Source organism: Virgibacillus ndiopensis, assembly GCF_900187325.1.
Taxonomy (GTDB): Bacteria; Bacillota; Bacilli; order Bacillales; family Amphibacillaceae; genus Virgibacillus_E; species Virgibacillus_E ndiopensis.
Genome location: NZ_FZMZ01000005.1, coordinates 403,701 through 461,371, shown reverse-complemented (window position 1 = coordinate 461,371; position 57,671 = coordinate 403,701). Strand labels below are relative to the sequence as shown.

The 57,671-nt window shown below is 34.5% G+C and carries 56 protein-coding genes and 2 pseudogenes; 14 read left to right on the top strand and 44 right to left on the bottom strand.

The window, feature by feature from the left end; all coding sequences use genetic code 11:
* Positions 1-1,487 precede the first annotated feature (1,487 nt).
* The 4 genes from CS937_RS09605 to CS937_RS09585 all read left to right on the top strand — a co-directional run bounded on the left by CS937_RS09605 (position 1,488) and on the right by CS937_RS09585 (position 5,640).
* Positions 1,488-1,994 carry a peroxiredoxin family protein gene (locus CS937_RS09605; protein WP_099158249.1) on the top strand — a complete coding sequence of 169 codons (507 nt, stop codon included), beginning with the start codon at positions 1,488-1,490 and terminating at the stop codon, positions 1,992-1,994.
* A gap of 103 nt (positions 1,995-2,097) precedes the next feature.
* On the top strand, positions 2,098-3,000 hold the full coding sequence (locus CS937_RS09600; protein WP_099158248.1) for an NAD-dependent epimerase/dehydratase family protein: 903 nt from the start codon (positions 2,098-2,100) through the stop codon (positions 2,998-3,000).
* Between the two features lie 394 nt (positions 3,001-3,394).
* Positions 3,395-3,580, top strand: coding sequence for a hypothetical protein (locus tag CS937_RS09595; RefSeq protein WP_099158247.1), 186 nt, complete (start codon positions 3,395-3,397; stop codon positions 3,578-3,580).
* A 1,859-nt stretch (positions 3,581-5,439) separates the two neighbouring features.
* Positions 5,440-5,640: a hypothetical protein gene (locus CS937_RS09585; protein ID WP_099158245.1), complete on the top strand. Its 201-nt coding sequence runs from the start codon at positions 5,440-5,442 to the stop codon at positions 5,638-5,640.
* Between the two features lie 667 nt (positions 5,641-6,307).
* Here CS937_RS09585 and CS937_RS09575 read toward each other — a convergent pair.
* The 7 genes and pseudogenes from CS937_RS09575 to CS937_RS09540 form a co-directional block, all read right to left on the bottom strand.
* Positions 6,308-6,889, bottom strand: a complete 582-nt coding sequence (locus CS937_RS09575; RefSeq protein ID WP_099158243.1) for a hypothetical protein — start codon at positions 6,887-6,889, stop codon at positions 6,308-6,310.
* Between the two features lie 397 nt (positions 6,890-7,286).
* A complete protein-coding gene (locus CS937_RS09570) occupies positions 7,287-7,802 on the bottom strand; it encodes a hypothetical protein (protein WP_099158242.1) in 516 nt (171 codons plus the stop codon).
* Positions 7,803-8,250: 448 nt separating this feature from the next.
* Positions 8,251-8,387 (bottom strand): annotated as a pseudogene (locus CS937_RS09560) (aminoglycoside phosphotransferase); the annotation flags it as partial.
* A gap of 150 nt (positions 8,388-8,537) precedes the next feature.
* Positions 8,538-9,293 carry a GNAT family N-acetyltransferase gene (locus tag CS937_RS09555; RefSeq protein WP_099158240.1) on the bottom strand — a complete coding sequence of 252 codons (756 nt, stop codon included), beginning with the start codon at positions 9,291-9,293 and terminating at the stop codon, positions 8,538-8,540.
* A 126-nt stretch (positions 9,294-9,419) separates the two neighbouring features.
* A complete protein-coding gene (locus CS937_RS09550; RefSeq protein ID WP_099158239.1) occupies positions 9,420-9,770 on the bottom strand; it encodes a VOC family protein in 351 nt (116 codons plus the stop codon).
* Between the two features lie 248 nt (positions 9,771-10,018).
* Positions 10,019-10,276, bottom strand: a complete 258-nt coding sequence (locus CS937_RS09545) for a hypothetical protein (protein ID WP_099158238.1) — start codon at positions 10,274-10,276, stop codon at positions 10,019-10,021.
* A 183-nt stretch (positions 10,277-10,459) separates the two neighbouring features.
* Positions 10,460-11,113 (bottom strand): DUF1801 domain-containing protein, encoded by a 654-nt coding sequence (locus CS937_RS09540; RefSeq protein WP_099158237.1) that lies wholly within the window; start codon positions 11,111-11,113, stop codon positions 10,460-10,462.
* Positions 11,114-11,520: 407 nt separating this feature from the next.
* On the opposite strand from CS937_RS09540, the gene CS937_RS09535 reads away from it, so the two are divergent.
* On the top strand, positions 11,521-12,474 hold the full coding sequence (locus tag CS937_RS09535; RefSeq protein WP_099158236.1) for a nucleoside hydrolase: 954 nt from the start codon (positions 11,521-11,523) through the stop codon (positions 12,472-12,474).
* Positions 12,475-12,663: 189 nt separating this feature from the next.
* On the opposite strand, the gene CS937_RS09530 is transcribed toward CS937_RS09535, so the two are convergent.
* From CS937_RS09530 to CS937_RS09495, 8 genes and pseudogenes are all read right to left on the bottom strand, one after another.
* A complete protein-coding gene (locus CS937_RS09530) occupies positions 12,664-13,071 on the bottom strand; it encodes an NUDIX hydrolase (protein WP_099158235.1) in 408 nt (135 codons plus the stop codon).
* Between the two features lie 321 nt (positions 13,072-13,392).
* On the bottom strand, positions 13,393-14,184 hold the full coding sequence (locus CS937_RS09525; RefSeq protein ID WP_099158234.1) for a DUF817 domain-containing protein: 792 nt from the start codon (positions 14,182-14,184) through the stop codon (positions 13,393-13,395).
* A gap of 117 nt (positions 14,185-14,301) precedes the next feature.
* Positions 14,302-14,523: a helix-turn-helix domain-containing protein gene (locus CS937_RS09520; protein WP_099158233.1), complete on the bottom strand. Its 222-nt coding sequence runs from the start codon at positions 14,521-14,523 to the stop codon at positions 14,302-14,304.
* Positions 14,524-14,533: 10 nt separating this feature from the next.
* The gene (locus CS937_RS09515) at positions 14,534-15,016 is read right to left on the bottom strand and encodes a DUF2975 domain-containing protein (protein WP_099158232.1); all 483 of its coding nucleotides are present in this window, start codon (positions 15,014-15,016) and stop codon (positions 14,534-14,536) included.
* Between the two features lie 353 nt (positions 15,017-15,369).
* A complete protein-coding gene (locus CS937_RS09510) occupies positions 15,370-15,561 on the bottom strand; it encodes a hypothetical protein (RefSeq protein WP_099158231.1) in 192 nt (63 codons plus the stop codon).
* 96 nt (positions 15,562-15,657) lie between these two features.
* Positions 15,658-15,852, bottom strand: a complete 195-nt coding sequence (locus CS937_RS09505) for a hypothetical protein (RefSeq protein WP_099158230.1) — start codon at positions 15,850-15,852, stop codon at positions 15,658-15,660.
* Positions 15,853-15,972: 120 nt separating this feature from the next.
* Positions 15,973-16,667: pseudogene (locus CS937_RS09500) on the bottom strand (peptidylprolyl isomerase).
* Positions 16,668-16,771: 104 nt separating this feature from the next.
* Complete coding sequence (locus CS937_RS09495) at positions 16,772-17,428, bottom strand: DUF3889 domain-containing protein (protein WP_099158229.1); 657 nt, start codon at positions 17,426-17,428, stop codon at positions 16,772-16,774.
* Between the two features lie 159 nt (positions 17,429-17,587).
* Here CS937_RS09495 and CS937_RS19445 point away from each other — a divergent pair, with 159 nt between their 5' ends.
* Entirely contained in the window at positions 17,588-17,743 is a 156-nt protein-coding gene (locus CS937_RS19445) for a hypothetical protein (protein WP_176555804.1), read from the top strand.
* A gap of 53 nt (positions 17,744-17,796) precedes the next feature.
* Here the strand turns inward: CS937_RS19445 and CS937_RS09490 are convergent, their stop codons facing one another.
* The 3 genes from CS937_RS09490 to CS937_RS09480 all read right to left on the bottom strand — a co-directional run bounded on the left by CS937_RS09490 (position 17,797) and on the right by CS937_RS09480 (position 20,908).
* Positions 17,797-18,486 (bottom strand): DUF421 domain-containing protein, encoded by a 690-nt coding sequence (locus CS937_RS09490; RefSeq protein ID WP_099158228.1) that lies wholly within the window; start codon positions 18,484-18,486, stop codon positions 17,797-17,799.
* Between the two features lie 97 nt (positions 18,487-18,583).
* Positions 18,584-19,489, bottom strand: coding sequence for a cysteine synthase A (gene cysK / locus CS937_RS09485; protein WP_425445463.1), 906 nt, complete (start codon positions 19,487-19,489; stop codon positions 18,584-18,586).
* A 90-nt stretch (positions 19,490-19,579) separates the two neighbouring features.
* The gene (locus tag CS937_RS09480; RefSeq protein ID WP_099158226.1) at positions 19,580-20,908 is read right to left on the bottom strand and encodes a D-serine ammonia-lyase; all 1,329 of its coding nucleotides are present in this window, start codon (positions 20,906-20,908) and stop codon (positions 19,580-19,582) included.
* Between the two features lie 288 nt (positions 20,909-21,196).
* Here CS937_RS09480 and CS937_RS09475 point away from each other — a divergent pair, with 288 nt between their 5' ends.
* A complete protein-coding gene (locus tag CS937_RS09475) occupies positions 21,197-21,376 on the top strand; it encodes a hypothetical protein (RefSeq protein WP_099158225.1) in 180 nt (59 codons plus the stop codon).
* Between the two features lie 134 nt (positions 21,377-21,510).
* On the top strand, positions 21,511-22,062 hold the full coding sequence (locus CS937_RS09470) for a spore coat protein (RefSeq protein WP_099158224.1): 552 nt from the start codon (positions 21,511-21,513) through the stop codon (positions 22,060-22,062).
* Between the two features lie 102 nt (positions 22,063-22,164).
* Here the strand turns inward: CS937_RS09470 and CS937_RS09465 are convergent, their stop codons facing one another.
* The gene (locus tag CS937_RS09465) at positions 22,165-23,028 is read right to left on the bottom strand and encodes a DUF421 domain-containing protein (protein WP_099158223.1); all 864 of its coding nucleotides are present in this window, start codon (positions 23,026-23,028) and stop codon (positions 22,165-22,167) included.
* Between the two features lie 83 nt (positions 23,029-23,111).
* On the opposite strand from CS937_RS09465, the gene CS937_RS09460 reads away from it, so the two are divergent.
* Both CS937_RS09460 and CS937_RS09455 read left to right on the top strand, forming a co-directional pair.
* Entirely contained in the window at positions 23,112-23,459 is a 348-nt protein-coding gene (locus tag CS937_RS09460; RefSeq protein WP_176555803.1) for a DUF4363 family protein, read from the top strand.
* A 63-nt stretch (positions 23,460-23,522) separates the two neighbouring features.
* A complete protein-coding gene (locus CS937_RS09455; protein WP_099158221.1) occupies positions 23,523-24,656 on the top strand; it encodes a zinc-dependent alcohol dehydrogenase in 1,134 nt (377 codons plus the stop codon).
* Between the two features lie 58 nt (positions 24,657-24,714).
* On the opposite strand, the gene CS937_RS09450 is transcribed toward CS937_RS09455, so the two are convergent.
* The 18 genes from CS937_RS09450 to CS937_RS09365 all read right to left on the bottom strand — a co-directional run bounded on the left by CS937_RS09450 (position 24,715) and on the right by CS937_RS09365 (position 48,061).
* Positions 24,715-25,581, bottom strand: coding sequence for a 5'-3' exonuclease (locus tag CS937_RS09450; protein ID WP_099158220.1), 867 nt, complete (start codon positions 25,579-25,581; stop codon positions 24,715-24,717).
* Positions 25,582-25,585: 4 nt separating this feature from the next.
* On the bottom strand, positions 25,586-29,212 hold the full coding sequence (locus CS937_RS09445; protein WP_176555802.1) for a dynamin family protein: 3,627 nt from the start codon (positions 29,210-29,212) through the stop codon (positions 25,586-25,588).
* 76 nt (positions 29,213-29,288) lie between these two features.
* On the bottom strand, positions 29,289-30,200 hold the full coding sequence (locus CS937_RS09440) for an ABC transporter permease (protein ID WP_099158218.1): 912 nt from the start codon (positions 30,198-30,200) through the stop codon (positions 29,289-29,291).
* Positions 30,193-31,056, bottom strand: a complete 864-nt coding sequence (locus tag CS937_RS09435; RefSeq protein ID WP_099158217.1) for an ABC transporter permease subunit — start codon at positions 31,054-31,056, stop codon at positions 30,193-30,195. The genes CS937_RS09440 and CS937_RS09435 overlap by 8 nt, the downstream gene beginning before the upstream one ends.
* Positions 31,057-31,250: 194 nt before the next feature.
* Positions 31,251-31,715: a CBS domain-containing protein gene (locus tag CS937_RS09430; RefSeq protein WP_099158216.1), complete on the bottom strand. Its 465-nt coding sequence runs from the start codon at positions 31,713-31,715 to the stop codon at positions 31,251-31,253.
* Between the two features lie 193 nt (positions 31,716-31,908).
* Entirely contained in the window at positions 31,909-32,370 is a 462-nt protein-coding gene (locus tag CS937_RS09425) for a flavin reductase family protein (RefSeq protein WP_099158215.1), read from the bottom strand.
* A gap of 248 nt (positions 32,371-32,618) precedes the next feature.
* Positions 32,619-34,148 carry an acyl-CoA carboxylase subunit beta gene (locus tag CS937_RS09420; protein ID WP_099158214.1) on the bottom strand — a complete coding sequence of 510 codons (1,530 nt, stop codon included), beginning with the start codon at positions 34,146-34,148 and terminating at the stop codon, positions 32,619-32,621.
* Positions 34,149-34,165: 17 nt separating this feature from the next.
* Positions 34,166-34,948, bottom strand: coding sequence for an enoyl-CoA hydratase (locus tag CS937_RS09415; protein WP_099158213.1), 783 nt, complete (start codon positions 34,946-34,948; stop codon positions 34,166-34,168).
* Positions 34,949-35,047: 99 nt separating this feature from the next.
* Positions 35,048-35,260 (bottom strand): acetyl-CoA carboxylase biotin carboxyl carrier protein subunit, encoded by a 213-nt coding sequence (locus CS937_RS09410; protein ID WP_099158212.1) that lies wholly within the window; start codon positions 35,258-35,260, stop codon positions 35,048-35,050.
* Positions 35,261-35,272: 12 nt separating this feature from the next.
* Positions 35,273-36,628: an acetyl-CoA carboxylase biotin carboxylase subunit gene (locus CS937_RS09405; protein ID WP_099158211.1), complete on the bottom strand. Its 1,356-nt coding sequence runs from the start codon at positions 36,626-36,628 to the stop codon at positions 35,273-35,275.
* 10 nt (positions 36,629-36,638) lie between these two features.
* The gene (locus CS937_RS09400; RefSeq protein WP_099158210.1) at positions 36,639-38,273 is read right to left on the bottom strand and encodes an AMP-binding protein; all 1,635 of its coding nucleotides are present in this window, start codon (positions 38,271-38,273) and stop codon (positions 36,639-36,641) included.
* Between the two features lie 71 nt (positions 38,274-38,344).
* Positions 38,345-39,487, bottom strand: a complete 1,143-nt coding sequence (locus CS937_RS09395; protein WP_099158209.1) for an acyl-CoA dehydrogenase — start codon at positions 39,485-39,487, stop codon at positions 38,345-38,347.
* A gap of 66 nt (positions 39,488-39,553) precedes the next feature.
* Complete coding sequence (locus CS937_RS09390) at positions 39,554-40,213, bottom strand: TetR/AcrR family transcriptional regulator (RefSeq protein ID WP_245835727.1); 660 nt, start codon at positions 40,211-40,213, stop codon at positions 39,554-39,556.
* Between the two features lie 148 nt (positions 40,214-40,361).
* A complete protein-coding gene (parC, locus tag CS937_RS09385; protein ID WP_099158208.1) occupies positions 40,362-42,809 on the bottom strand; it encodes a DNA topoisomerase IV subunit A in 2,448 nt (815 codons plus the stop codon).
* Between the two features lie 50 nt (positions 42,810-42,859).
* Positions 42,860-44,812, bottom strand: coding sequence for a DNA topoisomerase IV subunit B (parE, locus tag CS937_RS09380; RefSeq protein ID WP_099158850.1), 1,953 nt, complete (start codon positions 44,810-44,812; stop codon positions 42,860-42,862).
* 222 nt (positions 44,813-45,034) lie between these two features.
* Positions 45,035-45,454 carry a CoA-binding protein gene (locus CS937_RS09375; RefSeq protein ID WP_176555801.1) on the bottom strand — a complete coding sequence of 140 codons (420 nt, stop codon included), beginning with the start codon at positions 45,452-45,454 and terminating at the stop codon, positions 45,035-45,037.
* 16 nt (positions 45,455-45,470) lie between these two features.
* Positions 45,471-46,997: an ABC transporter permease/substrate-binding protein gene (locus CS937_RS09370; protein ID WP_099158207.1), complete on the bottom strand. Its 1,527-nt coding sequence runs from the start codon at positions 46,995-46,997 to the stop codon at positions 45,471-45,473.
* Positions 46,997-48,061, bottom strand: coding sequence for an ABC transporter ATP-binding protein (locus tag CS937_RS09365; protein ID WP_099158206.1), 1,065 nt, complete (start codon positions 48,059-48,061; stop codon positions 46,997-46,999). The genes CS937_RS09370 and CS937_RS09365 overlap by 1 nt, the downstream gene beginning before the upstream one ends.
* Positions 48,062-48,281: 220 nt before the next feature.
* On the opposite strand from CS937_RS09365, the gene plsY reads away from it, so the two are divergent.
* From plsY to CS937_RS09345, 4 genes are all read left to right on the top strand, one after another.
* Positions 48,282-48,863, top strand: coding sequence for a glycerol-3-phosphate 1-O-acyltransferase PlsY (gene plsY, locus CS937_RS09360; protein ID WP_099158205.1), 582 nt, complete (start codon positions 48,282-48,284; stop codon positions 48,861-48,863).
* Between the two features lie 172 nt (positions 48,864-49,035).
* Entirely contained in the window at positions 49,036-49,971 is a 936-nt protein-coding gene (gene folE2, locus CS937_RS09355) for a GTP cyclohydrolase FolE2 (protein WP_099158204.1), read from the top strand.
* 15 nt (positions 49,972-49,986) lie between these two features.
* Positions 49,987-50,220, top strand: coding sequence for a membrane protein insertion efficiency factor YidD (gene yidD, locus CS937_RS09350; RefSeq protein ID WP_099158203.1), 234 nt, complete (start codon positions 49,987-49,989; stop codon positions 50,218-50,220).
* 21 nt (positions 50,221-50,241) lie between these two features.
* Positions 50,242-50,529, top strand: a complete 288-nt coding sequence (locus CS937_RS09345; protein WP_099158202.1) for a HesB/YadR/YfhF family protein — start codon at positions 50,242-50,244, stop codon at positions 50,527-50,529.
* 32 nt (positions 50,530-50,561) lie between these two features.
* Here CS937_RS09345 and CS937_RS09340 read toward each other — a convergent pair whose 3' ends face one another.
* The 7 genes from CS937_RS09340 to CS937_RS09310 form a co-directional block, all read right to left on the bottom strand.
* Positions 50,562-50,861 carry a hypothetical protein gene (locus CS937_RS09340; RefSeq protein ID WP_099158201.1) on the bottom strand — a complete coding sequence of 100 codons (300 nt, stop codon included), beginning with the start codon at positions 50,859-50,861 and terminating at the stop codon, positions 50,562-50,564.
* Positions 50,861-51,286 carry an acyl-CoA thioesterase gene (locus CS937_RS09335; protein WP_099158200.1) on the bottom strand — a complete coding sequence of 142 codons (426 nt, stop codon included), beginning with the start codon at positions 51,284-51,286 and terminating at the stop codon, positions 50,861-50,863. The genes CS937_RS09340 and CS937_RS09335 overlap by 1 nt, the downstream gene beginning before the upstream one ends.
* Before the next feature lie 127 nt (positions 51,287-51,413).
* On the bottom strand, positions 51,414-51,656 hold the full coding sequence (gene tlp / locus CS937_RS09330; RefSeq protein ID WP_099158199.1) for a small acid-soluble spore protein Tlp: 243 nt from the start codon (positions 51,654-51,656) through the stop codon (positions 51,414-51,416).
* A 127-nt stretch (positions 51,657-51,783) separates the two neighbouring features.
* Complete coding sequence (locus CS937_RS09325) at positions 51,784-51,927, bottom strand: FbpB family small basic protein (RefSeq protein ID WP_099158848.1); 144 nt, start codon at positions 51,925-51,927, stop codon at positions 51,784-51,786.
* Positions 51,928-51,982: 55 nt separating this feature from the next.
* Positions 51,983-52,576 (bottom strand): TlpA family protein disulfide reductase, encoded by a 594-nt coding sequence (locus CS937_RS09320; protein WP_099158198.1) that lies wholly within the window; start codon positions 52,574-52,576, stop codon positions 51,983-51,985.
* Positions 52,577-53,354: 778 nt separating this feature from the next.
* On the bottom strand, positions 53,355-56,063 hold the full coding sequence (gene acnA, locus CS937_RS09315; RefSeq protein ID WP_099158197.1) for an aconitate hydratase AcnA: 2,709 nt from the start codon (positions 56,061-56,063) through the stop codon (positions 53,355-53,357).
* A gap of 384 nt (positions 56,064-56,447) precedes the next feature.
* Positions 56,448-57,566, bottom strand: coding sequence for an ATP-binding protein (locus CS937_RS09310; RefSeq protein ID WP_099158196.1), 1,119 nt, complete (start codon positions 57,564-57,566; stop codon positions 56,448-56,450).
* Between the last annotated feature and the right edge of the window lie 105 nt (positions 57,567-57,671).

Sequence of the window (57,671 nt, the reverse complement as noted above, 5' to 3'; positions counted from 1 at the left end):
TGAATTGGATACTCTTAAAAAGGGGATAGCAGGAAATTATTAATCGGTTCTTTAAGTGATTTTAAGATGAAAATTCCTAACAGGGGATCATGTAATCAACGCACGGACTTCTTTTTAAATTAATTTGTGTGTGAGGTAATTTTGGGTGAGTCTCAATGGTGAAAGTCCCAAACTACGAGAACAGAAGTATAAGTAAACGTAAAGCGAGAGAATCTAAATGACGTGGGATTTATAGAAAGTAAGGGCAAACTCTGATTATGAGGAACACTAACTTCATATAAGATTAGGTATTATTGGATTTCGCTAGCCAAAATAAAATCCTATCTGTCGAAGGTGATACAATTAATTGAAGATCTCAAGAGTAGTAAAGAAGAAAATATATACCCATAAATATAGATACTGCCCCAAAAGCTCGTTAAATAATGCCTCTTTTGGGTCAGTTTTTTATTTCCACTTTATTTTTGGTTTTTTTGTAATTTTAATAACTGGAACTGATATTCCACTTTACAGGTTCAACGTCATTTCCTTTGTCTATACTTTTATCCCTTTCTTCAGTAGATAAAAGTTCTTGTGGGCCACATTGTAAATCGTGGAGTCAGACTACAGATATCCGAAATTCAGGAAGGAAGGTAGAGTTTGTGCAGAAGTATCTAAGTGATACGAGTAGCGCATGAACTTGGTGAACCGGGAGTTGAACACTTGGCCACGATAGATTATCTTCTTCATAAAATGGAGTTGACACTCCAAAAAAACATTGTTATGATCGGTCTATTAAAATGGAGTTAACACTCCAAAAAACATAAAAAAGGTGAAACGATGTTATGAAAAGAGTAATTGATTTAAGAGTGGTTAAACGTTTGCCACCAACGTACCTAAGGATGTGCAATTGCAAATTTTGGGACATATTGAGGGAGGGGAAAAAGCTCCAAATTTTACATTAACGAAGCCACTTTGTCAAAAAGTGTCTCTGTATGAAGAGCTTGAGAATGGTCCGGTTGTCTTGACCTTCTATCGAGGTAGTTGATGTCCATTCTGCAATTGAAAGCACCGGACTTGTCAACAATCTTTACCACTGTTTCAGAGGCTCAGAGGCTTGGTGCTCAATTGATTGCTACCACACTCCCCAAAGTCCTGATAATTCTGTGTTCCAATAGGAGAGGGAGGAAATAACCTTCTAGGTACTGAGCGATTCGAATGGTAGCGTTGTCGGAAACTACAAAATTCTGTTTGAACTGCCACTTATCTTCAGGATACCTTTAATAATAATCTAGGGTTTGCTCTCAAAGAGTTCAACAAAACAAATCGCTGGATCTGTCCGCAGGGCATATATATACCTTTGCTTAGGATCGAGTGGAACTGGAGGAAATCATTGATCAATTGAAGAAGCTTTGAAAAAATGCATTATAGGGATTCGCCCATAGTAGTTTAATTAATATCTTTATACTAAAAATAACTTAATTTCAAATATTACTTTAGGAGGTCTATTTGTGAATAGATTTAATCTAGGAGATAAAGTTCCTAACTTTGAACTCCTCTCTACGTCTGGTTACCAATATGATTTCGAGTCTTTTCGTAATGATAATAAAGGCTGGCACCTAGTCATCTATTTTAGAGGTTCTTGGTGTCCTGTATGTGTCGAAGATCTTAAAGAACTAGAAAAAAACAAAAGTTACTTTGAAGATAAAGAAGTGTATTTTACAGTAGTTTCTACAGACAACCTTGATAATTTGAACCAAATGGTTGAAAAACATAATTTTACATTCCCAGTTCTGTCTGATCAGGATTTAAACGTATTAAAAGCTTATGATGTCTTTTACCATAATGAAAATGATCCCTATGAGGACCACGGTTCTCACGGCGAACCTGCATACTTCCTAACAGATGAGGAGGGCAGTTTGCTTTATCAACAAAAGCAAACAAGCCCATTTGGCAGACCAACGACAACAGAGCTACGAAAAATTGTTCAACATATCAAAAAGAACCTTAAAGCTTAACATTTAGGATTTGCTTAAAAAGGGGCATGAATATGTCTATCAATGACTTACAAAAAGGCAGTATTCATTTTATCCAAATTTGAAAAATGAAAGAAGGGCTTTTATGAAAATTCTTGTTATGGGCGGTACAAGGTTTTTTGGTCGACGCTTAGTTGAGTTATTACTTCAAGATGGACATGATATAACCATTGCTACTCGTGGTCAAACTTCAGATGACTTTGGGGAAAAGGTAAAAAGAATTAAAATTGATCGTACGGATCAGGGTTCAATGAATCGTGCTTTTGAAAACCGGTACTTTGACGTGGTCTATGATCAAATTTGTTTTAATCCAAGAGAAGCCAAAATCGCTGTTGAAACATTTGGCAACCGTATAAAACGTTATGTCTTTACGTCAAGTATGGCAGTGTACGGTCATAAAGAAACTGAAATAGTGGAAAGCGATTTTATCCCGGAAAACTACAAAGTTAATCTGGATGCTGACGATTATGCCTATGATGAAGGAAAACGCCAGGCGGAGGCTTATTTTTTTCAGCATGGTGCATTTCCAGTGGTAGCTGTTCGTGTGGCGATGGTGGTATCGGGAAACGATGACTTTACAGGCCGATTTGATTTCTATGTTGGACATGTGGCAAATGGGAAATCCATTGGGGTTTTTGAGACAGAACACCCTATTACCTATGTGACAGCATGGGATATTGCGGACTTCCTCAGAATGATGGGTGTGAAGTCTGGTTATCAGGGTCCGATTAATGCTGGAAATAGCGGATACCTTAGTATCCAGGAACTTAGTCGTGAAATTGGAAAATTTTTAGGTGTTTCCCCCCGGTTTCATGTAGGTCAATCCAGTCATGACGATGCAAAATTGTCGCCCTATGCCATATTTCCCTATACTTGGAAACTATCGAATTCAAAAGCAAATTCGTTTGGATACGAATTTGTAGATATTCGAAAGGTGATCCCATTGATGGTTGAGCAAAGTGCCAAAAGGCTGGGGATCGAACAATAAGACTTGGTTTGAAGGAAGAGACGTATCCCTAATTTATAACTGGTCGATCTTTATCGAACTTATAACCAAGATATAATGAATTCACTATTTTTACTTTATTGGGACCCCCCTCTTCCGTTCCTGAAACTAAAACCAAAGGAGATTTGATTTCTATGACAAAATCTATTGTACCAGAGAATAGTTTTGGTCATGTAGATGATGATAGGGTACCAAATTTAATAAGCGATTTTGTTACGAATAACAAAAATTAATGTGATAACAGAGAACCAAATTGAACATGCTAGGCTTGTACGGCATCAGAGAATGATGATTTACAGAAAAGGAATAGGTGGGATGATATAGCAGTCCATCCAGGTTTCCGCAGAAGATTAATTCGCAGCATGGAGGAAAGCAGATGTGTAATAATATAGTACATTTTCCGAATAACGAGGAATTTCCTAAAGGATCTGATGAAATGTTGATTAAGGAAATCCATGGCTTGATCTCCCTATTTCAAAATCCAGATTTATCTAAAAAAACTAGAGAGGCAATATTTAGCGAAATAATTGATTTAACTACTCGATTAACAGATCAAATTTAGGTTCCTTCACAGATTTGACCGTCACCTTCACGGTCAAATCTGTGAAGGTCATTTTCTGGTCCTCCAGCAGCTTCAAAAAAGCTTTAGCTTCTTCCTGTGAGGAAAAGTCACAGCAATCACGATCCTTACCATTTGCATCGAAAAGCAGTTTTATAGTAACTTTTTTGGTTTTATTAGGCACGTACCTCTTTAAAACCGAGCCTATTATCACATTCAAGCGCTACAGATGTCAAAATTTGAATTACATTATCTTTATGAATTGGAATGGTCAGACGTTGTTACAGATATTAGAGAGCAGTATCCTTTACATCCTTTGGGAAAAACAATAGTAAAACATGATGAATTCTATTTGTTTTCCATGTCTTGACCCTCAGAAGCTACATCTAGAATTGTTAACCAAAATATGTAATTAACCCTTTCTCCCCTTCCTCTTCCTTCTATTATCCATTTAACAATTGTTTTTGAAGAAGTTGATTCGCTCTCTTTGCCATTAGCGAAGGCAGTGCTTCTTACTTTACGGTTATAACTTTGGTTTGCTTTATCTGTAATATAAGGAACTGAATCAATAATCTTTCATATAAATTGCGTTCCTTCCTATTTTGTAAGTTGGTCAATTTTGGGATTTTAGGTTTGGTCTTGTAAGTCGTTTCAAGCAAACCCAAATATCATTCTATTGCCTCTATTTAATATGATAATTGAAGTCTATTGTATTGAAATTATATAAAAGCCGCATTTTCCGATTTAATTAAATGGGTCGAGTGGCTATTAGACGCTTCGAACGATCAGATGTGTTAGTTTTGGTCGTATCTGAGGAAACTCAAGAACATTATTTGAATTGGACGGTATATTATATCCCATTTACCCTGGTGGATAGGTTTAACCATATATAGTCATGTAAACAAAGAAAATTCACCCAGTAATTGCGGGTGGATTAAATCCGGGCTCCTTAAATATTCTTCTTTATCAATTTCACTTTTTTTAGTGTTTGTTTACGTCCACCATCAACAAATTTATAACTAAGTAAATACCTAAGATCAATTGGCAAGAGCTTTAAACTTGAAAAAATATGCTGCCCAAAATTCAACATAAATAAGACCGATATCTCCTATATCGTGCCTATTTTTGAAGTATCACTGTGATGTTAACTACTTTAGGGTTGGAAAAGCACTTTAGATTGGAGTAATTAAATACTAATAAAAAAGGCTTCCTTACATCCATATTATCCATATGTTGAAAAGTATAAGCGATTTTATTTACTCTCCTTATAAAAGTAACAATTTTTTAATTTTCATCATATGCTACAATTGCTCCAAGAAATCTTGATTTTTGGATGCGCTTATATTTTTAAGTATAGGATTATCGAAAGTAATCTTCTATTAAACTACTATTAATTCGGTTTACCCCCCTATTTAATTTTTTTAATGTAAAAAGATTAAAACCAAATAATATGTATATACAATCCCAACATTCAGTGGGTTGTTGCTATATCATTGGAATTATTAGTTTAAATTTTCAATAGCGATATTTATATGATTTCACGAATAATATTTTTACAGATTTACCATTCTATAATAAATATTATATGTATGTCAGGAATGTGTACATTCATTAGGGTTCAAGTTCCGAATTGTGAAGGCACTAGTAGTGATTTAGTGATTACCCTAAGACAAGGGTGATTAGGATGGCCTAGAATCTGAATGAAGTCAGCGGCAAAAAATAAGATAGCAGGGTTCGAAGAAGGTTATGAATAATACTGTGGAAAGAATTTAAGAAACTAACCGGAGGTTAGCTACCTTCTTCTACTCGATTAGATTTATATATAATTATCAAAATATATTTGAATAAAGGACGTGTGAGCATTGAACGATGTAAATTTATTTTTCATAGACACACATGGATTTGTTCAATTAAGTGATAGCGAATTAGAACATTTTCTTACCGAATTATCAGTTGACACAGTTGAATGGGTTTCAGTGTACTATGAAGATTATAGTAACTATAGTCATACCATGTGGATTAATAAAGGTAAATTACAGTACTTTACTGTCAAAAAGTTATAATAATAATGCAAGTAATAAAAAGGAATTTGAATCCAAAATACTCAATTCCAGCAAAGATGAAATAACGGAAGCAGGAAAAGTCATATATAAACTTACCCTGCATATGACCGAATCATTTGAATCATAAATTTCACTCCTTAACATCGTTTCGAATATGGACTAAATATATCTTTAGTGTGTTCTACATATCTTCGACAGATTCTGATTGGTAGTTCATTACTAATTAAAAACCACTTCATCATTGGTGGAGTAACAATAGTTATAACCAGACATATAATGATATTGACAGCAAATATATCTTGAGGTAGCAAATGAGTTTCAAGACCTAATGTTGCAATTATCAATGTCACTTCTCCCCACGATCCTATTGCAGCCCCAATTCCCAATGATCTATTCCAATTATAATCCAAAAAATTTTGCCTCAAGTGATGCACCAATTAACTTTGTCATTATATCTATAAAGCTAAGAACGATAATTAAACCTAAATTTTCACCGAATACCCCAGCAAATTGGGCTGTTACCCAATAGAAGTGAAAATCACTGAAACAAAGATATATAACTTATCGTTTCAACCTTTAAAACTTCGTGATAGTAAAGTTCATCTCAAGGAATTTTAAGTCATGGAGGAAAATGGACAGATTAAATTAGCAAGCTTTTGACCTGAATTTATATATATAGGATCCTATAGCTTAATTTTATCTCCTCCCCTTCTTTTTTGCTAAATTCCATAACAAAATATGGCATACATTCATAACCAAATGGTGTATAGTGAGTAATTAGATTATTGCTAGCAAATTCTTTTGATATATCCAACAAATTATAAAAATGGTTAAGAATTAAAATAGGGATTATTTTATTTATTACCCATATTAATTGATGATTTCTGGCTGTTTTTGGGAAAGTAACTTTAATATCCTCAATCAAATCTTTCAAAGTTATATTATTTTGTTTTAATGTAAATTCCAGCATGGGCTCACTGTGTCTTTTATATTTTAAACCGTTTTCAGAATCTGAGTAGTGGTTTAACCCTTCAAGATTCTTTCTCCAGTTAACAAATGCATAAGCATATGGACACATTTCTTTATCTGGAGCTTTTCTCTTTAGTCGGGCCATACAAGTGATATGATTTTTTAATAATGTTTTCTTTAGGTGACGAGCAATGGATTTATAGATTTTAAATGAAAAGGTATAAAATTCCACTCGTTGAGCTTGACTTGCCCCCTTTCTATAGGAATTGACATGTACCATATGATGACCATTTTTTTCTGTCTATTGGTCCTGAATTTAAGACAGATATACATACAGGACAAAAAGTAAAAAAATCACGCATAAAATGAAGACGTAAATATCCCTGTTTTAATTCTTTACTATCCATCAATAGTTCTAGAATATCAATTAGAAATGCATTGTTTTCTTTTTTTAAAGGAAATTGTAACGACTTTTCTAATAAATGGTCGTCAAACCCTGACAAAGTATATAGATCACGATAAATTTTTTCCCCAAGATATCATATATATTGTTAGTGCTTAAACAATTGGCGTATTGAAACTTTTTTAATATGCTCCATGGCGACTCATATTCTGTTATCCATTCTTTGTTCCAAGTATAAGTGTAATATTGAGTTTGTCTATTTTGGAATAACATCTTATTCGCTTGATGATTGAATCACCTCTGCATTTACATAGCCAGACTTAATCATAGCCTCTCTCCACATGCTAGTAGTCGGCCATTCCACATTCTCTTCATTTGCTCCATATTTCTTTAACACGTAATTAATAATGGCAATCATATAATGCATTGGTATTTCTGCAGATCTTTTAATGCCAGCTTCTGACCTTACCAATTGGAAGGATTGCCATATTTCATCCGTTTCATTTTCTAAGCGATATCCTTGTTCATATCCAATCGGAAAGAAGTAGCGTGTATACGACCAACCACTGTTAACTGGGTATTCTGAAATCAGATCATAAGAGGTTAATAAATAGGCTAATTCCTCTTTTTCCCGCAATCCATAAAACTTGTTCTCTTGAATCATAAATCTACCGATAATTTGCTTATCTGTAGTCAGATAAATATTTCTTTTATGACTGAGTTCTTTTTGACCTACTAAAATGGTCGTTAGGGTAATTCCATAACTATCCAATTCGTAAAAGATATCCATTAACCACTCAAATTCTATTGATGTTAAACGTTGGGCATCATCAACAAATAATACTACCTGGTTTCTAACTGAACCATCTCCTTTTTCTAGAAAAAAATTAACAAGTCTTCTCTTTTTGCATTCGCCTTCCCCTTATCGAACAACTCGTGCCCCACATCTATGAGCAAGAATTCAAAAAAACGACTTTCATTTGGTGTTTTCATCTTTCGAGTTCTCACAACAAAAGTAATCCATTGATTTTCATATTTAATATCAAAAACTCTTTTGAGATATTTAATAGCATATGATTTTCCCAACCTAGGTGCACCATATATAATGGCACCAGGATTTCGAAAACTAATCCATTTAAGGATTGAGTCAGCAATTTCATTAATTGCAATAGTATCAATAAGATAATCACCTTGTTCTATTGGGTGTCCACCCACAGGTATATTCGGACTTACCGTGCTTTATTCTCCAAATACGTTAATAGTTTATGAATTTTAATATGCCTGGATTTAATTCTCGTCGTACAGTATCCCCCAAACGATAAACGTTAGAGACATTCCCGCCTGTTAGCATTTCCTCATTTTTATGGTTTGACATCTAAACTCCTCCCTTCTATGACTTTCTATAAAACGTAAAACAGATGCTGTTTGTTTTTACTAAATTGCTATATGAATAGAAATTGTCGATTCTACATTATTCAAGAAATGCCCTGCTTATTTGAATATCTAAAATCCACTAACGTAAAAATTATTCTTTTATATAATGATGCCTCATCCATACATTAGGTTCAATGTATACACCCTTATTAGCTGTCTTATCTATCTCTAATGGCACTAATCCCTCGTTTATGACATAGCTTCCTGAAGAGAGTAACTTCATGTCAGTCCACTTTTCCCACTCATTAACAGAGGCTGGAATTACCATAGATTTTTCTGCCACCTTAATTATAGAAGCACCGGTCATAAAATGTGTTCTAATCCAAGGGTCAAATGGGGTTCCATCGTCCCTTAGCCACTTGATGTATTCTTCCATTGGAATAAGTGGGTATTTAAATTTTAACGAAGGACGAACAGGAGCTACCATATTTCTTAAATTACTTTTTATAGCTATATCTTTCATTTCTTTAACCATTTTCTCACTTAGACCTTTACCTCTAAATTCTGGATGAATGACGATGGCTAAAGCTGACAGTGAATTAGGTTGTATATTATTTTCGTAATCTAATATTCCTTTCTCAAAGACTCCATCCCATCCTGTTGGCAAGTTATCTTCATTACTGTCCCAATCAAAAGGAATTGAGTTTCCACAAGCCACAGGTTTAGATTCCTCATTCAAGAGAATAAATTGAAATTCAGGAAACCAATGAAGTAACTTATCCCAATACTTTACTGCTATTGGATCCTCTCTCATATATTTTATCCATCCTATACTATGTAACTTATTTAATTCACTCTCTAAACCTGGACGTTCTTCTAATGTAACTACGGTGTATTTTTTAGCCATAAAAATAACCCCAATTTCTTATAATCTTATTAAACAGTCCTGTTCTTTAACATAATAAACATAAGTTAAAGCCCCAGATAAAGGAACTTTCCCCTATTCCAGAATTGCACCTGTCAACGCAACTATTTATAGATGGACTAAAATATTGATAAGTTTCCCAAACGGATCTTTAACATAAAAACGCCGCACACCCCATGGTTCCTTGACTGGCCCATACTCAATCGGAATTCCTGCTTTTTTTATGCGATCTAATGCATTATCAAGATCATCTACTTCAATTGACAAATCAGGTACGGGTGTCCTGGAACCACCCTCTGAAAGGAAATTAATTTGAGTGTCCATTTTCTCATGCGAGCCATAAGTTGCAATAAACTCCAAGTCCATTAATTGATCAAGTCCAAGTACTTCTCCATAGAAGTACCTTGCTTTGGTAATATCCTGTGTTTCTACATTGGCAACAATTCGTTTGACTTTCATTCTTACCACCTCCAGTTGCTATTAATTCCCCTTAATTTAACTTCAGTCATCCTTTTATAATCTTTAATTTCTTGATTAATTATCGTACAGTAGTTTGCATAGCAAGATCTATTTTTGTAAATAGTAACATATAATTTCAGTGATTCGTTTTTTATAGTATAAATTTTCTGAAATTATCAAGCAAAACAAAAAGATCAAATAGAAAATGTCGATCTTTTTGTTTAATTCTTGCACTGTTTAGCTTAAAATTAATTTTCTGAAAGTGTCATATACTTTGTACAATAAGCACCACCTATTAACAAAATAACCGTAATAGACCAATTCAATAGCCCCATAAAGTTAAGCCAATAAGCTAAAAGGTTTATTACAGCAATAAGATACAAACAAATTGAAGTCAAAGAATATTTAATCCCTTTTATACCAGCCTTTTTTCTTTTTTTAATCACAACAGATATGGATAAAACAAGAGCAATTATTAGTACTATAGATAAAATAATCGGTAGCATTTTAATTCTTCCTTTACAGTAAACTTAATATTTTAAATTTTCAATTATTTTTGGGTTAACTTGAAAAGCATTTATGCTTTTGTAGATAAACTGGTTTAGTTTAATATTTTGACCTACTTCGCTTTGCATAATTTTGTATCTCTCCAGTAAACTAAGCAATATTTCAAGGATATATTGATTTTTTTATTGAATAGATTTGTGCGAGCCGTCACAGTAAGGGTACTTTTGTGATAATCCACAAATGCAATCTTTTAATCCCTTTCCACTGAAAATTCGTTGCATATATTTTTCAACCCTTGACTCTCGAGTTGTGGCTTTTTTTGCTTTAGAAAAATAAAGAATATATTCTCTTTGTCGTCCTGGCGTCAATGCTTCAAAAGCAGTTTTGAAGGCAGGAGTCTCCTCGAATCTCTTTTGAAGTTCTTCGGGAATTGTGAACTCTCTATTCTTTTTAATATTTACTTTTAAACCGGCTTTTTCAACTTTGATAGCTTCTTTAATATAGGCTTTCAATATGTTTTCCATTTCAACTATTTCTTGAATATTGGTGAACCGAATTTGTCGCGCCGCCTGTACATTTTCCGTTTGTTGGATTAGAATCCCATGGGAATCCTTTAACAACGCACCTTTGTGAAACAGAAGTGCACAATATTCTTTAAATCCGTGTATTAAAACTATGTTTTTCTTCTCAAACGTGTAACAAGGATGCATCCACTTAAATTCTTCGATCAGCTCACAGTCGAGAACGATATTTCTCAACTTCTCAAATTCTTCGTTCCATGTTTTGGCTTTACTTAAAAATTCATCAACTTTAGGATTCATTTTTCTATTTGTCATCAAGGAACACCCCTTTTCAATTTTTAATCAGTTGATTGTCAGAAATCGCCATTTATAAATTCTTCCTGCTATTATCTTGGGTATACTTAAAATTTAAAAATCATCTATCTTGAATCATTTCCATGTCCCACTTGGCAAGCATGCTTTAAATCGGTTAAAGCGGCCAAATCTTTCATTATCTCCACCATTTTTAATTAGATACCTTTAACGTTAAAGTTCTTTGATTGGGCTGGCAAGCCTTTTTTCTTTATTTCATGGAAATTGCTAGATTCTAAGATTTATTTACAAAGCTCACTACTTCTATTTTGCATTATACACTAATCCCAATCAACTTTTTAGAAGACTTTCATCGTACAAACATACAAACACACCTGTATTTTTTTCATAAAGTAAATAGAGGTGAAAAAATGAAAAAAGTTATCTTATTTGCCGATACAGGTATAGATGATTCTATTGCGTTGACCTACGCGCTGAAAAATCCGGAGATAGATTTGCTTGGTGTAGTCAGTGGCTTCGGTAACGTCGATCGGGAAAAAACGTTTAGAAATGCAGAGTATTTATTGGAACTAGCAGGCCGTACAGATATTCCTGTCATTGCTGGTGCTACACGTCCACTGAGTGGTGCAGAACCAGTCTTTTATCCTGACATTCATGGTATAGAAGGACTGGGTCCAATTGATCCGCCAATTCCAGAAGAACGATATGAAAATCGGACGAATTTCAGTAAGCTTTTCAAATTGATCAAGAACAACCCTAATGAGGTAATAATCGTTAATGTCGGACGATGCACTTCGCTGGCCATAGCCCATTATTTAAGTCCTGAAGTGATGGAAGATGTAAAAGAAACCTTTTTAATGGGGGGAGCTTTCCTCGAACCTGGTAATGAGACCGCGGTAGCGGAAGCGAACTTTTACGGTGATCCGATTGCCGCAAATTACGTTTGTCAAAATGTTGTTAACCTGACGATCGTACCTTTAGATGTGACAAGGGAGGCCATATTAACTCCAGAAGTTATCAATCTCATCGATAATCGTTCAGATTCACCTTTAGAAGAGATAATTAAACCGATCTTAGATTTCTATTATGAAGTCTATCAACAATTAGAGCCAGGTATTGCCGGAACACCACTACACGATTTGGCCGCTTTAATGGCAGCACTTGATATCAGCGGATTGTATGAGTACAGAAAACGAGAGGTTAGGGTAGAACATAGAGGTGATTTTGCTTATGGTGAAAGTATCGCTGACTTCCGACCAGGGTCGACAGATTGTTATGGACCTAATTGTGCACGTATTGCCATGACAATTAACTACGATATCTTTGTTTCGAACGTCTTTGATATCCTAACTAATAATAGATAAACTGGCCTTTACGTTGAATTTAACTTTTCCATAATCCAAAACAATTGCATACTCCAATTAAAATAAGCAGTAAAAAATGAGTTTTTAAATCGAATAGTAGGAGTTGACTACTCACCTACTATTCGATTAATGTTTGTCATTTAAAAGTATTTAAACAGACCGCCTTTGTCTAAAACATTATAATTAAATTCAGAATTCAATATAAAAAGGGTGAAGACTTTTGTTTAAGGTATATTCAATTCTTTGTTTGAAATTTCCCCATTTCACCATTTTTAAAGCTTCATTAATAGGAAAGAAACCTACTTCTAAACTTTCTGGACTAGTAGTTAATTCTCCTCCTATTGCTTTGCACAAAAACAGTGTATTACAAATTGAACCTTTAACATTTTGGAAAACTCCACAAAACTTCTGAACTTCAATCTCGATACCTGACTCTTCCATTGTTTCTCTAATTGCCGCATCCTTTAATGATTCACCTTCTTCAACTTGCCCACCCGGCATTTCCCATCCCCTTCTAGGTCCTTTAATTAATAAAATTTCATTTTGATTGTTTAAAACAATCGTAGCAGCTGAAACTATATGTTTCGGTGTCACCATATTCCGCACTCCTTTATACTATAATTTTCTCCAATACCTTGCTGCATAACTAAATATCTCACATCCATAATCATAATTTTCTGAATTATGTGATCGAAAAACGACACCTATTACGATCTTATTTCTCTAATATAACACGCAGTTTTACATGGTTTAGAGAAGTTAATTAATGTTTAACAGCTCTTCTTTATAAAAAAGTCCAAACTTTTCTTCAAATGATCCCCTTTCCATTAGATAAACCGATCGATTATTAGTTGTTTTGTAATTGCTTTTCCCAATTTATCATAATTACGAAAGGACCAAATAAAGTGTTCTTAACAGTTATAAAGATGGACTAGTATCTATCCTCGTGGAATTTTTCCCCTTAACCTGCTTTAACGTTGCTACTATAAGAAAGCTAACAATCACTAGTAAGAGCCATGAGCTCACTTTTCCTAGATGAACGAGACTCCATGCATCGGTTTGGTTTGGATATTCCCAAGCACCAAAGAACGTTGCGATATTTTCGGCTACCCATATGAAAAATCCGATGAGCACAAAAGAAAGTGCAAGTGGCATACGGTAACGAGTTCCATTTACTTCGTATGTGACCCATGATTGCCAAAAGACTATAATTACAAGCCCAGATAAGCCCCAACGAACATCAATCCAATAATGGTGGGTAAAAAAATTCAAATAAATCGCAGCTGCAAGCGGGACTACTACCCAAAACGGTGGCCACTTAACCAGTTCAACCTTTAACCTCCTCCACGCCTGGCACAGATAACTCGCTACACTTGCGTACATAAATCCGCTGTACAAAGGAACACCGAAAATTTTGGAATATCCTTCTTCTGGATATGACCATGATCCCATATGTACCTTAAAAAGTTCAAGTGCAAGTCCAATAAGGTGAAATAACGTAATAACCTTTAGTTCATCCCGTGTTTCAAGCCCAAAACGCACCATCAACCACTGCATCAGAAGGCAGATGATGAGCAGCCAGTCATAACGCGGTAGGAATGGAAGTGGCATGATTTGTGTAATAGCTAAAGAGACAAAAATAACAACAGGAAACAAACAGGATAGGGCTTGCTCCCAACCAAAACGAACGAGTTGTTTTAGTGCTCTCATGATTTGTGCCTCCAACGTTTTTTTCTGAATATACCTAAGTCCTGCTTCGTATAATAACTTAATAGATTTTGTGTTCTGTACATAGGTTCATCACCGAATAACTTTCTTTTCTTTTCACTAATCTTGGGTATCCTCATCACTTCGATATTCTAAAATATCTCCAGGCTGACAATCTAATGCCTTACAAATCGCCTCTAACGTTGAAAACCTAATCGCTTTTGCCTTTCCATTTTTCAATATAGAAAGGTTAGCCATTGTTATTCCTACACGTTCAGACAGTTCTGTTACGCTCATTTTCCTTTTAGCCAACATCACATCAATATTGATTATAATCGCCATGTTATTCACCTCAGACCGTTAAATCATTTTCTGATTTTATATCAATCGCATCTTTTAAAAGTTTCTGTAGAACAGCAGCAAAGACTGCAATCACCATTGAAGCAAAAATAATGACCATTCCAATAACTATAATACCTGGGGCATCATCTATCTCCGCCATAAGATATAAAAGTGGCATGAATACCACATGAAAAATACTAATTGTAATTGCGCAGTATTTTATATTCTTTAAAGCTCTTACAGATAATTCCGAGAACGCTTTGTTCTTATCAATATAGCTTAAAAGTTTAAAAGCTTGATACAAAGCAAAGTAAAAAGGGATAGCTGTTGCATACAAATAGACTAAAACGAAATATTTTATATACGTTATTTTAGGTAAAATTTCTGATGCAAAATTTGCTATCTCAGGAACCACAAATATACATAAAGCAAGTATCGGAATTCCAATAAAAATAACAGCTATTTTTAAAAAGAGTGTTGTTCCACGTTTCATAAAAAGCACCTCACTTATTTATTGTTAACTTAATTTTAATATAAAATTTATCGTTTTACAATAAATAATTATTCTTTTTGATTATATTATTATTGTTATATTAAATACTTTTTTATTTACCCAAATAAAAAAGCATTCCTTTTTACAGAGAAATGCTCATTAATTTTTAACTATAATTTATATTTTCTTTAATGTAGTGCTCATCATCTTTATTGATTTTAAAGTAATCAGCTTGGTCCCAAGTTTCTCCTGAAAGAATACCAATAACTGCACCTTTAATTGTGAACCATAGTCTGGAGTCAATTAAGGTAGTAAATTGTTTAGGACTTTTTATTAAAATATAAACATCTAGGTTATCTATATCTTGATTTTGTATCTGGAATTAGTTTTTTATTTAGATATATCTCCATAAAGTTATCGACGACACCTTGGTCTTCTATATCTGTAATAATTTTTTTAATATCAATTTTTCCAGCTTTTACTGAATTGTCATAACCAATTCTAATTTCTCGTGTAGCTTCGTTTGAGCTTCCTTTTCCAGTCATATAACCTCCAAGAAATATTATTAAAATAAAGACACAAGACTTAAAATTTTCACTGATTTAATAATAATTTCCCTCTATCAAATAATACTAAGGTAATTAATCTTTTTTTCCTTTGCCCAATTTATTAGAGCAATAAAAACAAAATAATCCAAAGACTAAAGATAGAAGAAAAGGAATGATAGCAAGAATTGGCATTACAATTGTCCAATAAAGTAAATACGCACTAATAGCAAATGAAAACCAACTGATGATTAGTAAAAAACTAGAAATAAACTCTTTTAATGCCATCATAAAACTGTCCCCCTCAAGGATATATAAATATCCAATTATTCATTAATTATTGTTCAATCATGATAACAATAAAGAGCCAACATTCAAAATGCTGACTCCTACCCTATATAAAATATATTTTTATTTTTGAACTTTAGGTTTCGGATAGTCATAACCCTTAGTATCTACTTTTACATGTTTCAGTCGTTGATCTTCCAATGGTTTATCAGCGGCATCTCGCTCACTAGTAACAATTGAATCTACAACCTTCATGCCTTTTGTAACTTTACCAAATGCAGCATACTCTCCATCAAGATAAGTAGAATCTGCCACCATTATAAAAAATTGAGATCCGGCTGAATCAGGTTCTTTAGACCGTGCCATTGATATGACACCACGTTCATGTTTTATATTATTTTCAAAACCGTTTGAAGCAAATTCACCTTTAATAGAATAGCCAGGTCCCCCTGTCCCATTTCCTTTTGGATCTCCACCTTGTATCATAAATTCAGGAATAACTCGATGGAATATTAGGCCATCATAAAATCCTTTCTCAACCAAAATGATACAAAATTAGCTACTGTATTTGGCGCGATTTTTGGATAAAGCTCAATCATGATTTCATCGTTATTTTCCATTTTAATTGTTACAAGTGGATTTTTATCCACATCAGTTGGGTATTCAGACTTTTCGCTAGCACCTTCATCTGATTTTTCTTCGTTTTGCTCCAGAGCTTGTCCGTTTTCTGACTCTGTTCCGCAACCAGTTATAAAAATTACAATCAAAACGCTACTAAGTATTAAAAATAGTTTATATCGTGACAATAAATCTCTCATACAAAACCTCCTTATTCAAATTACAGTTGAATGAATACATTATAGCATGTGAGATATTCTGCTGAATATAAGGAAAAGGACCCTTGAACAACAGGTCCTTTTCCTTAGGACATGGGCACTTCCTTAATATCAAATGAAATAATACGGTCGGTATTTGGATTATAGATAACAGTCCCTTGCACTTTAATTCTTTCTTGTGATGATTGTAGAACATATTCATACGTTTCCTGTGTTTGATTAGAGGATAACTGGGTTTCTCCTATTTTATTGTATTCTGTTACATTATAATTAGGATAAGCCGTTTGTGTAACCTCTAACAAATATTTCCCCCACTTTTCTTGTTCCAATTCAGGAGATGGGCTGATCTCTACGTTAATGACACCTTGGCTTGTGTTTGCACCAAGTGCCTCAAAAGCTTTTCGGTGAAGATTAATTTTATTAGCTGGATAGCTTGGAACCTGGTCAACAACCGTTACTAAAATGTCTCTAGTTGGGGTAGTTAAATTTGTTATTTTTAGTGTTTGACCACATTGATAGGGTGAATTTTCCCCAACAGCGACAGTCATATATTGGTTACTTGACCAAGGTATTCCACATTTTGTTACCTGTCCCCCCTCTGTCCAGGTTGCTTGACCTCTAACCGGTTGTTGACGGTCTAGATAATTGTTGTAGTAAGGGTAGTTTCGATCATAAGTAGCGTGAGGATTCTGGAAATAATAAGGACTATATACGTATGGATAATAATAGTTATTTGAATACATTATTTTTCCTCCTGTCTCATTAAAACCTTTTAACGTAGCATATGCACCCGAAAGTTTAACCGTGACAGAAGCCTTATTACCTTTTTAACAAATAAGTGAAACGGGGTTCTTAGACAAGAATAACTCGAAATATAACTAATATTAAAGAGGAGGGCTGCTATGAAGCATCTTGATTGGACGATGATATGGTTTGTAGGTACTTCCCTTGTTCACGATTATTGGATATATTGGGGATTACCGCAAATCTTTTATTGGGAAACTAAACGTGAGTATTTCAACATTTTAAATCATGATGATAAAAATAAGGCTGCATAACAACAAAAGGTTCTGTATCATACACGTATACAGAACCTGAAAGTATTAGATTTTTATTCGGAAACTTGATCTATTGTTTGTAAAAACAATCCATCATCATGTAGCCACTCGGCTAAAAAGACATTCCGACAATCCTCCACTCCTTGCGCCTTAAGCTGGTTCATTAACCATTCTTCATTTCGGTCTATCTCAACTAATTCATCCGAAAGTAACTCTCCATCTCTAATAAGGGTTACTGGAACGTGTACAGATTGAGGTGGTAGATTTATATCCTCTTGTTGTAGTTTCTGTTTGGGTGATTTTTTTAAAATACTAATTGAACCATTTGCTTCTAGATAACAATATGCTACCTCTCGAATCGAAAACGTTTCCGATTGCCGCAAGAGGCTTTGAAGTTGATTAATATTCATTTTGTTTTTCTTTAATTGATCCCTATTAATAATACCATTCCGAATTAATACAGAAGGCTTCCCTTCAAATATTTTTCGTATTTTTAAAAACTTTTGCCCTAAAAACTCTACAAACAATAATAGCATTGACCATAATACCATTGAAAAAATAATATATCCTACACCAACTTTCTCATCATAAAGAGCATTTCCTAACAATTCCCCAAGTACAATAGCACCTATAAATGTGAATGGTGTAATTTGATCGATTATTTTTTTGCCAAGTACTTTGATGAGTAAAAATAACAAGAAAAACCCTGTTATTATTTCGATCGTTAAATAGCCTATATTCATTGATTAACAAAACTCCAATCATTGTATATCTATTACAATGATTACCACTTTACTTATTTGTTAACCAGTCAAAACTATCGGACCAAGCTTTATACGATTATTCCTCATCAATTAAATTCATACTCAAATATCGTTCGCCAGTATCTGGTGCAATACACAGGATGCGCTTACCTTCCCCTAATCGTTCGGCAACCTTAAGTGCAGTAAAGATAGATGCTGCCCCTGAAAGCCCAACAAATATGCCCTCTTCCCTAGGAATTTTTTTGAACATATCCACCGCTTCCGCATCCTCTATTTGCATTATTTCATCATAAATTGTGGTATTTAAAATTGCTGGAATAAAGCCCGGACTTGTCCCTACCAACTTATGTTTACCTGGTTTTCCACCCGATAAAACAGGAGACCCTTTTGGTTCAGCGACGGTAATATGTAGTCCAGGGATTTTTTCCTTTAACAATTCCCCGGTCCCCGTCACGGTACCGCCAGTTCCAGCTGTACAAACAAAAGCATCCAGTTTGCCGTCCATTTGATCATAAATCTCAAGTGCAGTAGTTCTCCTATGAATATCAGGATTAGCATAATTTTCAAATTGCTGAGGGATAAAACTACCTGGAATTTCTTTTTGCAGTTCTATTGCCTTTTTAATTGCACCAGGCATCTTATCTGAGCTTGGTGTTAGTACTACTTTTGCTCCATAAGCCTTTAAAATATTTCTTCTTTCTAATGTACTATTATCCGGCATGACTAGTATGGCTCTGTACCCTTTTGCGGCTGCATTCATAGCAAGTCCAATCCCTGTATTTCCACTGGTAGGCTCAATGATCGTATCCCCAGGTTTAATATAACCCTCTTCCTCTGCTACCCTTATCATATTATAGGCTGCGCGATCTTTAACACTTTTGCTTGGATTTAGTGATTCTAATTTCACATAAACATCTGCAGAACCTTCGGGAACTAATTTATTTAAACGAACAATTGGCGTATTACCTATTAATTCTGTCATGTTTTGTACAACCTTCAAATCTGGTCACACCTTCCTTTTTGAATTACATCACATTTTCTGTAACAAACTATACGAAAAGAGCTTTATATTTTATATTAAACCCTTTCCCTTCTTATAAAATCGTTTCATTTCCGCTTCTGGCACAAGTGATCCACCAGTAGCCCAAGTAATGTGGGTTATATTTTTGGAGTTTATATTATTTTGCTTCAGATATTCTGATTGCATAATTTTCCATGGTCCCATAATACCAGGTGTAGCGGATGGCTCTACATAAATGTTCTCGTTATCATGAAGCAATGCAAGTAATCTAAATAGCTGTTCATCATGTACAGTATATATTCCGCTTATTAAATGTTTGCTAAATCCCGTTGCATAACGGGACGGACGTCCAACTGCTAATCCATCAGCTTCCGTACGATTATCTATACCAAAATCTTGAACACTAACCTTTTCCATTTCACCAGTAAGTAAACCAATTAAAACTGACGGGGAATGAGTCGGTTCAACAAAGAAACAATGGACATGATCACCAAACACTTGTTTCAAACCGAATGTAATTCCCCCTGGAGAACCACCGACACCGCATGGGAGATAAACAAATAATGGATAATTTTCATTTACTTGTATGTTTTGCTCCTCTAATTGTTTTTGTAAGCGTAGAGCTGCTACACTATATCCTAAGAATAGATGTTTAGAATCTTCATCATCAACGAAGTACCCCTTTGGATCAGCTATTGTATTTTTTCTGCCTGCATATATCGCTTCACTAAAATCGCCATCAAATTCTTGTACAGTCACACCTTTTTCACGAAGTAAATCCTTTTTCCATTGTTTTGCATCTGCAGACATATAGACAGTTACATTAAACCCTAGTGTTGCACTTATAATACCAATACTCAATCCCAAGTTTCCTGTTGAACCGACTCCTATTGAAAATTGTTGAAAAAATGATCTAAATTTATCGGTTGCAAACAGTTCGTATTTTTCTTGTTTCTGAATTAATCCTGCCTCTATTGCCAATGACTCTGCATAATGAAATACCTCATAAATTCCACCTCTTGCTTTAATGGAACCTGCTATAGGTAATTCATTATCGCATTTTAAATAAAGTTCACCGCCTACTTCATACGAAAAACGTTTATCAAGGACATTTTTTATATTCGGGATATTTCGTAAAGGAGATTCAATTATTCCTTTTGTACTAATTGTTTCGGGAAATACGTTTTCTAAAAATGGTGCAAATCGATACCATAGTTGTTCTGCTTCCAACATATCCTGCATATGTAACGGCAGCATATGAATTTTGTTCATACTTTTCCTATCTCTGTTTAACCAAACTACAGGCTTTAAATCGATAATTTCATTTAATAATGGCTGTTTTACTAACCATTGATTAATTTCCTCTTGTTTCAAAACCATATTATCCATCCTTATAGTTACATCATATAGAAATTCTATCATGTAGGTAATGTATAACAAAACGTTTGAATTTAACCATTCACTAATAGTAGGAACATTCATTCTTTATTGTACAACTGAATAAATTATTCAATGTAAATTTTGGCATATAATAAACAAAAAAATTAGGTTTATTTTTACATAATCGGACAAAATACTCGTGTGGGTGAGAATTAATTTTTTGAAGAACACATATGTTTGAAAAGATTGATCTTCACCTTAATAAAATCTATTTAGGAGGGTCAACCAATGGACAACAGAGACAGAAATCGAAATGAACGTAACAATCGCAACAACAACAATAATAACAACCAGGAAATTAATAATGTTGAATTTGGGAATGAAAATGAATTCCTTGATGAAAACAACTTTAATGACAACAACAGAGATAACAATAATAACAATAACAACAGACGCAATAACCGTTAATCATTGAGCAAAGAAATTTCTAAGAACCTGTACTACGAATTATTCGTAATACAGGTTTTTAATTTTATGTATATCCCAAATTTTATTCCTAATAATATAGAAGAAATTTTAAACCATAAGGAGGTTTTCCCATTATGCAATTAGCATCACATGAACTTACTAATTTAAGTGAACTTATCGCTGGATGTTTTAACACCGTAACATGTATGGCAAGTCACATCAATCAAGCGCAAGATCCAGAATTGAAAGAATTATTGCAACAGCATTTTCCGCTTCATGTTCAAGACTACAATTTAAAGGTTGAATTTGTACAAAGTCAAACAACACCGGACATTTCTAAATTCAAGCCTGCAGAATTAAAACCAATTTTAGATTCCTATACACAAGCACCTGTTAGTGAATTCTCATCAGTTACTCCAAGAACAGATGTACAACAACATAATGATCGTGAAATAGCATTGGCTTATCTATTAAATCAGAAAAGTTCAGCTAAAAATTACGGTATTGCTGCAGTTGAATGTGCGAATCCGGATTTACGAACATTTCTCGAAAATGCTTTCTTAAACAGTAACCGTCATGCTTATGAAATGTGGCAGTACATGACTAAGAAAGGATACTATCCACTTATGGCAGCACCACAAAATGAAACTCAAACTATCGCAAGCATCTACCAGCCTGTACAATAGTAAAATGAAATAATATAAAAAATCACTGAACTATACAGTGATTTTTTATATTACAATTCAATCTGATTCATTTATTAAAAATTTAAATCACGTTTTGTAAATTCATTCTCTAAGCAATGGATGAATTTTATCTATAAGATCTTGAAGTTCTTTTGATTGATTATAATACATCTTTTTCGCATTTGGATCTTCTGTTTGTATAGCAAACCCCTCTAAATCCGCCTGAATTTTTCTTAGTTGCGCGGCTAGAAGCGGCTTTTGTTTCATTTGTGGTACTTTTTCTTTATCATTATGTAAATCAATGTATACATTTCCTTTAGAATCAATTTGGGCCAAAAACACGTCTTTATAATCTTTTGCACCTTGTTTCATAATTTCCCCAATAAGCCACTCTTCCGTATACCCTAAATATTTCAACCGTTTCTCTAATAAATAACCATCAATAATTATCAACGAAGGTATATGTTCTCCCTCAACACTAACTCCAATATCGTTTGGAGTTAAAGGATTATACGCAGCCTTTTTCATTACACTTAATTGTCCATCTGTTTCGAGTACTGCCATTTCAACATCTGCTAATTTAAATGCATTTTTTTCCCTTAGACCCATCATCAAATCGTCAAAAGTCATTTTAGCTTTGAATAAGTTCTTTTCTAAGACATTCCCATTCCTCATAAGAATAATAGGATTACCTTCAACGATCTTTCTAAAATTTAAAGACTTCATTGCTAAAAATGCGATGATAATAGTTAAAAAACTAAATATCAGTAACCCTATTATTGCATTAACCGATTGTAATTGCGTATCAATTGCTAGTGATGCAGCCATATTACCTATTGAAATACCAGTTATATAATCAAAAAATGAAAGTTGTGCTATTTGTTTTTTTCCAAGCATTCTTGCAAGAATAAAAATGAAAAAGAAAGCAAATAACGATCGAACAACGATTATCATATACTCAGGCATGATGAAAATCCTCCAAATCACATGTAATATCTTTTCTTATTATGGTTAAGTTAAGACTAAAGATACGTTACGGAGGCAATTACATGAAAATGAGTAAATCAGTCATAGTCTTATTCAGTTGTATTGCATTTATATTTGGCTGTTCCAATGAAACCATTCAAAAGAATCCAATCTACAATAAATCAACAGAAATTAAAAATCTAGTTAACCAAACTCAATGGCATAAAGCAAAGCAAGAAGCAAAGTTAATTTTGGAATATTACAGAAATGGTAAATGGAAATACCAGCTACTCGGTGACGAAACTGAATATAACAATTTAAATGAACAAATTTTAAAACTACAGGTATCCATTGAAGAAAAGGATAAAGCAGAAGCAAAACGTAACATAGCATTAATTGAACATTATATTGAAATGCTATATTTCAAATAATTACACGTATATTTACTATTGCCAAAGCGGATTATACTAAAAAGTATTGGAGGCTATATTCCTATGAAAGCTGTTACGTATCAAGGAAAAGAAACCATTAATGTTAAAGAAGTTGACGATCCCAGGATTCAAGATTCTCAAGATGTAATTGTAAAAATAACCTCAACTGCCATTTGTGGCTCCGATCTCCACCTTTATCAAGGAAACTTTCCTCTCCCTATTGGTTATGTAATCGGCCATGAACCAATGGGAATTGTCGAAGAAGTTGGTCCAGAAGTTACAAAATTAAAAAAGGGAGACCGGGTAGTTATTCCGTTTACTGTTGCATGTGGTACCTGCCACTATTGTACACATCACCAGGAAAGTCAATGTGACAATTCAAATCCACATTATGATTCTGGAGGCTACTTTGGTTATTCGGAAAAATTTGGAGATTTTCCTGGTGGCCAAGCCGAATACCTTCGTGTACCATTTGGTAATTATACCCCATTCCTTATCCCTGAGGACTGTGAACTAAATGATGATCAATTACTTTTCTTATCAGATGTATTACCCACTGCTTACTGGAGTGTTGAGCATGCTGGTGTAAAAAAAGGTGACACTGTTATTATATTAGGATGTGGTCCAATTGGGTTGATGGCTCAACAGTTCGCATGGGCAAAAGGGGCTGAACGGGTAATTGCAGTAGATTATTTAGACTATCGCCTGCAGCATTCCAAAAAAATGAATAAGACCGAAATATTCGATTTCACAAAAGATGACGATATGGGGGAAACCTTAAAAGAAATAACGAAAGGGGGCGCTGATATAGTCATTGACTGTGTAGGAATGGATGGGAAAAAATCACCACTTGAATATGTGGAACAAAAACTAAAATTACAAGGAGGAACATTAGGACCTATACAAATAGCTACTAAGGCTGTAAGAAAATATGGAACAGTACACTTAACAGGTGTTTATGGCGGGCTTTATAACATGTTTCCGTTAGGGCCTTTCTTTACTAGAAATATTACACTTAAAATGGGACAAGCACCTGCCCGAAGTTATATGGCCGGATTATATGAAAAAATCACAAAAGGGCAAATTGACCCAACTGCAATTATTACTCATAAACTTTCATTAAGTGATGCAGCTCACGGATATAAAATTTTTAACAACAGAGAAGATGATTGTATAAAAGTAATATTACAACCATAACACAAATAAAAAGCGAGTCGTGAGGAATAAACACGCCACACAACCCGCTTTTTATTGTTTAGCCAATTAATTTGCCTAAGTTTTTAAATTCCAGTTCAGAGAACTTCTCGTTGATTTTAGATTTGTCATAATTCCATAATGCAGATTCTAATGCGCAACTAATTGGTACGTCACATTTAATCTCTGCAAGTTTTTTTGACAGATGCAGCATTTCAAGGTTATTTTGAATTTTTGTTTGAATTCCTTTAGATAGTTGATCAGTATTGGCTAGAATATTATCGATGGAACCATACTCCTGAATAAGTTTTAGTGCCGTTTTCTCGCCAATTCCTTTTACGCCAGGATAATTATCTGATGTATCCCCCATCAAACCTTTTAAATCAATTATTTGTTTTGGTTCAATACCACGTTTTTCATAAAAGTTTTCTTTATGAAAAACATCATAATTCCCTTGCCCTTTTTTCATAATTGCGACACTGACGCCATTAGCAACTAATTGTAAAATATCTTGATCCCCCGTTAGAATAATGACTTCATTTTCAATAGCATAATGGTTTGCTAGTGTACCTATACAATCATCAGCTTCATAATTTTCGAGTCCGACATTTGGCATATTAAACGCCTCTGTTACCTCTTTGATTAAGTCAAACTGTGGAATTAATTCTTCAGGTGGCTCACCGCGATTAGCTTTATATCCATCGTACATTTCTGTTCGAAATGTTTTGCTTCCCATATCCCAGCAGCATATTACATGGGTGGGTTCGAACGTCTCTACAGCGTCTAAAAAATAGCGTAGGAATTGATAAACACCATTTGTTGGTACTCCTTTACTTGTCTTCATAAAATTTCCACGGAATGCAGTTGCAAAGAAACCTCTAAAAAGTAATGCCATACCATCAACTAATAATACCTTTTGTTTCTCCATTATATTACACCTCCTGTACACCATGAGTTTTTAGAATTGTCGACAGGACATATTGCTTTTCTGTTAGTAATTCTATATCAATTGTTTCTGTCATCATGGATAAGTAATTATCAATATAAGAATCTATATTCTTGATTGTTTCTTGTTGTATCGTTTCCATTACGTGATTCCATTGTGCTATATAAGCCTGCATCATAATCACTTTGTTTTCGTCAATATATTCTTTTGCAATTGGAGCAAGTGACTCATAGATAGCTTCTTTCATATGTTCCTTTTCGTTTTTTTCAAAAAATGACTTAGTACCCTTAAAACCGGAAAGCGCCTTATGGAAGGTATTTTTCTCTATACTACCAAATGCCTTATCATATTCAGGTGTTGATAGATCAAATGACATCAAACTTGGTAATACTAATTTTTCATCTATCTGAGTACTTTTTTCTATAATCGTTTCGTAAGCGTCATTTGCCAAGGAATACATATAGGATTCAATTCGAAGAGATACTGCCCTTATTTCCTGAACTAATTCATAACCAGTATAATCAAGTAAACTTTTCATACTGTTACTAAGCTGAGCTTGTGCTTGTTTTCCAGTTCCTGTAATTGTAGTTGGATTGAATGTTTCCTTAAACATATCATGAAAACGAATGGAAAATCGTTCTAAAACGTAGTACAATTGCTTTTCAATTTTTTGATTAATTTGTTTCGCATATAAATCTACGTTGGCACTAGAAATAACGTCTTCTAGCTTCTCCCTTTTCGCAAACAGGTCCAACCGATAACTTTCTTTTTCTTGATCATTTAAGTTTGCCGATTCTATATAGTTCGTCATAGATTGATAGGCACGCTTTATGTCCAGTACCGCAGCTTGAATTGATAGTAAAGCAAGATCATCCCGAATAAAATGATGAAATTTCTCCTCAAATGTTTGCATTTGATCAGGTAGAGCTTGATTATTTCGTTTTGCTTCCAGCGCCTGTTTGCTTGAGATTGGAAATAATTTTGGAAAACGAATACCTAGTTGAACTAACTGCTCTTCTACGTAATTCGTAACTAGTGTTAACTCCTCTGTGTCCTTTGCTAAATCAGCTGCATTAACAACAAAAAACATTTTGTCTAATTGAAAAGTATCTTTTACACGACCTAATTGCATAAGAAAATCTTTATCAGCTCGGGATAGTGCATGATTGTAGTACGTAACATATAAAATTGCATCAGCGTACTTGATATAATCAAATGCAACATTTGTATGCCGAGAATTTACTGAATCAGCTCCTGGTGTATCAACTAATGTTATACCTTGTTCAGTTAGCTGACAGTCATAGTAAAGATCAATCGATTCTACATAGCATGCCTTCGTTTCATCACTGACATAATCAGCGAACTCATCAAGTGTTATCGTAAGGTCTTCTCCAATAAATGTTTTATTATTGTCGTATCCCCTTATCATCGCTTGTAAATATGCTTGATACATTTGCTGTAGATCTTCACTCGAATGTATAGCATTATCTTGAACCCACCCAAGTAAATCTGCAAAATTTTCACTAGACGGTGAAAAGTCCTTTGTGATATTCATTAAGTCATCCAACAACGTTTTAGAGCTTTTCATCTTTACAACAACGGTTCCATGCTTGTAGTTTTCTGTAGTTGGACGTATTCTGTTAATTGTAGCAGTAGTGGGGTTCGGTGAAACTGGTAAAACACTATTACCAATTAATGCATTAGCAAAAGATGATTTCCCAGCACTAAACGCCCCGAAAAGAGCTATTGTGTGTGTTCGATTAGCTAAACGTTTCTGCTTTCCTTTTAAGTCGTCAATAATAGTCTGAAAACCAGGTAAAGCTGTAATTATACTTATTGTCTGATCAATACTCTGTAAAACGCTATCTAATGGTTCCGTTTTCCCTCTATCTAGTTCATTTTGCTCTGATTGATATTCGTTATTAGTTGATTCACTAATTTTATGCTTGTAACTCCCCTGTTCGATCTTATGGTATTTTTTCTTAAGAATTTCGTCTAAAGAAAATTCAACACTCTGATTAGGGTGTAATAAAATTTCCTCCAATACACTTTGTTTATTTTTTAGGGATTGCTTTATTACTTCTATATTCTTAATTTGATCTCTAGTGTTATTTAGTTTTGCAAGTCGGTCCAGATAAGTTGTGATTTCTTGATCGTTTTTTTTCTTTATTTCTTCAGTAATTCTATTTAACACTTGTAGTGCCTCTTGCTTATACTTTTGCTTAATATTGCTACTTATATCGTTTGTATAATTTAACACATAATCTCCGTTTACTTTAGCGCCAGATTTTACTAGTGACTGTATGTCTGCAGCAGTATAATCAATCGAAATTTGTTGAGTTATTTGTAGTAACTCCGTGTTATTAATCGAATAACGCTTAAACAGATTTGCAAATTTATCACGTAATTTCCATTGTATTGCAGCCACCATACTCTCACGTAATGCATCTAAGAAAGCATTTAACCGCATTTCTCTTTCATCTTTCGTTTTTTTCTTCGAGCCGAATAAACCTACTTTAAAGTCAGATTGCTGCGATTCAAGGAATGATTGTGCTTTATCACGCAATTCATATGGCATGATATATGCATTCTTTAACGTTGATTGTAGTTCAGTCTTAAAATCCTGCTCAAAATGATTGTAACTACTTTTAATAGCTGCTATATTATCTTGAATTTCAGCTATACTTTCGTAAATTTCTTGTTGATTATCATTAATGTTCTCATATTCTGCAATTTTTTCATTACATTCATTCGTTAACATTTTAATATGCTCATGTATGACCTGTCGCACGGAGCTATTTATAGAATAAAACATATCTCTATCTGTAGTCATCAAGCTGTGCAGCTTTTGTTTTATTATAGGAAACTGATTATGTGCGGCATTTTCTCTAACTAAAGATGAATAATATATCTGTTCTGGATGAATATTCCATTGATCAAACGTTTGTTTAATACTTGTTTCAAATTTTTTAAATGGTATTTCCATTTCATCATGCTTATCTATTTGATTAATTATGACATAAAATGGAATTCCTTTTTGATCTAATGAATTCAAAAATTGTAAATTCACTTCAGATTGGACGTGGTTATAATCCATTACATAAAATAATACATCAACCACGTGTAATGATGACTCCGTAATTAATCGGTCTGCGTCATCAGCAGCATCAATACCTGGTGTATCGAATATCGCTGTACGTTCAGGTACTATTTTCTTTGCTGTACTAAGTTCAATTTTTTTAATAGTATCTTTGTCTTTACAATACTCCTTAATCATATCGATATCATACGGTTCTTTGTATTCAACCGGAGCATCGTGATGAAAATAAACACGTGCAACACCGTCACCCGAATTGATTTTAACTACATTCGCACTTGTCGGGATAGGGCTCTGCGGTAATATATCTTCACCTACCAATTTGTTTATCATTGATGATTTACCCGCAGAAAAATGTCCTGCAAAACTAACTACAAATTCATCTTTAGTCATTTTTTCATATAAATCCAGTAGTTTAGTTGCATTTTTATTATCACCATTTGCCAGTATCTCTTGATACAGAGCTGCCAACTGGTTTGCAGTAATTTGTTCTGGCAACGTACTAATTAATTCCAAGATGTACATATCCCTTCTAATTACAATTATACATGGTTATTATACGTGTTTTTACACTCTATTTCTACCCAGCAAGTTAAATGTGCGGATATTTCTTAAACCCATGTTTATCCTTTAACTCGATTCCTCTAGAAAGAATATAAAAAGAAAAAATAACTAGTACAAAAGCTAATAAAGGATACAATAATACCCACTGGTAATCATATACAAATGAACGCCACTGTCCAATTAGCCCTGCCCAATCGTGGGTTACAGATAAGTACACACCTTCCCCACCTAAACGTAATATGGTACCGCCTAAAAAAATATTAAAGATTCCAAGCTGCCCTATTAACGAAAGTACAAGAATTATTTCTTTAACAAACATTACCATTAACGTCCCTTTCAGGTGTGGCAATAAATGTTTCCAAGCAATACGAAACGATCTAGCACCTAGTGAATGGGAGGCAGTAATATATAAATTTTTCTTTAATTCCTTCGTTTTACTAAATACTGCGGCATAGACACCTGGTATACCTACAATCGTCATCAATACGGATTGCAAAATAATTAAATCTATCATAGTTAAACTGGAATTCACAACAATCCCTACCATAACAAAATAAATAATGATAAATGCAGGTATACTACCTAACAATCCAAAACTACTTCCAACTTTCTCGTTTTTACTACGAATACCATTTATTAACCCTAATAAACCACCTATCACAATGACCAAAGCAACAAGTAGTCCAACTAGTAAAGTATACTTGGCACCGTATAATAAAAGTGTTAATATATCGTAACCATATTGATCCGTCCCAAAGATATGCTCACTAGAAGGTGGTGTAGGATTCGAAATAACACCGAAATCGTCGTTACTGTTGTAATAATAACCAGAAGGTTTAACATAATCTTCTTCATATGGAGCAAGCATCGGACCGAAAATAGCCACCAATACTAAAAGACCTGTTAATATAACGCCTAAGCCTAATCGCCAATTAATCATGAGCAAATATCCTTTCTAAACAAGCAATGAATAACCGAATAAACCAATACAACACAATATATAAAACTACCAAAGTAATAAGAATATTAGTAGTCAAGTTAAATTGATATTCGCCGGTATTAAACAAGAACCCAGCTAATCCACTAATATTAAATAAATATTCCACTATAAATAAATTACTCATCAAAATAGCAATCACTTTATGTAGATCAGCTTTCAAATATGGTAGAACATTTCTAATTACATGCTGAACAAATATGTAAATTTTTCTTAGACCTTTGGCTTTTGCAGTCAAAATATAATCATCCGTTAATACATCATAGGTTCGTTCTGATAACGAACGAATTAAATAAATGGTTGGAACAATGGTTAACGTGATAAGCGGTAACAAAATCGCATGTTCATCAACACCGCGTGTCGCTATTCGTGCTAATCGAAGCCCCGTAGTCTGATAAAAGAAAACAGCTCCAAGTTGTAAAAACAACACCATTATGAAGTCTGGAACCATTCCAAAAAAACCAATGATATCTTTCATCCATTCTTTCCTAGACCTACTAAACCAAGCGGAAATAAGTAAACTGATTACAATAGCAAGAATAATGGCAACTGCCAAATATAGAAAGGATGTTAGAAGATAATCTGGAATTGTTGCAAAAAAGTTAGGATTTCGGTCAACCCCCTCTTTATAATGAAAAGATTCGCCAGTGAAAATCCCCCCCAAATACGCTTTCGTTAAATCTAGCATTACACTAAAATCAATTGATAGCTCTCCACCCATAATTTCTATGGCAAGTGGAAACGCAACTAAAGCAAAAATTAATACAAATACCCCTAAAATAGATAATAAAAATTTCATATTTTTCTACCCCGGTTTCTAATATTCAATGAAGGATAGGGACTATTTCCCTACCAATAACTAATACTATAAAACTATCACTTGCAGAATTTTTAGTCAAGCTGGCAAAATTCGACAATTGAAAAATTTAACTATTTAAATAAAAAAACCATCTGCGTAATTTACAGATGGTTATAATTGCATTTACTTTATTATTATTTATCAGAGATTAATTTTGTAGAGATAAACCGAATAACGTCCCCTCGACTAATTACTCCTACTACCTTCATATTATCATCTACAACTGGAATTTTTTTAAATCGATGTTTGGAAAAAATAGACGTTGCAATCTCCAAATCATCATTAGGGTGTACTGAATGAATTTCTTTATTACGCATTATTTTTTCAACACGGTGATCAATAGCATACTTAAGTTTATGTCGTAAATCTTCTTTTTCGCTAACTAGTATAAGTGTAAACATATCATATACGGTTCTATCTTTTGGCTGTAGATATCGAATAACATCGCCATCAGTAATCATACCAAGCAACTTGTTTGTATCATCTACAACCGGAACTCCGCCAATCTTATTATTCACCAGAATTTCAAGTAATTGCTTAATGGACATATCCTTCGTTACCGTAACAACGTCAGTAATCATAAACTCGTCTACTTTCATAATTTGACACCTCGTTTTAGGGTTTGTACATTAATTATATTTTAACAAAATAGGAAATACAATTTTCTGGAATTAATTTTATGCAATTTAAGGTTATTTTACAGCACTTACCTAGGCAGTTTCTATGAATAGCAACAAATGATGCGAAAAGACCATAATTTAAAAACCCCAACATATTGTTGGAGCTTAAGCACTAAGAATCCATCGTTCTATATTTACCACCAAAAAAGAGAATTGGATCACCTTCGACCAAGTTTATTTCAGTAACTTCAGCAATAAAAATCATATGGTCTCCTGCCTTTGCTACTTCTTTAACATAACAAGATAAAGTAGCAATAGACCCTTGTATTACAGGGACATCATCCTGCATCGTAAATGGAATTTCCCGATTTTTTTCTATTTGTTTTGCAAAAATCATGGAGAGTTCCTTTTGTTCTTCGTTAAGAATACTTAGACCAAATTTTTTAGTTTCCTGTAATTTATCGTACATTCCTGCTTTTTCATCAATTGATATAGCTATTAATTTGGGATCTAACGATACCGACATAAATGCATTCACCGTCATTCCTATTATTTCCCCATCATATTCTGAACTGACTATGGTGATACCGGTTGCAAACTTTCCCATGGCATCACGAAAAAATCGATTATCCATTATTGAAATTCCCCACTTTCTAATACGCTCCTATCAGAATATCATTTATGTTAGTAAATTTGAATCAAGTTGCTTTTCAGTTTACATAATATAATTATGGTAGATTAATTATGTGTAGTGGTTAAAGAAGTATTTATTACTACACTATATGGAACAGCATTAATAAATGTTATGAATAGAAAAAGCCGTCTCTATACGGTTAAATACCAGTACAGTGAGACAGCTTTATCGTTTTACAATTTTTAACGTTAAACAGGATAAACCCCATGTTTTCTTTCTGTAAATGTAACTGATTTGGATTGATACATGGTAAAACGTTTAACTAATTCATCTCTTAGTTTATCTGGATCAACAATAGCATCTACTACTAGTTCAGATGCTAAACGGTAAATGTCGATGTTGTCCTTATACTCATCCTGCTTTTCTTTAATAAAAGCAGGTCTTTCTTCCTCAGGCAATGCAGCGATTTTATTTGCATAAACAGCATTTACCGCAGCCTCAGGCCCCATTACCGCTATTTGAGCTGTAGGTAAGGCTAAACAGCAGTCAGGTTCAAACGCAGGACCAGCCATTGCGTATAAGCCTGCACCATAAGCTTTACGAACTACAACTGAAATTTTCGGAACCGTAGCTTCGCTCATGGATGCGAGCATTTTTGCGCCATGACGAATGATACCAGCGCGTTCTACCTTTGTACCAATCATAAATCCAGGTATGTCCATCAAGAACAACAATGAAATATTGAATGCATCACATAATTGAACGAACTTCGCTGCTTTGTCTGCAGAATCTGGGAATAGCACGCCCCCTTTTACACGAGGTTGATTTGCAATTATCCCAACAGATTTACCATTTATTCGAGCAAGTCCAGTAACTAATTCTGGCGCGAATTTCTTTTTAATTTCACAAAAACTATCCTCATCAATAATACGATTGATAAAATCATACATATTAAACGGCGCATTCTGGTTTTGTGGAATTATATCAGTAATTGATTTCTCGAACTCTTTTATATCTTTCGCTTCAAATTCTTTTGGTTTTTCTTTAAAATTAGCGGGGAAATAGCTTAAATAATTGCGGGTGTATTCAATAGCTTCTTCTTCTGATTTTACTAAAACATCACCTACACCAGATACGGAGCAATGCATTTGTGCACCACCCATTTCTTCAAGGCTCACTTTTTCACCAATCACTTTTTCGGCCATACGCGGTGAACCTAAATACATGGATGCATTTCCGTCTACCATGATTACGATATCACAGAAAGCCGGAATATAAGCTCCTCCAGCAGCCGATGGTCCAAACAATAAACATACTTGTGGAACTCTGCCAGATAATTTAATTTGATTATGAAAAATACGTCCTGCTCCCCTACGACCTGGGAACATTTCCACTTGATCAGTAATTCGTGCTCCAGCTGAATCAACTAAGTATAGCATCGGCAATTCTAATTTCATCGCAGTTTCTTGGATACGAAGAATTTTTTCCACCGTTCTTTTCCCCCATGAACCTGCCTTTACAGTTGAATCATTTGCCATAACACATACAGCTTGCCCATTAACTTTACCAATTCCAGTGACAACCCCATCTGATGGTAAGGAATCATCCATACAATTAGCAAAAAATGCATCTTCTATGTCTATATCTTCATCAAATAACAATTCTAACCGTTTACGAACAAACAATTTTCCCTTTTCTTCATTCTTTTTATGATATTTTTCTTGTCCACCTTGTTCGATATGATTTATTCTATTTTGTAAGTCTTCTACATATGACATGAAGTGACCTCCTGTAATTATATTCCTTCATATACTGGTTTTCTTTTCTCTTTAAATGCTACTAACCCTTCATTCCGATCTTGTGTCGGAATGGTTTCTTTATAGCACAAATGTTCAATGCTCAACCCTGTTGTTATATCAGTTTGAATACCTTGATTAATTGCAGTTTTTGCCAGGCGCAATGCAATTGGTCCATTTTTAATAATTTGTTCAGCCATCCTAATTGCACTATCTAGTAATGTAGTTGAATCGCTAATCTCTTCAACTAATCCAATGTCCAATGCTTCAGATGCAGTGACAGGATTTGCGGTAAAGATTAATCGCTTAGCTTGACCTAAACCTATTAATCTTGTCAATCTTTGTGTTCCTCCAGCACCTGGAATAATGGCCAATGATGTTTCCGTTAATCCCATTTTAGCATGTTCTGCTGCAATCCGAATATCGCAAGCTAATGCTAATTCTAAGCCCCCGCCAAATGCTACACCATTAATAGCAGCAATTACAGGCATTTTCATCTTTTCTATATTTCTTACTGTTTCACCGATATAGCTGACTGCATCAATTACTTGTTGATCGTTCATTCCTTTTCGCTCTTTTAAATCTGCACCAGCACAAAAAGCTTTTTCATTAGCTGCAGTTATTACTGTACAACGAATTGAATTATCCTGATTTATATTGTAAACGCATGCATTTAGCTCATCTAATAGGGCTTTGGACATCGCATTAGCTGCCTCAGGTCTATTTAACGTTATGACTGCAATATGCTCGTTAACTTTTTCAAATTTTATTAGCTCTGACATTATTAAATCTCCTCAAATCATTGTCTGTTAGAGTTATAGATTTTCAAATACCATATATGTATGCCCCAGATCCTTTTAGGACTAGGGCACAGAATATCCCTATTCAATAACTGCTATAACGTCACCTTCATTAACAAAATCGCCTTCTGTAACCTTTAATTCCTTTACAGTCCCTGCCTGCTCAGCTGCAATTGGAATTTCCATTTTCATAGATTCTAAAATAACAACATCTTGACCGTCCTGTACACTTTCACCTTCACTTACTGTTATTTTCCATACACTTCCTGCCATTGATGCCTTTACTTCTTGCATTATAATTCCTCCTTAGTTTGTTTGAACTTTTGTTAAATAATGATCTTGTACAAACGCTGTAGTTGTAATCCCTAATTTAAATTGTTCATCATCGACAATCGTTTTCAGCATTGAAATATTCGTTTTAATGCCTTCGATTTTGTATTTAGCTAAAGCTCCTTTTAAAGTTGCAATAGCCTCGTCTCTTGTTTTACCGATAACAATAAGTTTACCAATCATTGGATCATAAAACGGTGTAACATCATAGTTATCTGTTACAGCAAGCTCATTTCGTATCATATCACCTTCTGGAACGTGCATGTTTTGAATATGCCCAGGTGACGGAAAAAATGTCACTGGATCTTCTGCATAGATTCGCACTTCAATCGCATGCCCATTAATTTTTAAATCATCTTGGTTAATCTTAAGTAGTTCACCATTCGCAATGCGTATTTGCTCTTCTACAATATCGAGACCTGTAATTTCTTCTGTAATAGCATGTTCCACCTGAATTCTAGTATTCATTTCAAGAAAATAGAAGTTTTCACTATCATCAACCAAAAATTCAATAGTTCCAGCATTAGTGTATCCGATTGCCTGTGCGGCCTTTATTGCTGTTTCACCCATTTTCTTTCTCGTTCTTTCCGAAATAAATGGAGAAGGCGCTTCTTCTACAACCTTTTGGTTTCTTCGTTGTATAGAACACTCTCGCTCAAATAAATGTACCACATTGCCATGGTGATCTGCTAAAAGTTGTATTTCAATATGATGGGCATTCTCTAGTTTTTTTTCCATAAACATCGCACCATTACCAAAAAAGGTTTCTGCCCGTTTGGAGTTGCTTGCAAATGCTTTCGTTAATTCATCATCGGATTGAACAACCTGCATACCTATTCCACCACCGCCAGCAGATGCCTTTAGCATAATTGGGTATCCTATCTTCTTGGCAATTTCTATTGCATCTTCAACGTTTGCAACAGCACCAGCAGTACCAGGAACCACTGGAACACCAGCCTGCTGCATCGTATCTCTAGCTTCTATTTTACTTCCCATTTTCTCCATAATATCACCAGCAGGTCCAATAAAGGCTAACCCTGCTTCCTGACATCTTTTTGCAAATGATGCATTTTCACTTAAAAATCCGTAACCTGGATGAATGGCATCTGCATTTGCTTCTTGTGCAATCTGAAGTATTTTATCAACGTTTAAATAACTTTCATTGACCCGGGCGGGACCAAGTAAATAGCTTTCATCTGCAAGTGAAACAAATGGTGCTTTTTGATCATCTTCAGAGTAGACCGAAATAGTTTGAATATTTAATCGTTTGCATGTTCGAATAATTCGTGCAGCGATTTCACCACGATTTGCGATAAGTATCTTATTAATCATAGACTCTCTCCTATTGTTCAAATTGTTGAACTGCGATTTCCTTCAATTTATATTTCTGAATTTTCCCGCTTGCAGTCATTGGATATTCATCAACGAATTGAATATATTTAGGAATTTTATGTCGCGAAATATCTCCTTCACAAAATGACCGTACATCATGTTCTGTCAATGACACACCTTCTTTTAAGATAATCCATGCCATTACTTCCTCACCATATTTCTGGTCAGGGATGCCAATCACTTGCACATCTAGTATCCCTGGATGCTGATAAAGAAATTCTTCAATCTCTCGTGGATAGATATTCTCACCACCACGAATAATCATATCTTTAATACGACCTGTAATTTCTAAATAACCATTTTCATCCATTACAGCAAGGTCGCCAGTGTGTAACCAGCCTTCACTATCAATGGCTGCATTTGTCGCCTCATCATTATTGTAATACCCTTTCATGACATGATAACCTCTCGTACACAATTCTCCAGGAATTCCTTGAACTTGCTCATCATTTGTTCCAGGTACGATTATTTTTATTTCGACATTTGGATGAACTTGACCAACAGTACTTGCCTTTAATTCTGCGGGATCATCTGTTTTTGTTTGTGTTATAACTGGAGATGACTCTGTTTGACCATACGCAATGGTGATTTCATTTGCTCCCATTTTATTCATAACATCGTTCATCACTTCAATCGGACACGTAGATCCAGCCATGATGCCTGTGCGTAGATGTGAAAAATCATACGTTGAAAAGTTTGGATGATTTAGTTCCGCGATAAACATTGTGGGTACACCGTGTAATCCAGTGCATTTTTCGTCAGAGACTGCTTTCATGACTTTCTCTGCTTCAAATTGTTCAAGTATAACCATTGTCGTTCCCTTAGATACTGCAGCAAGTACCCCCAATACACAACCAAAGCAATGGAAAAAAGGCACTGGGATACAAAGTCGATCCTCATACGTCAACTTCATACAATCCGCAATTTGATTCCCGTTATTGACAATATTGTAATGTGATAGCATGACTCCTTTTGGGAATCCGGTTGTACCAGAAGTATATTGCATATTGATAACGTCATCGTGATGTAATGATTTCTTACGTTCCTCTAATGTTTCATCCGTTATAGAAGTACCGCTTTTAATCATTTCGTTCCACGTATATGCGTTAGGATAATTTTTATCACTAAGTATAATGACGTTTCTCAAAAATGGAACATTATCAGACATTAATTTACCTTTATCAGCCTGATCAAATTCAGGACAAACCTGTCTTAAAATGTCAACATAAGAAGTGCCTTTATATGATTCTCCTAAAATTAAAGTAGATGCTTCAGACTGTTTTAATAGATACTCTAGTTCTTTTGCTTGATAATTTGTATTTACTGTGACGAGAACTGCCCCCATTTTCCCAGTTGCAAATTGTGATGTGAGCCATTCCGGTTTGTTATCAGCCCATATTGCTACATGTTCTCCCTTTTCAATACCTAATGACATTAAACCTTTAGCAGCCATATTTGCCATCTCATCAAATTCTTTGTATGTTTTTCTTAAGTTCAATTCTGGATAGACTACTGCTTCATGATCTGGATGTAAATTCACTTGCTTTTCCAATAACTCGCCAACGGTCAAATTTATTAAAGACATGAATTTTCTCCCCCATTCATTACTTAAGAAATAGTTAATTCAATAATAGTTAATAGTCTACCTCTCTTAAATTAGCACCCTAATTGTCTAGCAATAACAAGTCGTTGTACTTCAGAAGTTCCTTCACCAATTTCTAATAATTTTGCGTCTCGCAAATAACGTTCTACCTCATACTCACGCATGTATCCATACCCACCATGGATTTGAATTGCCTGATTCGCTGAACGGAATGCAGTTTCAGTTGCAAATAATTTTGCATAAGCTGCTTCTTTAGTAAACGGCTTTCCCTGATCTTTTAACCATGCAGCTTTATGAACAATATTTCTTGCTAATTCTACCTCCATAGCCATATCAGCTAATTTAAATTGAATTGCTTGGAATTTAGAAATAGCCGTTCCGAATTGTGTTCTTTCTTTTGCATAGTTTAAAGCTTTATCCAAAGATGCTTGTGCTATTCCTAAACCAAGTGCAGCTATCGAAATACGGCCCCCGTCAAGGGTATGTAGAAATTGCTTGAATCCTTTTTCCGGATCTCCCAACAAATTTTCCTTTGGTACGCGAACATTATCTAAAACAATTTCACATGTATCTGATCCGCGGACCCCCATTTTATCGTAGTTACTATTGATTGTTACCCCATCAGTATCAGTTGGAACAATAATTGCGCTTATTTTGTTTTTACCACGATTATCCTTACCAGTAACAGCTGTAACTGTAATCGTGTTTGAATAATTGGCATTTGTAATAAAGCATTTCTCTCCATTGATTATGTAATCATCACCATCTTCAACTGCAGTTGTTCTGGTACCACCTGCATCAGATCCAGCATTAGGTTCCGTTAACCCAAAGGAACCGAGTGTCTTACCTTGTGCAATTGGTTTTAAAAATTTTTCCTTTTGTTCTTCATTTCCAAAATAATAGATGGGACTAGCACCTAGTGATACTGTAGCTGCATAGCTTAGCCCTGTACTTCCACATACTTTACCAATCTCTTCAACCGCCAATGCATATGAAAGTGTATCCCCATCAGATCCACCATATTGCTCTGGAAAAGGAATACCCATTAATCCAAGCTCACCCATTTGTTTAAAAATATCTTCAGGGAATTTTGCTTCTGTATCAATTTCAATCGCTCTTGGTTTAATAATATTTTCTGCAAAATCCTGAACCATTTTTTTAATCATTACCTGTTCTTTAGATAATTCAAAGTTCATGTTATACCCTCCTGTAAGGTTACGATAAGACCGACTGGTTGGTCTGTAGAATTTATATAAATATATTTAATTACCCTTTTGCGTAAAGAATGCATCCTTATTGACCAAATCATGACAATTGTTATCTCTAGAAAGCATTTCTTCACTTAAAACAGACCGTAAAATCAAGTCTACAAAGATGTCTCCAATTTCATCAATTGATTTTTTCCCATCCTGTTTATACCACTTGTATGTCCAGTTTACCATACCTAAAATAGCCATACCTGTAATTTCAACTGACATATCTTGACGAAACTCACCACTTGCTTTTCCTTCTTTAATTGCTTCTATGATAAGTTGTTTAAACTGATCACGCTTCCTTTTAACTAACTGTTCATATTGTGGTTTTAAATAAATTGATTCTTGATAAAATACGGATATATGTGGTTTGTACAAATCAAAAACTTTAACAAAGTCCTTTACAATTGCCTCTAATTTCTTTGTAGGAGAATCATAGGTTTCATTTGCTATTATCGCCTTTTCTAGTACATACGAAATAAACGTATCATGAATTACAAATAGGAGTTCATCTTTTGAAATAAAGTGATGATAAAATCCACCTTTTGAAGTCCCGACCTTCTCTACAATTTGATTTACCGTTACACCATGAAATCCATCTTTTTCAAATAATAATAACGATGTCTGAATAATTTTTTGTCGTAACTCCGTTATAAACCCTCCTTCCAAAAATTTAATTTAACCTTATCATATTTTTCAGAATATATGAAGGGATTTTAACAAATTTTTGAAAGGGTTTTCATAGGGGCGAGATGGAAATAGAAATAAGCTAGCCACTGTCAGGAGGTCACTCTAACAGTGTGCTAGCTTAGCTGATTTACTCTGATTCATTAAATGGCTTTTTATAATTTGCATCTTTCCAAACCTCTACAACCTCGCCTTGATTATCAGAATCAATTACGAATGATCCATTACTATAACGATCACTTGTTGATAGTTCTAATGGGAAAATACTATGCCATTCACCTTTTCCAGTTTTAAAACAAATCGTATCATTTTCATTAACGACGAAAAATCCTATAATACGATGTGGTTTATTTTTTAATTCTCGAAGCATTAACAAACCGCGCTTAGCACGTGTTGTTTTCTCAAATTCACTTAATTTCATTCGCTTACAAGCACCGCGCTGGGTTACTAAAACAAGCGATGGTTGTGACAAATCATCAAAGACTTGGCCATTAACAATATACTCATTTTCTTTTAATTGCATTGCCTTAACACCTGCAGCTCGTTGTCCAACAGGAGATACTTCCGATTCGTGATACCATAACCCGTAACCTTTGTTAGATGCAATGAAGATGTCTGAATGTCCATTTGTTTGATAAACATTTACTAATTCATCATCGCCTTTTAAGTTTAATGCTACAAGGGCTTTTGAATATCGTTGTGCCTCATATAACTGTAATTCACTTCGCTTCACCATACCGTTTTTGGTGAAAAATACAAGATAATTATTCTCAGTAAATTCACGGACAGGTATGCATTGAATTATACGTTCGTCTTTATCTATAGAGACAATATTGGATATATGCTGTCCGATATCTTTCCACCGAATATCAGGGATCTCATGAATTGGAAGATATATATATTTTCCTTTATTTGTGAAAAGTAGAATTTTATCGGTTGTATTTAATTCTACTTGGCCAACGAGATGATCTTCTTCTTTGATAGCAAAATCTTCTCCATTTGAAGCGGCATACGAACGTAGGCTGGTACGTTTAAGATAACCGTCTCTTGTTACTGTAACTAGTACATCTTCACTAGCAACCATAACTTCGATATTAATTTTCAATTCTTCAATTTTATCTTCAATTATCGTTCTTCGTTTATCAGAATATGTTTTTTTCAATTGTTTCAGATCACTTTTAATTGTTTGGAGCAATTTCTTTTCACTTGCTAAAATTGCTTCAAATTCGCTTATTTTCTTACGTAATTCATCAGCTTCTTTTTCTAATGATGTAATATCGGTATTTGTTAAGCGATATAATTGAAGCGTTACAATTGCCTCCGCTTGAGCCTCTGAAAAACCATATGCTGCAATGATACGTTTTTTTGCATCTTGCTTATCTTTAGAAGCGCGAATTGTTGCAATCAGTTCATCTAAAATTGAAATAGCTTTGATTAGCCCTTCAACGATATGTGCTCGTTCATTAGCTTTTTTCAATTCAAAGGTAGTTTGTCTCGTTACAACATCCTTTTGATGAGAGATATAAGCATCAAGCATTTGAGGTAATGACAACAGTTTTGGTGTTTTATCTTGAATAGCAACCATATTAAAGTGATAGGTTACCTGTAAGTCCGTATTTTTGTACAAATAATTTAAAACACCATCACTATTAGCATCCTTTTTTAATTCTATAACAATTCTTAATCCTGTTCGATCCGTTTCATCCCTGACTTCTGCAATTCCTTCAACTTTTCTGTCGAGCCTGAGTTCATCAATTTTTTTAACCATATTTGCTTTATTGACTTCGTATGGTATTTCATCGATAATAATTTGCTTACGATTTCCACGAACGGACTCAACAATTGCTTTACCACGAACAATAATTTTCCCTTTACCCGTCTCATACGCCTTTTTAATGCCATCGACACCTTGAATGATTCCACCAGTTGGAAAATCTGGACCCTTGATATGTTCCATTAATTCTTCAACCGAGACAGAAGGCTTTTCTATTTTCTTAATTACTGCTTCAATAACCTCTGCTAAGTTATGTGGAGGAATGTCTGTAGCGTATCCAGACGAAATTCCAGTAGATCCATTAACCAGTAAATTTGGGAATTTCGCGGGTAAAACTACAGGCTCGTCAATTGTATCATCAAAGTTAGGAATAAAATCGACTGTTTGTTTATCGATATCACGCAGTAATTCCGATGCAATACTTGACAATCTCGCTTCAGTATATCGCATAGCAGCAGGTGGATCCCCATCAATACTACCGTTATTTCCGTGCATTTCCACCAATACGTTACGTACTTTCCAATCCTGACTTAATCGTACCATTGCTTCATATACAGACGAGTCACCATGTGGATGGTAGTTCCCAATAACAGTACCTACAGTTTTTGCTGATTTACGAAAATTCCTGTCATGTGTGTTTTTTTCTTCGTGCATTGCAAATAAAATTCTTCGTTGTACTGGTTTTAAGCCATCTCTTGCGTCTGGTAATGCACGGTCTTGAATTATATATTTACTATACCTTCCAAATCTGTCACCAATAACTTCTTCTAATGGAAGGTCCAAATATTTCTCCGGTTGTGACAAACCAACCCCCCCTTAATTTCTAAAAATTACTTTATTTTCATTACGTTAAATTAAGTATGAATATTATCGTTTTCTAATATACTTGCATCATCATCCATACTGAACTGAACATGACCCTCAATCCATTTTCTTCTTGGTTCGACCTTATCACCCATTAATGTTGTAACGCGCCGCTCCGCACGTGCAAGGTCCTCTAAAGTTACTCGAATCAATGTTCTAGTATCGGGGTTCATCGTTGTTTCCCAAAGCTGATCCGCGTTCATTTCACCAAGACCTTTATACCGCTGGATTGTATAGCCGTTTTTAAATTGTTTTAATGCTTCTTTCATTTCACTATCTTCCCACGCATATACTATCTTTTCGTTTTTTCCTTTACCTTTAGAAATTTTATATAAAGGCGGTAACGCAATATATATTTTGCCTGTTTCAACTAATGATCGCATATAACGATAGAAAAACGTCAGTAATAACACTTGAATGTGGGCACCATCCGTATCAGCATCCGTCATTATGATAATTTTATCATATTGAACATCATCTAAATCAAAATCACCACCAACTCCAGCACCAATTGTATGGATAATTGTTGAGATTTCCTCATTTTTGAATACATCCTGTAATTTCGCTTTTTCGGTATTAATCACTTTTCCTCGTAATGGAAGAACAGCCTGGAACTTACGATCACGACCTTGTTTAGCGGAACCACCTGCTGAATCACCCTCAACTAAATATAATTCGTTCTTTTGCGGGTTTTTGGACTGTGCAGGAGTAAGTTTGCCACTTAGTAACGTATCTTTTCGGCGTTTTTTCTTACCGGACCTGGCATCTTCTCGTGCTTTTCTAGCTGCTTCTCTAGCTTCTTTCGCTTTAATTGCCTTACGAATTAACAAACCAGAAATATCAGGGTTTTCCTCTAAAAAATAGGAGAGCTTTTCTGAAACCACTGAATCAACTGCAGATCTTGCTTCAGAAGTTCCTAACTTTCCTTTCGTTTGCCCTTCAAACTGTAATATTTCTTCAGGAATCCGAACTGATACGATTGCTGTAAAGCCTTCTCTAATATCGGTTCCCTCTAAATTCTTATCTTTTTCTTTTAATAGTGCAGCTTTACGCGCATATTCATTAAAAATTCGGGTTATCGCGGTTCTCGCCCCTGATTCATGGGTTCCACCGTCACGAGTCCTAACGTGATTAACAAACGAGAGCATACTCTCTGCAAAACCATCATTAAATTGAAAAGCAAAATCAACCTCAATTTCTTGTTGTTCCCCTTCAAAAGAAACAACAGGATGCAGTGTATCTTTTTCTTCGTTCAAATAAGTCACAAATGATTCAAGGCCATCTGGAAATTGATAAACTTCTTTTAAATCTTCCCGTGCATCTACAAGTTCAATTTTCAACCCTTTTAGTAGAAAAGCTGCCTCACGTAAGCGCTCTGATAGCGTTTCAAAATTAAACACAGTTGCTGTAAAAATTGATTCGTCTGGTTTGAAATGGATTACTGACCCACTTTTTCTTGTGGCTCCTTTTTTCACCAGTGTTCCAACGGGTTTTCCGCCATTTTCAAAACGTTGATAATATGTATGACCATCTCGAAAAGTCGTTACTTCTAACCATTCAGATAATGCATTAACAACAGAAGCACCTACCCCATGTAATCCACCACTAGTTTTATAGCCGCCCTGTCCGAATTTCCCCCCAGCGTGTAAGATCGTAAAAATAACTTCAATTGTCGGTTTTCCTGTGCTATGCATTCCTGCTGGAAATCCACGACCACTATCTTCAACAGAAATACTATTATCTTTATGGATTGTTACCTTGATAAAATCGCCATAACCTGCTAAAGCTTCATCGACAGCATTATCGACAATCTCAAAAACTAAATGGTGTAACCCCCTTAAGTCTGTACTTCCGATATACATACCAGGTCTTTTTCTAACCGCGTCAAGACCTTCTAATACTTGAATCGAATCATCGGTATATTGTAATGGTTGTTTAGTCAATCCACCATCTACTCCTTCCACACTAAACTTTTCTCTTTTTTATAATAGAACAGATGTTTGTGATTGTAAAATAATACTCAAATGTGTAACCAATTAACCTCTCTATCATTTAACATGATTATTAGTATACTACAAGTAATTTCTGATTGTATAGCGAACATACAATTTTACCATATCCATTAAACTAAAAAGGATGACCAAATTTAGCCATCCTTTACCATTTTATCTCCCTATTAACACTGAATGAGCTACTTTAATACACATATCCATAATTACTGTGAATTCACGTTCTTTAAGGTATTCAAATGCTTCCTGATTTGCTATACCTTGTTGTGCCCAAAAGACAAACGCGTTAGTTTCTGCAGCTTCTCGTGCAATCTTTGGTAAGAATTCAGAGCGTCTAAAAATATTGATAATATCAATATCCTCTTTTACATCTGCGAGTGAAAAATATGCTTTTTCTCCTAAAACTTCCTTGACCTTTGGATTTACAGGAATAATCTTATATCCAGCTTCCTGCATCACCCTCGATACCTGATAAGATGTTCGCTCGGGATTATCAGATAAACCAACGACTGCGATCGTTTTTGCGTTTTGTAATACGTTTTTTATTGTTTCCTTTGCTGGGTTTTCTATAGCCATTGTAAACACTCCTTCTCTATTTATCGAGTAAACCTTGTTTAACTAGGTAGTTTCTTGCTACCTCTTCCGGTGATATATCTTCGTAATCAACTTGATAATTCATTTGTCTCATTTGTTCGTCAGTTATTTTACCACCAAGTTGATTTAAAATTTCCTTCAGCTCAGGGTATTTTACTAACGTTTCCTCTCTCATAAGAGGCGCGCCTTGATAAGGTGGAAATAAATTTTCAGGATCGTCCAATGTAACTAAATCTAATTCAATCATATAACTATCAGTCGCATAAGCATCAATGATATCAACATCACCGTTCGCTAAAGCTTCCTGGCGAATCCCGGGTTCCATTGTTTTAACGCTTTCTATATCTAAATTATATACTTCCTGCATCCCTACATAACCATCATAACGATCTTTAAATTCAAGTGTAAAACCAGCAGTTATCTCATCTTCTATTTTATTTAAATCTCTGATAGATTCTAAATTATATTTATTCGCTAAGGCTTTTGTTGTAGCTACTGCGTACGTATTATTAAATTTCATTGGTGCTAGAAATGCCATATTATATTTTTCTTGCATTCCTTGTTTTGCCTGCTCATAAACTTTGTTAGGATCATTACTCTTTGCCTTTTGTTCCAAGTGTGTGACAATTGCGGTTCCAGTAAATTCTGGGTAAATATCAATACTGTCATTTTGTAATGCAGAAAAAACAAATGCAGTTTTACCTAAACCCGGTTTTAACTTTACTTCTAAATCCGTTTCTTCTTCAATCAATAACTTATACATATTAATTAATATGGCTGGCTCAGACCCAAGTTTTGCTCCAATAACTAAGTCAGCTTTTTTGTCGGAGGTAAACAATAATGGAGAAGCAACAATAATGACAGCAATAATCAACATGGTAATAAATGATTTAAATCCTGCTCGCTTAGAAATTTTTTCTAACCCTCGTAAAATCATATCTAAAATAATCGCCAACATTGCTGCAGGTATGGCACCTAGAAGAATCAGATTTAAATCGGCACCTCGATCAAGACCTAATAATATCAGTTCCCCTAAACCACCAGCACCTATAAGAGCGGCAATTGTTGTAGTACCTACAATTAAAACCATTGATGTTCGTATTCCGGCCATAATTACCGGCATAGCGATTGGTAATTCGACCTTGGTTAATCGCTTAAAAGAATTCATTCCCATTCCCGTAGCAGCCTCTTTCAAAGCTGGATCCACTTCTTTAATACTAGTATAGGTATTTCTCAAGATAGGTAGCAACCCATAAGCAGTTAATGCAATAATTGCAGGAGTTGTACCAATTCCAAAAAACGGAATGAGAAATGCTAAAACCGCCAGGCTCGGAATGGTCTGCATAATGGCTGTAATGCCTATTATCGGCTCAGCAACACGTTGATATCGAGTTAAAATTAGCCCTAAAGGAACTGCAATAATGATTGCAATTATTAATGAAAGTAATGATATTTGTAAATGTTCCCAAATCGATTCCAATAATACATCCTGACGCTTTTGCAAAATTGAGATAAATTCATTCATTATTGAATCACCCCATTTTCCACTTTCGTTCTACTTTTTAGAAACGCTACAATATCTTTAAATGTAAGTACCCCAACTAATTTGTCCTCCTTTAGAACAGGAAAAATTTGTTGGTCACTTGCTTGAATTATTTCTGTTGCTTTAAATAATGGTATATCATTTTGGAGCGTTTTAACATTGTATAACTTTCCGTTTTGTACTACTCCTCCAAAACAGTCATTCTCGTCTTTTATTACGTATATCTCGGTATCAAGACATTCCTTATTTTCAAATTTATCTTTATTAATTATATTTTCATATGATTGATTTGCAATTACATCCACTGCAGTTTGCCATGGGGACTTTCTTTCGCCAATAAAATCCTTCACAAACTGATTCGTTGGGTGCAAAATTAATTGTTGTGGCGAATCAACTTGAACAATCTCTCCAACTTTCATAAGACAAACTCTGTCACCAATTGCCATCGCTTCATCCATATCGTGTGTGACAAAAACGATTGTTTTTTTTATTTCCTTTTGTAATGATCGGATGTCATTTTGCAGCTGCTCCCTACTTATAGGATCAAGTGCACTAAATGGCTCATCCATTAATATAATGTCTGGATCAGCTGCGAGTGCACGTATTACACCTATTCGTTGTTGTTGACCTCCTGACAATTCACTTGGCATACGTTTTTGATATGTAGAAGGATCAAGTCCAACCATGTCCATCAATTCATTGCTTCGTTCTCTTATTCTTTTCCGCTTCCATTTTTTCATTTCCGGTACTATCGCTATATTTTCTTCTATAGTCATATGTGGAAATAATGCTATTTCTTGTAAAACGTAACCAATATTCCAGCGTAATTCATGAATATTAAAATCATTAATGTCTTTGTTATTTATAGATATTGACCCTGATGTAGGTTCGATCAAACGATTGACCATTTTCATAGTGGTAGTTTTTCCGCAACCACTTGGTCCTATTAAAGTTACCAGCTCCCCCTTGTCTATTTTCAGAGAAAAATTCTTTAACGCTTTGGTTCCATCTTGATAAACCTTTTGTACGTTCTTAAACTCAATCATATACATCTTCCTTCGATAATAAATTCCCATTAATTGGGTAAACTTTCTTAGCAAAAATAGAATTACCCTTATTAAGTGATTCAAAAACATTGCTATTTAGGTTCTTTCTACTAGAACTTCATGATAAAATAAAGTGTAAGGTGATTTTCTAGTTCAACAAAAATACTGTTGGTTATAGATATATCAAAGTTTAACACCCAATTAGAAAGAAGGAAAATAAATGGATTATATTTTATTTGCTATCATTGCGTATGTACTAGGTTCTATACCATCAGCGCTAATTGTTGGAAAAGTTGGTTTTAAAATTGACATTCGTGAGCATGGAAGTGGAAATTTAGGTGCCACAAATACATTTCGTGTATTAGGCATTAAAGCTGGTATTATTGTTACATTAGCAGATATATTAAAAGGAACTGTAGCAACACTTATACCTTTATTATTTGATGCTGATGTATATCGACTCGTCATTGGGCTATTTGCTGTTTTAGGACATACATATCCACTCTTTGCAAAATTTAAAGGCGGAAAAGCTGTGGCAACTTCTGGAGGAATTATATTTGGAGTTAATCCATTACTTTTTCTCGTTATGATCGTCACCTTTGTCCTAACGTTATACGTATCAAAATACGTATCCCTTTCATCAATGATAACAGGTGTCGTATCCGCAATTGTAGCGATGCTCTTTAAAGATGTTGGTCTAATTATTGTCATATCCGCATTAACCATTTTTGTTTTCTATCGGCACAAGGAAAATATTAAACGTATTAAAAATGGAACAGAACCAAAAATAAAATGGATGTAAAACAAAATCTAGTTGGATCCTGCACCCCAAAAGTTAGAATGAAAAATCTAACTTTTGGGGTGTTTAGTGTATGGCTCTTTACCTTTTGTTTTGACCTTAGAACCAATCAATTGAATATTAGAACCGATTTCAGTATACTTTGAAGTAGTATGAGCAGAGAGGGGACACCGTTATGGATAAGGTAAGAACATTCCCAAAAAAACAATTACCAAACAAAGCACAACGACATAAATTATTTGGTTCAGTAGACCCCGGACCAAAAACAAAACCTAGTGAAAAAAGTGAAATGGCCGATCTACAAAATACAAAAAAAGACTTTTTATTTGATCTTGATGCTGTTGGAATCGCAAATGTAAAGCACCCTATTATTGTTAAAAGTAACTTAATTCCAACTACACAAACAAGTATTGGTACATTTCAATTTTCTTCAAGTGTAGAGAAAACAAGTAAAGGTACAAATATGAGTCGTTTTACAGAACAATTGGCTTTATATCACAAGGCTGGATTTACCGCAGATATTGCAACACTTAAACAATTCACAAAAGAATTAGCTGAACGCTTAAAACAAAATGATGCTGAGCTTACTGTTTCATTCCCTTGGTTCTATGAACAACGTGGCCCACAATCTGGACTTGCTGGAATGAATCATGCAGACGTCACTATTACTGTTTCATATGATCAAATAGAAGGTTTTAACGTAACTACATCATTATCTGCATTAATTACAACTTTGTGTCCTTGTTCAAAAGAAATCAGTGAATATAGTGCACACAATCAGCGTGGTCGTGTTTCAATGGAAATTAAACTTAGAGATGATTTTGATGAAAACAAAATTGATTGGATGAAATTTTTATTAGAAGCTGCTGAAAGTAATGCAAGTGCCAGAATTCACCCTGTACTAAAACGACCTGATGAAAAAATGGTAACCGAACAAGCTTATGAAAATCCTCGTTTTGTTGAGGATATGGTTCGTTTAGTTGCAGCAGATTTGTATGAGATGTCATTCGTTGAAAAATTCAAAGTGACATGTCGGAATGAGGAATCGATTCATATGCATGATGCAATTGCATCTGTCACGTACGATAAATCTAATGATAATACACTTTAAAAAAGGAAAATACGAATGAAATATCTGTTCATAGCAGTTATTAAATTTTATCGAAAAGTAATAAGTCCATTCAAACCGCCAACATGTCGGTTTCATCCAACATGTTCGGAATATGGCTTAGAGGCGTTTAGACGTTTTGGAGCCATTAAAGGTGCTTATTTGACCATTAAACGTATTGGAAAGTGTCACCCGTTTCATCCCGGCGGAATCGACCTAGTCCCAGAAAAGAAAGAGAAAAAACATAGGTAGAATTAAAAGGAGTTGACACGTTTGAACATACATGTAACAGATGAAGCTGCTAGATGGTATAAAGATGAATTAGATATTCAACAAAACGCTTACGTACAATTTTATGTAAGATACGGTGGTTTTAGAGGTTTAATACCAGGGTTCTCGTTAGGTGTATCACTTGAAACACCAAATGAAATTCATTCCTCATACGAAGTCGAAAATATAACATTTTACGTGGAAGCCAAAGATGCTTGGTATTTTGAAGAGAAAGACTTAAACGTAGAAATCGATAAAAACCTTAATGAACCTACATTTAAGTTTAGTTAACTATTATAAAAAGGCGTTGATCAAACGCCTTTTTATAATTTAAAATGCTTTATTTGCTCCCATTGTTGTTCATTTTTTAATATTTGTTTCTGTCTTTCGCCAAATAAATCATAATGGGGATAGTCTGGATAATGATCAATCCATTCTTTTTTCAAACCATATTGTTTACCCCAGGTCGCTAGTTTGTCAACGTTTTGACAGCCAACCTTTGTGACAGTATTACAATTAGGAAATCTTGGATCAAGCCAATAGTGCGTAAGAAATGCTATGTTGCCATTAGTCACTTCCTGCTTCCATCTTCTTAGTTCCTGACGCGTTATCCCAAATGCCATTATGATTCCTCGTTAATTTGGTTCATATATGCTTCATGCCAATCTGGAAATGCTCGACGCAACGATAATGGTCTGAAACTATCTTTTTTTACAATTACATGCTGCGTTGTCCCACTTACAGCTACTTTTCCTTCTTCATTGACAATATTATACCCATAATTTGTTCGTATACCGTCATACTTCTCTATCCAAGTTTCAACAAATGCCTTTTCCCCATAATGAATAGGTTTTTTAAATGAAATTTGCGCATCCACAACCGGTGAAACAACATTGTTCTTTTCCATGTCAGCATACCAGAAACCTAAGTGTTCGATAAGTTTAGTTCTCCCTATTTCAAACCAAACCAAATAATTTGCGTGATAGACAACACCCATCTGGTCTGTTTCCTGATATCTTACTTCTATTTGTGTACGAATCTTATCCAATTGTAATTCCTCCTCTTAACGTGTATCTATCAGCAACTATTTTATCATAAGCAACTAATGTAAAAAGAAACTTTGCTTATGAATATTGAAACAACCTCAAATCAAATGATTTGAGGTTGTTGTACAATTAACTATAATTTTGCTCATTATGATTGGCTTCGTCTTTAATTTCTCGTCGCATACCTTCTATTGCTTCCTCACGTCGTTTGTTTTTCGCTTCGATTTTTTCCTTTTCTTCCCCGGATGAAAATTGTATCGTATCGTGTGCTTTTTCTATATTCTGTATAGTGTCTTGGACCATATCCTGCAACTTCTCTACATTATCACTACGATCATCCGGCTTAGGTTTATTCGTATATTTATCTGGCATATAAAGTCTCCTTTCTAAATTAGTCTTCACTATTTTCTACAGAAGTAAATATACTATACTTAAATATATACAAAAAAAGAGCCTACCTACCAAAGTTAATTCGATAGGAAAGCCCTAAAATGTGTAATTACCTGCCAACTTTTTTTATTGTTTGATTTCGCTTCATTTCTAAATTTTGCTCAATCTTTTCTAATAAGGTTTGATCCTGTAAAATTTGCTTGCGGTTTTCTCTGACTAATTCATCAAACGAAAGTCTACGTTTTAAAGAAATAGCAATCCACTCCTTTTTATAAGCAGTATCACCATTTCTTCCAAAATTTATAATTTTATTTTAATGTGTGGAGCATTTCGACCATATAATCATAAGTCATTGGTCCAACCTTTCTTTGTTGTTGGATTTTACCATCTGTACCGATAAAATAAGTAGTTGGTAATGCAGATACCATGTAGTTGTCACTAACACTCATATCTTTATCTAGTAGTACAGAAAACGAATAACCATATTCATCGACAAACTTTCTTACTTTACCTACATTTGATTCCGTATTTACAGCAATTATTTTAATTTCATCTTTATATTTCTCATAAAACCGCTGTATTTCAGGCATTTCTTCTTTACACGGCGGACACCAAGTAGCCCAAAAGTTTACCATTACTTTTTTACCTCGTAGATCAGACAATTTTATTGTTTCACCCGCAAGTGTTTTAAGTTGAAAGTCGGGAGCCGTATTTCCCGGTTCAATTCCGGATTTTCCTGGTGGAACAATTGCAGAGCCTTCAGCACCTGTATCGCCACTTACATTAACAACATTTGTTTCGTCCTTTTTAGCAGACTTTTCTTTATTTAAATTCACCAAATTAAATATAACTGCCCCTGCTAGACCTACTATAACCGCTATTCCAAGTATCCTCTTAACCATAGTGCCTCTCCTTAATTTGAATTATGTTTCCTACTAAAAAGCTAATTTTGCGATAATGAAAGAACACCATAATCTTGCTGATTTTCCAATAAAGTTGACATGTCTATACAAACAGACGTCCATTCTATTGAAAATCAAACAATGTAATAAATAAATTTTTTTGAATAAAACTAACGTTTTGCTAGAATAAAGATTAAAAAAGTTACCAAAATATTTGGTAAGGATTAAAAATTTAGGCTGATTTCTAGAAGATTGTTGCTTTATCAAATGGTTAATCTTATGTCATCGCAACTTAACTAGATAGCCTAAGGTGCGCGACTGCCCGAAGCGGAAATCACGTTGCTGTTATGTCGTAATTTCTATAAAATGCAACATACTATGCGTGTAAGCAAAATTTATAATGAGCAAATCAAATAATTATGTACGAACAATAAAAGATTCATACTACATGCTATTCCGATTGATAAGCCGTTATGAATGTATATTTAAAATAGATATATTCACTAATAATAATTCCCAAGATTTATCCTATTATACCCATCAATGATGATACAAGGAATACGTATGTTTATATTGCCAAATAGAATTGTATCACACATTCGTTAATTCCATAAAAAATAAAAAGTGATCATAGTTTCATGTTATTTATGCTCAACGTATTTGTAAAGCTATTCTGTTAATTATTCAAAAAATAGACAATAGCTAATTATGATATTTTGTCAAAAATTAAGACCTCACATTAGAAAATGTAAGGTCTTTAAGGATATTTATCATTTAATTACGCTTCTAATTTGTTACGTAGTACCATTTGTAAAATACCACCGTGACGATAGTAGTCAATTTCTACTTCACTATCAAAACGTGCAATAGCTTTAAATTCAGTCGTCTTACCTTCTTCGTCAACTGCTGTAACTTTCACAAGGTCATGTGGCTTAACATTTTCGTCAATTTCCACGTTAAATGATTCTTTACCAGTTAATCCAAGTTTCTCAGCATTTTCACCTTTTTCAAATTGTAACGGAAGAACTCCCATCATAACTAGGTTAGAACGGTGGATACGCTCGAAGCTTTCAGCAATAACTGTTTTAATTCCAAGTAAGTTTGTACCTTTTGCGGCCCAGTCACGAGAAGAACCCATTCCATAATCTTTTCCACCCATAACAATTAAGCCAGTACCATCTTGTTGGTATTTCATAGCAGCATCATAGATCGGCATTACTTCATCTGTTGGCCAATATGTTGTATAGCCACCTTCTGTTCCTGGTGCTAATAGGTTACGGATACGGATATTCGCAAATGTACCACGCATCATTACTTCGTGATTACCACGACGTGAACCGTATGAGTTAAAGTTTCTTGGTGAAACATTTTTATCTTGTAAATATTGTCCTGCTGGCATATCTTTAGCAATTGCTCCAGCCGGAGAAATATGGTCAGTTGTTACAGAATCACCAAATTTACCAATTGCACGAAGATTGTTTAAAGGGTTTACAGAACCAGCTTCTTTTGACAATCCTTCAAAGAATGGAGGATTTTGAATGTAAGTTGATTCGCTATCCCACTTGAACAATGGTTCATCAGTTGTATCAATTTCATTCCATTTTTCATTAGAATTAAATACATTTTCGTACTCTTTACGGAAAATTTCTGGTGTAACTACTTGTTGTACTTGTTCTTTAATTTCATCCATAGTTGGCCAGATATCCTTCATGTAGATATCATTTCCGTCTTTGTCTTTACCTAATGCTTCTTTTGTTAAGTCGATATCTACTGTTCCTGCTAACGCATACGCAACTACCAATGGTGGAGATGCTAGATAGTTAGCTTTAACAAGTGGATGAATACGACCTTCAAAGTTGCGATTACCAGATAGTACAGAAGAGACGGTTAGATCACTTTTAGATATTGCTTCTTCAATTTCTTCACGTAATGGACCGGAGTTACCGATACATGTTGTACAACCATAACCAACTAAATTAAATCCTAATTGATCAAGGTATTGCTGTAATCCAGAATCGTCAAGATAACGTGTTACAACTTTAGAGCCTGGTGCCAATGATGTTTTTACATATTCAGGAACAACTAATCCTTTTTCAACAGCTTTTTTTGCAACGAGCCCTGCTCCAAGCATTACGTATGGATTTGATGTATTCGTACAAGATGTAATTGCAGCAATTGCAAGTGCACCTGTCTTCATAACAGAAGTTTTACCGTTTGGATGTTCAACAATAGCTTCTTTGTCGAATTCTGATTTGTCCATACCAAAACCTTGGTTACCTTCAGGTGCAGTAACAGCTTTGTTGAATTCTTTTTTCATATTTGATAACGAAATTAAATCTTGTGGACGTTTTGGACCTGATAGATTTGGTTCTAATTCTGATAGATTAATTTCAACTAGTTGTGTATATTCAGGATCCGCTTGATCAGATGAATACCATAGATCATTTTCTTTACAATATTTTTCTACCAAAGCAATATGATCTTCACTACGTCCAGTTAGACGTAAGTAGTTAAGTGATTCATCATCTACTGGGAAGAATCCACATGTTGCACCATATTCAGGAGCCATGTTTGAGATTGTTGCACGATCAGCAAGCGGCATATCTTTTAGCCCTGGGCCGAAATATTCAACAAATTTACCAACTACATTTTGTTCACGAAGAACTTGTGTAACTTTTAATGCCAAGTCTGTAGCTGTAGTTCCTTGTGGAAAGCTTCCAGTAAATTTAACACCGATTACTTCTGGTGCCGGGAAATAGGATGGTTGACCTAGCATTCCTGCTTCAGCTTCAATTCCACCTACACCCCATCCAAGTACACCTAGACCGTTAATCATTGTCGTATGTGAGTCAGTCCCTACTAAAGTGTCTGGGAATGCATCATAGCTTCCGTCTTCATTTTCTAAACCATGAACAACATTTGCAATGTATTCTAAGTTTACTTGGTGAACAATACCTGTAGCAGGTGGTACGGCACGGTAATTTTCAAATGCTTTTTGCGCCCAATTTAAAAATTCATAACGCTCCGCATTTCGTTCAAATTCAAGCTCCATGTTAGCTTTAAGTGCATTTGAACTTCCGTACTGATCAACCTGAACAGAGTGGTCGATAACTAAATCAACTGGTACTTCAGGATTAATTTTGTCTGGTTCTCCACCCATATCAACCATTGCCTTACGTAATGAAGCAAGGTCAACTACTGCAGGAACGCCAGTGAAATCCTGTAAAATTACACGAGAAGGTTTAAATGGTACGTCTACTCCATCCCCTTCTTTTGTTCCCCATTTTGTTAATCCTTTTACATGCTCATCTTTAATTACACGTCCATCATGTTGGCGTATAAGCGATTCAAGTAGAACTCGAATGGAAAATGGTAAACGTGATACTTTACCCAAGCCTGCTTCTTCAAGCTCTTTTAATTGATAGTAATTATACGTTTTACCATTCAGTTCAAATTGCTTTTTAGCATTAAACGTATTATTTGCCATGTAAGTCTTACCCCTTTCAGTCAAACTATTATTGTCTATAATTTCGACATTCCCTAAGTGTTCGAATTTTAGACATCATAAAGTTTCTCTTTACCTATTTATCTTAAAGGAAATCAATCTATAAAACAATTATTTAAGAACTTGTCAACCTATATTAAAAACTTATTTAATCTGATAAGTATTACTTATACATATCATCAATTCAAAGAATTGATGGTTATACATTTAAAAAGTAGCCAGTTTCTAGAAGCTAAAATTGTCGGCATAATTCGGGATCTAAACGTCAAACAAAAGACACTCCGTTCAATCATGCCGTGGAGTGCCCAAAAAATCAATCAATCTAACAAGGAAATGTATTATTTATAATGAATTAAGTAATTAAAATTATTCCGTATGTTCTCGCATTATTATTCTAAACGTACTTCCCTTTATTTTGTTCTTTATTATTTCTAGCTTCGCATCATGTTTTTCTAATATTTGAGTAGTTATCATAAGTCCTAACCCTGTACCGTTTTGTTTAGTTGTAAAAAAAGGTTCACCAAGCTTATGTATTATTTCCTCTGGTATACCAGATCCTTCATCAATGAACTCAATGATTATTTGTGAATTATTTTTTTTGACTTTTATTTCAATCTTTCCACTCTCATCCATGGCTTCAGTAGCGTTTTTTAACAAATTTATAAAAACTTGTTTTATTTGTGAGCGATCGCAATAAATAGAAGGTGATTCTGTTTGTTCCCATTTGATTTCTATTTTTTTTAGATTCGCCTGTGGCTTTAATAGAGAAATTACATCCCGAATCATTTCATCTACTCTTTCAACTCTTTTATTATCTGTCATAGGTTTTGAGATAAATAGTAATTCAGAAGTTATTGTTTCCATTTTTTCAATTTCATCAATCATAATTTTATAGTATTCTTCTTTTCTATTAACACCGGCCTGTAATAACTGTAAAAAACCCTTAATTGATGTTAGTGGATTACGTATTTCATGTGCAATACCAGCAGCTAACTGACCAGCAATTGACATCTTCTCAGATCGAATCATCATTTCTTCTGCTTCTTTTTTATCAGAAATATCTTTTAATGTCGATATGAAAAAGCTGTCACCACTTTGATCAACCTTTATTTTTGCGATTTTACATTCTGTCCATATATACTTTCCATCTTTATTTCGAATGTTTATATTATATGTTTGGCTTGTACTTGTGCTTTCATCAAAATGTGACTTTATATACGATACATCTTCTGGTGAAATTTTGTTATACCATGAGGTTCCTTGCAATTCAGTAGTACTGTATCCCAGTATTCGTTCAACTGATTTTGAAACAAAACAAACCTTCCCACTCTCATCCCATACTGTGATTAAATCATTACTGTTTTCTTCAACCCAATCAAGCATGAACTTTGGTAAACTTGTAACGTCATCGAAATACTGTTTTGTGCTATTTTGATTTTTTGCATCGTTTTTTTTACTGTCGTTCTCATTTAATTCACGCTTCATCACATTACCCCCTATCGCAAAAACCAACAAAAACATCGCTTTTTATACTTATATGTACCGAGTCATCATAATATGACGCTTGTATCTATCAATTTCTCCTATTAT

Bases quoted from the DNA above. Each gene is read 5' to 3' on its own strand.
- CS937_RS09600 (WP_099158248.1), top strand. From the start codon at position 2,098: ATGAAAATTCTTGTTATGGGCGGTACAAGGTTTTTTGGTCGACGCTTA.
- CS937_RS09595 (WP_099158247.1), top strand. From the start codon at position 3,395: ATGTGTAATAATATAGTACATTTTCCGAATAACGAGGAATTTCCTAAA.
- CS937_RS09575 (WP_099158243.1), bottom strand. From the start codon at position 6,889: ATGGTACATGTCAATTCCTATAGAAAGGGGGCAAGTCAAGCTCAACGA.
- CS937_RS09570 (WP_099158242.1), bottom strand. From the start codon at position 7,802: ATGGATATCTTTTACGAATTGGATAGTTATGGAATTACCCTAACGACC.
- CS937_RS09555 (WP_099158240.1), bottom strand. From the start codon at position 9,293: ATGGCTAAAAAATACACCGTAGTTACATTAGAAGAACGTCCAGGTTTA.
- CS937_RS09550 (WP_099158239.1), bottom strand. From the start codon at position 9,770: ATGAAAGTCAAACGAATTGTTGCCAATGTAGAAACACAGGATATTACC.
- CS937_RS09545 (WP_099158238.1), bottom strand. From the start codon at position 10,276: ATGCTACCGATTATTTTATCTATAGTACTAATAATTGCTCTTGTTTTA.
- CS937_RS09540 (WP_099158237.1), bottom strand. From the start codon at position 11,113: ATGACAAATAGAAAAATGAATCCTAAAGTTGATGAATTTTTAAGTAAA.
- CS937_RS09535 (WP_099158236.1), top strand. From the start codon at position 11,521: ATGAAAAAAGTTATCTTATTTGCCGATACAGGTATAGATGATTCTATT.
- CS937_RS09530 (WP_099158235.1), bottom strand. From the start codon at position 13,071: ATGGTGACACCGAAACATATAGTTTCAGCTGCTACGATTGTTTTAAAC.
- CS937_RS09525 (WP_099158234.1), bottom strand. From the start codon at position 14,184: ATGAGAGCACTAAAACAACTCGTTCGTTTTGGTTGGGAGCAAGCCCTA.
- CS937_RS09520 (WP_099158233.1), bottom strand. From the start codon at position 14,523: ATGGCGATTATAATCAATATTGATGTGATGTTGGCTAAAAGGAAAATG.
- CS937_RS09515 (WP_099158232.1), bottom strand. From the start codon at position 15,016: ATGAAACGTGGAACAACACTCTTTTTAAAAATAGCTGTTATTTTTATT.
- CS937_RS09510 (WP_099158231.1), bottom strand. From the start codon at position 15,561: ATGACTGGAAAAGGAAGCTCAAACGAAGCTACACGAGAAATTAGAATT.
- CS937_RS09505 (WP_099158230.1), bottom strand. From the start codon at position 15,852: ATGATGGCATTAAAAGAGTTTATTTCTAGTTTTTTACTAATCATCAGT.
- CS937_RS09495 (WP_099158229.1), bottom strand. From the start codon at position 17,428: ATGTATTCAAATAACTATTATTATCCATACGTATATAGTCCTTATTAT.
- CS937_RS19445 (WP_176555804.1), top strand. From the start codon at position 17,588: ATGAAGCATCTTGATTGGACGATGATATGGTTTGTAGGTACTTCCCTT.
- CS937_RS09490 (WP_099158228.1), bottom strand. From the start codon at position 18,486: ATGAATATAGGCTATTTAACGATCGAAATAATAACAGGGTTTTTCTTG.
- cysK (WP_425445463.1), bottom strand. From the start codon at position 19,489: ATGACAGAATTAATAGGTAATACGCCAATTGTTCGTTTAAATAAATTA.
- CS937_RS09480 (WP_099158226.1), bottom strand. From the start codon at position 20,908: ATGGTTTTGAAACAAGAGGAAATTAATCAATGGTTAGTAAAACAGCCA.
- CS937_RS09475 (WP_099158225.1), top strand. From the start codon at position 21,197: ATGGACAACAGAGACAGAAATCGAAATGAACGTAACAATCGCAACAAC.
- CS937_RS09470 (WP_099158224.1), top strand. From the start codon at position 21,511: ATGCAATTAGCATCACATGAACTTACTAATTTAAGTGAACTTATCGCT.
- CS937_RS09465 (WP_099158223.1), bottom strand. From the start codon at position 23,028: ATGCCTGAGTATATGATAATCGTTGTTCGATCGTTATTTGCTTTCTTT.
- CS937_RS09460 (WP_176555803.1), top strand. From the start codon at position 23,112: ATGAAAATGAGTAAATCAGTCATAGTCTTATTCAGTTGTATTGCATTT.
- CS937_RS09455 (WP_099158221.1), top strand. From the start codon at position 23,523: ATGAAAGCTGTTACGTATCAAGGAAAAGAAACCATTAATGTTAAAGAA.
- CS937_RS09450 (WP_099158220.1), bottom strand. From the start codon at position 25,581: ATGGAGAAACAAAAGGTATTATTAGTTGATGGTATGGCATTACTTTTT.
- CS937_RS09440 (WP_099158218.1), bottom strand. From the start codon at position 30,200: ATGATTAATTGGCGATTAGGCTTAGGCGTTATATTAACAGGTCTTTTA.
- CS937_RS09435 (WP_099158217.1), bottom strand. From the start codon at position 31,056: ATGAAATTTTTATTATCTATTTTAGGGGTATTTGTATTAATTTTTGCT.
- CS937_RS09430 (WP_099158216.1), bottom strand. From the start codon at position 31,715: ATGAAAGTAGACGAGTTTATGATTACTGACGTTGTTACGGTAACGAAG.
- CS937_RS09425 (WP_099158215.1), bottom strand. From the start codon at position 32,370: ATGGATAATCGATTTTTTCGTGATGCCATGGGAAAGTTTGCAACCGGT.
- CS937_RS09420 (WP_099158214.1), bottom strand. From the start codon at position 34,148: ATGTCATATGTAGAAGACTTACAAAATAGAATAAATCATATCGAACAA.
- CS937_RS09415 (WP_099158213.1), bottom strand. From the start codon at position 34,948: ATGTCAGAGCTAATAAAATTTGAAAAAGTTAACGAGCATATTGCAGTC.
- CS937_RS09410 (WP_099158212.1), bottom strand. From the start codon at position 35,260: ATGCAAGAAGTAAAGGCATCAATGGCAGGAAGTGTATGGAAAATAACA.
- CS937_RS09405 (WP_099158211.1), bottom strand. From the start codon at position 36,628: ATGATTAATAAGATACTTATCGCAAATCGTGGTGAAATCGCTGCACGA.
- CS937_RS09400 (WP_099158210.1), bottom strand. From the start codon at position 38,273: ATGTCTTTAATAAATTTGACCGTTGGCGAGTTATTGGAAAAGCAAGTG.
- CS937_RS09395 (WP_099158209.1), bottom strand. From the start codon at position 39,487: ATGAACTTTGAATTATCTAAAGAACAGGTAATGATTAAAAAAATGGTT.
- CS937_RS09375 (WP_176555801.1), bottom strand. From the start codon at position 45,454: ATGGCTATAGAAAACCCAGCAAAGGAAACAATAAAAAACGTATTACAA.
- CS937_RS09370 (WP_099158207.1), bottom strand. From the start codon at position 46,997: ATGAATGAATTTATCTCAATTTTGCAAAAGCGTCAGGATGTATTATTG.
- CS937_RS09365 (WP_099158206.1), bottom strand. From the start codon at position 48,061: ATGATTGAGTTTAAGAACGTACAAAAGGTTTATCAAGATGGAACCAAA.
- plsY (WP_099158205.1), top strand. From the start codon at position 48,282: ATGGATTATATTTTATTTGCTATCATTGCGTATGTACTAGGTTCTATA.
- folE2 (WP_099158204.1), top strand. From the start codon at position 49,036: ATGGATAAGGTAAGAACATTCCCAAAAAAACAATTACCAAACAAAGCA.
- yidD (WP_099158203.1), top strand. From the start codon at position 49,987: ATGAAATATCTGTTCATAGCAGTTATTAAATTTTATCGAAAAGTAATA.
- CS937_RS09340 (WP_099158201.1), bottom strand. From the start codon at position 50,861: ATGGCATTTGGGATAACGCGTCAGGAACTAAGAAGATGGAAGCAGGAA.
- tlp (WP_099158199.1), bottom strand. From the start codon at position 51,656: ATGCCAGATAAATATACGAATAAACCTAAGCCGGATGATCGTAGTGAT.
- CS937_RS09320 (WP_099158198.1), bottom strand. From the start codon at position 52,576: ATGGTTAAGAGGATACTTGGAATAGCGGTTATAGTAGGTCTAGCAGGG.
- acnA (WP_099158197.1), bottom strand. From the start codon at position 56,063: ATGGCAAATAATACGTTTAATGCTAAAAAGCAATTTGAACTGAATGGT.
- CS937_RS09310 (WP_099158196.1), bottom strand. From the start codon at position 57,566: ATGAAGCGTGAATTAAATGAGAACGACAGTAAAAAAAACGATGCAAAA.